Source organism: Stenotrophomonas sp. YJH_SMC_29 (genome assembly GCF_059371235.1).
Genome location: NZ_JCAFUK010000001.1, coordinates 1 through 56,733 on the forward strand (window position 1 = coordinate 1; position 56,733 = coordinate 56,733).

At 65.7% G+C, this 56,733-nt stretch carries 53 protein-coding genes, 1 tRNA gene and 1 pseudogene (1 of these 55 only partly in view); 26 read left to right on the forward strand and 29 right to left on the reverse strand.

All coding sequences use genetic code 11. From position 1 onward, the window contains the following. The 13 genes and pseudogenes from AC5P9I_RS00005 to AC5P9I_RS00065 all read right to left on the reverse strand — a co-directional run. Positions 1-827 (reverse strand): TrbL/VirB6 family protein (locus tag AC5P9I_RS00005; RefSeq protein ID WP_495217333.1); only part of this gene is annotated, 827 nt, incomplete at its 3' end. A gap of 79 nt (positions 828-906) precedes the next feature. Then, a complete protein-coding gene (locus AC5P9I_RS00010) occupies positions 907-1,704 on the reverse strand; it encodes a hypothetical protein (protein WP_019660287.1) in 798 nt (265 codons plus the stop codon). A gap of 59 nt (positions 1,705-1,763) precedes the next feature. Continuing rightward, positions 1,764-4,202, reverse strand: a complete 2,439-nt coding sequence (locus tag AC5P9I_RS00015; protein WP_049471356.1) for a VirB4 family type IV secretion/conjugal transfer ATPase — start codon at positions 4,200-4,202, stop codon at positions 1,764-1,766. An 81-nt stretch (positions 4,203-4,283) separates the two neighbouring features. Beyond that, positions 4,284-4,592, reverse strand: a complete 309-nt coding sequence (locus AC5P9I_RS00020) for a VirB3 family type IV secretion system protein (protein WP_019660289.1) — start codon at positions 4,590-4,592, stop codon at positions 4,284-4,286. After that, a complete protein-coding gene (locus AC5P9I_RS00025) occupies positions 4,585-4,995 on the reverse strand; it encodes a TrbC/VirB2 family protein (RefSeq protein WP_019660290.1) in 411 nt (136 codons plus the stop codon). The genes AC5P9I_RS00020 and AC5P9I_RS00025 overlap by 8 nt, the downstream gene beginning before the upstream one ends. A 579-nt stretch (positions 4,996-5,574) precedes the next feature. Further along, positions 5,575-6,052 (reverse strand): annotated as a pseudogene (locus AC5P9I_RS00030) (lytic transglycosylase domain-containing protein); the annotation flags it as partial. A gap of 3 nt (positions 6,053-6,055) precedes the next feature. After that, on the reverse strand, positions 6,056-7,099 hold the full coding sequence (virB11, locus tag AC5P9I_RS00035; protein ID WP_049471359.1) for a P-type DNA transfer ATPase VirB11: 1,044 nt from the start codon (positions 7,097-7,099) through the stop codon (positions 6,056-6,058). A gap of 14 nt (positions 7,100-7,113) precedes the next feature. After that, a complete protein-coding gene (locus AC5P9I_RS00040) occupies positions 7,114-8,385 on the reverse strand; it encodes a TrbI/VirB10 family protein (RefSeq protein ID WP_019660293.1) in 1,272 nt (423 codons plus the stop codon). Then, positions 8,382-9,161, reverse strand: a complete 780-nt coding sequence (locus tag AC5P9I_RS00045; RefSeq protein ID WP_032954280.1) for a TrbG/VirB9 family P-type conjugative transfer protein — start codon at positions 9,159-9,161, stop codon at positions 8,382-8,384. Before AC5P9I_RS00045 ends, AC5P9I_RS00040 begins: the two co-directional genes overlap by 4 nt. Beyond that, a complete protein-coding gene (locus tag AC5P9I_RS00050; RefSeq protein WP_049471360.1) occupies positions 9,158-10,213 on the reverse strand; it encodes a VirB8 family type IV secretion system protein in 1,056 nt (351 codons plus the stop codon). The genes AC5P9I_RS00045 and AC5P9I_RS00050 overlap by 4 nt, the downstream gene beginning before the upstream one ends. An 89-nt stretch (positions 10,214-10,302) precedes the next feature. Continuing rightward, positions 10,303-10,749 (reverse strand): hypothetical protein, encoded by a 447-nt coding sequence (locus AC5P9I_RS00055; protein ID WP_012480646.1) that lies wholly within the window; start codon positions 10,747-10,749, stop codon positions 10,303-10,305. 424 nt (positions 10,750-11,173) lie between these two features. Further along, positions 11,174-12,853, reverse strand: a complete 1,680-nt coding sequence (locus AC5P9I_RS00060; protein ID WP_049471361.1) for a type IV secretory system conjugative DNA transfer family protein — start codon at positions 12,851-12,853, stop codon at positions 11,174-11,176. A gap of 34 nt (positions 12,854-12,887) precedes the next feature. Next, a complete protein-coding gene (locus tag AC5P9I_RS00065; protein WP_005417248.1) occupies positions 12,888-13,145 on the reverse strand; it encodes a hypothetical protein in 258 nt (85 codons plus the stop codon). A gap of 128 nt (positions 13,146-13,273) precedes the next feature. Between AC5P9I_RS00065 and AC5P9I_RS00070 the strand changes: the two genes are divergently transcribed. Then, positions 13,274-13,693, forward strand: coding sequence for an HD domain-containing protein (locus AC5P9I_RS00070; RefSeq protein ID WP_049471363.1), 420 nt, complete (start codon positions 13,274-13,276; stop codon positions 13,691-13,693). A gap of 126 nt (positions 13,694-13,819) precedes the next feature. Next, a complete protein-coding gene (locus AC5P9I_RS00075; protein WP_049471364.1) occupies positions 13,820-15,031 on the forward strand; it encodes an MFS transporter in 1,212 nt (403 codons plus the stop codon). A gap of 16 nt (positions 15,032-15,047) precedes the next feature. Here the strand turns inward: AC5P9I_RS00075 and AC5P9I_RS00080 are convergent, their stop codons facing one another. After that, on the reverse strand, positions 15,048-15,527 hold the full coding sequence (locus tag AC5P9I_RS00080) for a MerR family transcriptional regulator (RefSeq protein WP_049471366.1): 480 nt from the start codon (positions 15,525-15,527) through the stop codon (positions 15,048-15,050). Positions 15,528-15,616: 89 nt separating this feature from the next. On the opposite strand from AC5P9I_RS00080, the gene AC5P9I_RS00085 reads away from it, so the two are divergent. The 7 genes from AC5P9I_RS00085 to AC5P9I_RS00115 all read left to right on the forward strand — a co-directional run bounded on the left by AC5P9I_RS00085 (position 15,617) and on the right by AC5P9I_RS00115 (position 20,651). Beyond that, the gene (locus tag AC5P9I_RS00085; RefSeq protein ID WP_049471368.1) at positions 15,617-16,855 is read left to right on the forward strand and encodes an NADH:flavin oxidoreductase/NADH oxidase family protein; all 1,239 of its coding nucleotides are present in this window, start codon (positions 15,617-15,619) and stop codon (positions 16,853-16,855) included. Positions 16,856-16,945: 90 nt separating this feature from the next. Next, the gene (locus tag AC5P9I_RS00090; RefSeq protein WP_229766926.1) at positions 16,946-17,419 is read left to right on the forward strand and encodes a hypothetical protein; all 474 of its coding nucleotides are present in this window, start codon (positions 16,946-16,948) and stop codon (positions 17,417-17,419) included. 103 nt (positions 17,420-17,522) lie between these two features. After that, the gene (locus AC5P9I_RS00095; protein WP_049471373.1) at positions 17,523-17,792 is read left to right on the forward strand and encodes a hypothetical protein; all 270 of its coding nucleotides are present in this window, start codon (positions 17,523-17,525) and stop codon (positions 17,790-17,792) included. Between the two features lie 123 nt (positions 17,793-17,915). After that, complete coding sequence (locus AC5P9I_RS00100; RefSeq protein WP_049471374.1) at positions 17,916-18,161, forward strand: hypothetical protein; 246 nt, start codon at positions 17,916-17,918, stop codon at positions 18,159-18,161. A gap of 128 nt (positions 18,162-18,289) precedes the next feature. Beyond that, a complete protein-coding gene (locus AC5P9I_RS00105) occupies positions 18,290-18,538 on the forward strand; it encodes a hypothetical protein (protein WP_049471376.1) in 249 nt (82 codons plus the stop codon). A 10-nt stretch (positions 18,539-18,548) separates the two neighbouring features. Next, positions 18,549-18,731 (forward strand): hypothetical protein, encoded by a 183-nt coding sequence (locus AC5P9I_RS00110; protein ID WP_049471378.1) that lies wholly within the window; start codon positions 18,549-18,551, stop codon positions 18,729-18,731. A 216-nt stretch (positions 18,732-18,947) separates the two neighbouring features. Further along, the gene (locus tag AC5P9I_RS00115; RefSeq protein ID WP_049471415.1) at positions 18,948-20,651 is read left to right on the forward strand and encodes an ATP-binding protein; all 1,704 of its coding nucleotides are present in this window, start codon (positions 18,948-18,950) and stop codon (positions 20,649-20,651) included. 8 nt (positions 20,652-20,659) lie between these two features. On the opposite strand, the gene AC5P9I_RS00120 is transcribed toward AC5P9I_RS00115, so the two are convergent. Continuing rightward, positions 20,660-22,183, reverse strand: coding sequence for an FAD-dependent monooxygenase (locus tag AC5P9I_RS00120; protein WP_088475941.1), 1,524 nt, complete (start codon positions 22,181-22,183; stop codon positions 20,660-20,662). Positions 22,184-22,264: 81 nt separating this feature from the next. Between AC5P9I_RS00120 and AC5P9I_RS00125 the strand changes: the two genes are divergently transcribed. Beyond that, positions 22,265-22,909 carry a TetR/AcrR family transcriptional regulator gene (locus AC5P9I_RS00125; RefSeq protein WP_049471380.1) on the forward strand — a complete coding sequence of 215 codons (645 nt, stop codon included), beginning with the start codon at positions 22,265-22,267 and terminating at the stop codon, positions 22,907-22,909. Between the two features lie 73 nt (positions 22,910-22,982). Further along, on the forward strand, positions 22,983-25,124 hold the full coding sequence (locus AC5P9I_RS00130; protein WP_130767901.1) for a TonB-dependent siderophore receptor: 2,142 nt from the start codon (positions 22,983-22,985) through the stop codon (positions 25,122-25,124). Positions 25,125-25,174: 50 nt separating this feature from the next. Here the strand turns inward: AC5P9I_RS00130 and AC5P9I_RS00135 are convergent, their stop codons facing one another. The 4 genes from AC5P9I_RS00135 to AC5P9I_RS00150 form a co-directional block, all read right to left on the reverse strand. Further along, positions 25,175-26,497, reverse strand: a complete 1,323-nt coding sequence (locus tag AC5P9I_RS00135; RefSeq protein ID WP_088475940.1) for a Smlt3024 family type IV secretion system effector — start codon at positions 26,495-26,497, stop codon at positions 25,175-25,177. A 31-nt stretch (positions 26,498-26,528) separates the two neighbouring features. After that, positions 26,529-27,392, reverse strand: a complete 864-nt coding sequence (locus AC5P9I_RS00140; protein ID WP_049471385.1) for a Smlt3025 familytype IV secretion system inhibitor — start codon at positions 27,390-27,392, stop codon at positions 26,529-26,531. Between the two features lie 76 nt (positions 27,393-27,468). Next, the gene (locus AC5P9I_RS00145; protein ID WP_130767900.1) at positions 27,469-27,876 is read right to left on the reverse strand and encodes a hypothetical protein; all 408 of its coding nucleotides are present in this window, start codon (positions 27,874-27,876) and stop codon (positions 27,469-27,471) included. 488 nt (positions 27,877-28,364) lie between these two features. Continuing rightward, positions 28,365-28,712, reverse strand: coding sequence for a winged helix-turn-helix transcriptional regulator (locus tag AC5P9I_RS00150; protein ID WP_049471387.1), 348 nt, complete (start codon positions 28,710-28,712; stop codon positions 28,365-28,367). Between the two features lie 101 nt (positions 28,713-28,813). On the opposite strand from AC5P9I_RS00150, the gene acuI reads away from it, so the two are divergent. Next, positions 28,814-29,803 carry an acrylyl-CoA reductase (NADPH) gene (gene acuI / locus AC5P9I_RS00155; protein ID WP_049471389.1) on the forward strand — a complete coding sequence of 330 codons (990 nt, stop codon included), beginning with the start codon at positions 28,814-28,816 and terminating at the stop codon, positions 29,801-29,803. Between the two features lie 150 nt (positions 29,804-29,953). After that, positions 29,954-32,707 carry a UvrD-helicase domain-containing protein gene (locus AC5P9I_RS00160; protein WP_049471391.1) on the forward strand — a complete coding sequence of 918 codons (2,754 nt, stop codon included), beginning with the start codon at positions 29,954-29,956 and terminating at the stop codon, positions 32,705-32,707. Positions 32,708-32,857: 150 nt separating this feature from the next. Here the strand turns inward: AC5P9I_RS00160 and AC5P9I_RS00165 are convergent, their stop codons facing one another. Together AC5P9I_RS00165 and AC5P9I_RS00170 are read right to left on the reverse strand one after the other, a co-directional pair. Further along, complete coding sequence (locus AC5P9I_RS00165) at positions 32,858-33,967, reverse strand: hypothetical protein (protein ID WP_231353177.1); 1,110 nt, start codon at positions 33,965-33,967, stop codon at positions 32,858-32,860. Between the two features lie 499 nt (positions 33,968-34,466). Beyond that, positions 34,467-34,556: transfer RNA gene (locus tag AC5P9I_RS00170), tRNA-Ser, on the reverse strand. 124 nt (positions 34,557-34,680) lie between these two features. On the opposite strand from AC5P9I_RS00170, the gene AC5P9I_RS00175 reads away from it, so the two are divergent. After that, positions 34,681-35,754, forward strand: coding sequence for a DUF4241 domain-containing protein (locus tag AC5P9I_RS00175; RefSeq protein WP_049471395.1), 1,074 nt, complete (start codon positions 34,681-34,683; stop codon positions 35,752-35,754). 55 nt (positions 35,755-35,809) lie between these two features. Here AC5P9I_RS00175 and AC5P9I_RS00180 read toward each other — a convergent pair whose 3' ends face one another. Beyond that, positions 35,810-36,802: a LysR family transcriptional regulator gene (locus AC5P9I_RS00180; RefSeq protein ID WP_005410175.1), complete on the reverse strand. Its 993-nt coding sequence runs from the start codon at positions 36,800-36,802 to the stop codon at positions 35,810-35,812. A 127-nt stretch (positions 36,803-36,929) separates the two neighbouring features. On the opposite strand from AC5P9I_RS00180, the gene AC5P9I_RS00185 reads away from it, so the two are divergent. Further along, positions 36,930-37,517, forward strand: a complete 588-nt coding sequence (locus tag AC5P9I_RS00185; RefSeq protein WP_049471397.1) for an FMN-dependent NADH-azoreductase — start codon at positions 36,930-36,932, stop codon at positions 37,515-37,517. A gap of 222 nt (positions 37,518-37,739) precedes the next feature. Then, a complete protein-coding gene (locus tag AC5P9I_RS00190) occupies positions 37,740-38,090 on the forward strand; it encodes an SH3 domain-containing protein (protein WP_049471399.1) in 351 nt (116 codons plus the stop codon). A 141-nt stretch (positions 38,091-38,231) separates the two neighbouring features. Here the strand turns inward: AC5P9I_RS00190 and serS are convergent, their stop codons facing one another. Further along, a complete protein-coding gene (gene serS, locus AC5P9I_RS00195) occupies positions 38,232-39,512 on the reverse strand; it encodes a serine--tRNA ligase (protein ID WP_049471400.1) in 1,281 nt (426 codons plus the stop codon). 113 nt (positions 39,513-39,625) lie between these two features. On the opposite strand from serS, the gene AC5P9I_RS00200 reads away from it, so the two are divergent. Then, on the forward strand, positions 39,626-40,264 hold the full coding sequence (locus tag AC5P9I_RS00200; RefSeq protein ID WP_130767898.1) for an energy transducer TonB: 639 nt from the start codon (positions 39,626-39,628) through the stop codon (positions 40,262-40,264). 119 nt (positions 40,265-40,383) lie between these two features. Next, on the forward strand, positions 40,384-40,956 hold the full coding sequence (locus AC5P9I_RS00205) for an energy transducer TonB (protein WP_088475937.1): 573 nt from the start codon (positions 40,384-40,386) through the stop codon (positions 40,954-40,956). A 136-nt stretch (positions 40,957-41,092) separates the two neighbouring features. On the opposite strand, the gene aroA is transcribed toward AC5P9I_RS00205, so the two are convergent. The 4 genes from aroA to AC5P9I_RS00225 all read right to left on the reverse strand — a co-directional run bounded on the left by aroA (position 41,093) and on the right by AC5P9I_RS00225 (position 45,837). Further along, entirely contained in the window at positions 41,093-42,400 is a 1,308-nt protein-coding gene (gene aroA, locus AC5P9I_RS00210) for a 3-phosphoshikimate 1-carboxyvinyltransferase (protein WP_049471405.1), read from the reverse strand. A gap of 76 nt (positions 42,401-42,476) precedes the next feature. After that, complete coding sequence (gene pheA, locus AC5P9I_RS00215; protein WP_049471406.1) at positions 42,477-43,676, reverse strand: prephenate dehydratase; 1,200 nt, start codon at positions 43,674-43,676, stop codon at positions 42,477-42,479. A gap of 51 nt (positions 43,677-43,727) precedes the next feature. Continuing rightward, the gene (serC, locus tag AC5P9I_RS00220) at positions 43,728-44,813 is read right to left on the reverse strand and encodes a 3-phosphoserine/phosphohydroxythreonine transaminase (RefSeq protein WP_049471408.1); all 1,086 of its coding nucleotides are present in this window, start codon (positions 44,811-44,813) and stop codon (positions 43,728-43,730) included. 217 nt (positions 44,814-45,030) lie between these two features. Beyond that, complete coding sequence (locus AC5P9I_RS00225; protein WP_049471410.1) at positions 45,031-45,837, reverse strand: FHA domain-containing protein; 807 nt, start codon at positions 45,835-45,837, stop codon at positions 45,031-45,033. A 125-nt stretch (positions 45,838-45,962) separates the two neighbouring features. Between AC5P9I_RS00225 and AC5P9I_RS00230 the strand changes: the two genes are divergently transcribed. The 3 genes from AC5P9I_RS00230 (at position 45,963) to AC5P9I_RS00240 (ending at position 48,126) form a co-directional block, all read left to right on the forward strand. Then, positions 45,963-46,238, forward strand: coding sequence for a polyhydroxyalkanoic acid system family protein (locus AC5P9I_RS00230; RefSeq protein WP_005417302.1), 276 nt, complete (start codon positions 45,963-45,965; stop codon positions 46,236-46,238). A gap of 80 nt (positions 46,239-46,318) precedes the next feature. Then, the gene (locus tag AC5P9I_RS00235) at positions 46,319-46,810 is read left to right on the forward strand and encodes a phasin family protein (RefSeq protein ID WP_049471412.1); all 492 of its coding nucleotides are present in this window, start codon (positions 46,319-46,321) and stop codon (positions 46,808-46,810) included. Positions 46,811-47,046: 236 nt separating this feature from the next. Then, on the forward strand, positions 47,047-48,126 hold the full coding sequence (locus AC5P9I_RS00240) for a restriction endonuclease (RefSeq protein WP_130767897.1): 1,080 nt from the start codon (positions 47,047-47,049) through the stop codon (positions 48,124-48,126). Between the two features lie 100 nt (positions 48,127-48,226). Here the strand turns inward: AC5P9I_RS00240 and hutC are convergent, their stop codons facing one another. Together hutC and AC5P9I_RS00250 are read right to left on the reverse strand one after the other, a co-directional pair. After that, positions 48,227-48,955, reverse strand: a complete 729-nt coding sequence (hutC, locus tag AC5P9I_RS00245) for a histidine utilization transcriptional repressor HutC (RefSeq protein WP_049468988.1) — start codon at positions 48,953-48,955, stop codon at positions 48,227-48,229. Between the two features lie 28 nt (positions 48,956-48,983). Then, a complete protein-coding gene (locus AC5P9I_RS00250; RefSeq protein WP_049468991.1) occupies positions 48,984-50,354 on the reverse strand; it encodes a formimidoylglutamate deiminase in 1,371 nt (456 codons plus the stop codon). 67 nt (positions 50,355-50,421) lie between these two features. Between AC5P9I_RS00250 and hutI the strand changes: the two genes are divergently transcribed. The 5 genes from hutI to AC5P9I_RS00275 all read left to right on the forward strand — a co-directional run. Beyond that, the gene (gene hutI / locus AC5P9I_RS00255; protein ID WP_049468993.1) at positions 50,422-51,645 is read left to right on the forward strand and encodes an imidazolonepropionase; all 1,224 of its coding nucleotides are present in this window, start codon (positions 50,422-50,424) and stop codon (positions 51,643-51,645) included. Continuing rightward, positions 51,642-53,183 carry a histidine ammonia-lyase gene (gene hutH, locus AC5P9I_RS00260; protein WP_187758920.1) on the forward strand — a complete coding sequence of 514 codons (1,542 nt, stop codon included), beginning with the start codon at positions 51,642-51,644 and terminating at the stop codon, positions 53,181-53,183. The genes hutI and hutH overlap by 4 nt, the downstream gene beginning before the upstream one ends. After that, the gene (hutG, locus tag AC5P9I_RS00265; RefSeq protein ID WP_064238817.1) at positions 53,180-54,034 is read left to right on the forward strand and encodes an N-formylglutamate deformylase; all 855 of its coding nucleotides are present in this window, start codon (positions 53,180-53,182) and stop codon (positions 54,032-54,034) included. The genes hutH and hutG overlap by 4 nt, the downstream gene beginning before the upstream one ends. Beyond that, a complete protein-coding gene (gene hutU, locus AC5P9I_RS00270) occupies positions 54,031-55,698 on the forward strand; it encodes a urocanate hydratase (protein ID WP_049468999.1) in 1,668 nt (555 codons plus the stop codon). Before hutG ends, hutU begins: the two co-directional genes overlap by 4 nt. Before the next feature lie 163 nt (positions 55,699-55,861). Next, positions 55,862-56,733 carry the 5' portion of a serine hydrolase domain-containing protein gene (locus tag AC5P9I_RS00275; protein ID WP_495217329.1) on the forward strand. 565 nt of this gene lie beyond the right edge of the window, so 872 of the gene's 1,437 nt are visible here — the first part of the coding sequence; the start codon lies at positions 55,862-55,864; its stop codon lies beyond the right edge, outside the window.

The following is a 56,733-nucleotide window of genomic DNA, read 5'->3' on the forward strand; positions in this document are numbered from 1 at the left end:
CCGTCGCTGGAAGCCCCGTCAAGCAGGAACCTGTTCACCAGCGCCGTCGCCCAGAACGAGGAAGACACGCGGATCACCATATCCAATGCAATGGACACCATTGCCGACAGCACCGCCATCGAGAACATGGTCCCGATTCCGTAGAAAAGCCATCGCTGGAACAATTGTTTGGTCTGATCGAACAACAGACAGAGGATGAACAGTGGGCCGAAACCGATGAACAACGCCATCGCGACCTCATAGAGCAACAGCATCGAGCCAGCAGTCACCGCCGGGCCGCCCGTACCCAAGCCGATGAACCACATGGCTCGTGTCTTGTCTTCCTGCAGCCCCGGGTCATTCAGGATCTTGATTCCATCCACGCTGGACAGCGCAACCTGCATCCAGGCCAAGCTCTTGTCGATCTGCTCCTCGGGCTTCTGATCCTTCCCGGTAACGACGTGGGTGATGAGACCCTTCACGTCCTCGGTCAGGAATTCATGAAGATCCCGGCCAAACATGCCCATGCTTGTCGCTACAGCCACGATCAGTGCGGCGCGCGCCATGTTGGTCACCAAGATCATCATCGAATCGCGGCTGCGTCCGGTGACGATACGATAGCCCTGAATGAGGACCCACAAGGTCATGAGGGTCAGCGCCATTCCGCCCACCCACGCCATCATGTTGTCCATGACGTCGAAGCCGAACTTGCCGATTCGCTCCCGCAGATAATCCAGGATCAGCTTGAAGAAAACGAAGTCGCCGACCGACTGGACGCGCGCCACGTGCCCCATCAAATCCTGGAATCCGCCCGAAAAATCAAAGTTGGCAATCGACCTGATCGTCATACCCACATTCCCTTGGTGATACCGCTATCGCTTGAGGCGCCCCGTAGGGACTCGAACCTCAGGTGCTTCATTCCACGCATCAGTCGATGGACAACGCCGTCTTCAGCGCTGCTGTCTTGACCAGGTCACTGATGACGGTCTTGGTTGGATCGCCCTTGAGCGCAGACTGGGCCACGACCTTCTGATTGGCCTCCATCACATCGATGTAGGCGTCGTATGCCTTGATCCGGGCTTCAAAGTTCTTGATCGTTGCGTTCATTTCATTCGCAGTACGCATCGAGTCGTTCGCCACTGCGTTCATGTCACCGAGCCGATTGCTACCAAAACGCAACTGGGCGATGTCATCCATGCTCTTCAGGAACGCAGGCCCGGTCGTCTGCATGAAGTAAACCGCATCGTTGTATTTGCGATTCTGCATCATGCGGATGTTCACGCAGATCTGCGTCTGCTGGCTCTTCCAGTCGCCCTTTGAATTGAAAATGATGTTGGGCAGCATGTCCTTCAAATCTGCGCCGGTGCCACAGGTTTCAGCGACCAGGTACTTGGGCGAAACGGGCGTCAGCTGTGCAGCGGAAGGAAGACCGAAGTTGTTGACGATACCCTGCACCTGAACCAGCATCTCGCCATACTCCTTGATGGTCTGGTTCCAGTCCTGAAGCCACTGTGTATTTTCTCTGACGAACTGGGTCTTCTCCTGCACCTTGGACTGCAGGGTATTGAACTGGTTCCAGATGTGCTGCATCAGCGCTGGACCGGTTTCCTGCACCGGACCAAATGCCCCAGCATTGGTGGCAGACAGCGCCAAGGCAACACCCAGCACTTTGGCCACCGGCTTGAGTACCTTGCGGGCGCTGGCCCGACGCTTGACGATGTTCATGGCAAAACTCCTGTTGTTCAGATTGACATCCACTTGCCTGTCTCCTGCTTGCGCTGCCGTCAGGCAGCGTCGGAACGGGGTTCCTTCCCCGAACCCTTCCGGTTCTTGTAGAAATCTTCCAACCACTGTTCCGGCGTGAGCTCGTCCACGGTGATCCGATTGCGGACTGCAGCGGTCTGCAACACCCGATGCATGATGTCGATGTTGTCGGTCGAGGCCGAGATCACCGACAGGATGTCGTCCATCCCACGCAGGTTGAGCTGGCAGACGCTGGACGCATGGCCCTGCTTGACCAGGAAGCAGCGCGAGCGCTCGTCCAGGGCGGTAACCACCCTGAACTCGGCCTCGGTCAGCTTCAGGCCATCCATGTAGTCGCTCTTGCTGGCATTCGGGTTCGGCAGCAGGATCAGCGTGGCGGTCTGTTCGATCAGCGCGGCGGAGATATCACTCTTCAGCGCGTCCTCCGGGCTCTGCGTTGCGAAGATGCCGAGACCATTCTGCTTACGGATGGTCTTCTGCTTGTTCTTCGCGAATTCCTTCAGGCCACCCTCGCCATCCAGGATCTTCCAGAACTCGTCCATCACGTAGATCAGCGGACGACCATCGATCAACGACTCCAGGCGGTGCAGCAGGTAATTGATGACCGGCACGCGCACTTCGGGATTGTCGATGATGTCGGTGTAGTCGAAGCCGATGATGTTGGCCTTGCTCAGATCAACGGTGTCGACCGGATTGTCGAAGACCCAGCCCAGCGAGTTGCCCGAGGTCCAGCGGCGCATGCGCGCATAGAGCCCATCGTCGCCCATATTGGGCAGGCTCTTCTGGAAGTTGGTCATGCTGCGCAGGTGCATCGGCGTATCGAGCATGCTTTCCACTGCGCGGTAGATGTCCTCTTCTTCGCGCGCACTGTACTCACGCTTGCCGGCCAGTACCTTGATCAGGTCGGCCAGGAACTGCACGTTGGATTCATTGTTCTCGCACTGGAACGGGTTGAACCCGGTCGGCGCGCCGTTCTCCAGGGCCAGATAGTTACCACCGCAGGCGCGGACGAAAATCTCAGCACCACGGTCCTTGTCGAAGAAGAAGATGGTCGGTGACGGCTCGTACTTCTGAACCTGGCTGAGCAGGAAGTTGATCAGCGCGGTCTTACCGGTACCGGACTTACCAATCACCATGGTGTTGGCGATCGCCTTCTCGCCCAGCGAGTTCTCCGACGGATGGGTCGCGTGGAAATTGAAGTAGTACGGCTGGCCGTTGGTGGTCTGCAGCGTGGTGACGCAGTCGCCCCACGGGTTGTTGTGCTGCTTGCCGGTCGCGAAGTTGTGCAGCGGCGACAGGCCCAGGAAGTTCAGCGAGCTGACATTGGCCAGGCGGGTGCGGTAGCGCCAGTTGGCCGGCAGCTGCGAATAGAAGGACGAGGTAACCGCCAGGTCTTCCTTGGTCGACACGAAACCGGCATTGGACAGCTCGGCGCGCGTCGTGGCCACGTTCTGCGACAGCTTGGCCTGGCTGTCGCCGTAGACTGCCATGATGAAGTGGTACTCGCCCAGCACGAAATTACCCGACGACAGCTGATCCATCGCCTGGTCCAGCTCGACGATCTGGCTGACTGCCTTGTCACCGGAGGAGATCATCATGCCCTTGGTGCGGTCGAGCACCTTGAGTGCGTCCTGACGCCCCATCGGGCTGAACGAATGGGTGATGACGTACTCGTAGTCCAGGTACTTCAGGCCGTTGAGGATGCCCGGGTAAGTCCCCTCGGCATACTCCTTGATATTCAGGATGGCGCCGAAGTGGTTGGCACCATTGGGGGTATTGATGACGAAGTCACCGGTCTTGGACGAGAACATGTGCCGGCTGACCGGCAGGTAGTCCTTGATTGGTGCCGACAGCACCGGGACCGGCTCGTCAATGCGATTGATCAGGTAGCCGAACAGCTCCAGCGTTTCAGAGAACACCACGCCGTTCTTTGCCTCGTACATTCCCAGGCGGTACGGCGCATAGTCGCGGATGACGGCCTCGACGTTGCCGGCCAGCTCCATCAACTTTTCTACTGCCTGCTCCTGCTCGGCGCGCAGCTTGTCCACGTTCGCCGACTTCTCGACGAAGCGCTTACCCGCCACCACGGGGCGGTAGATCATGGTCAGATACAGCTCGTTCTGCATGATGCGCTGTGAGGACAACATGCCCATGTACTGATCGGACACATCCTGGTTGAAGCGCTGCTTGTAGTTGCTCTTGCCCTTCAGGGTGCGGCGACGACGGATGTCATGCACCCAGAACGCCACGTTCACGAAATCGGGTGCGCGCAGCGTCTGCAGCAGGCGGTTGAACGTGTTGTGGCGATGCTCCAGCTCCCACTCCTCGCGGCCGACGAACGGCAGCCCTTCCAGATGCCAGGTCAGCAGGTAGTCGCCGCCCGTGGTCTTGACCACGTTCGGGGAGACATGCGACGACAACGGGATGAACTCACTGATGGAGGTGTCAGGGCTGAACATACGACTGCTTCCAAAGAGGTAGTGCCAAGGAGTTACAAAAGACCCGGCGGGCGCGGACGCCCGCCAGGCCGGATCCGGACCTCAATCCATTCGGGCCGGCTTGTCGCGGTAATGGTTGGGGTTGAACACCCACATACCATCGTGTTCCTGCACGTTGCGGACTTTCAGCTTGAACATCAGGCGCAGGCCCAACAGGCGGAAGATCATTTCGTCACGCTTGGCCATCTGTCGCATGATGAAGACCGCCACCGGAATGGTGAGCAGGAACCAGAAGTTCGTGTACATGCTGAGCAGCAGCAACCCGCCTGCCACCATGAAAAATGGCAGATAGGGCACGCCCAGGAACATTGCTGGGCGCGTGCAGCCGCGGAACACGACGTTCTTATGCACTGTAGTACTGGATCGCGTTGTTGATCAGGTAGTAGGTGCTGCTGCCGCCACCGCACTTGCCGTCGCTGCCGTCACCCAGCAGCATGCGCGCGATCTGGCCCGCAGCGCCGATCAGCACGCCGCCGATCAGGATCGGTGCAACGTCGGCGATGCGCTTGTGCGCGAAGGCGATCTGATAACCGGCGAAGATCACCGCGATGGTGACCACGGCGATCGAGGCGATGTTCAGCAGGCCGTTGATGTTATTGAAGAAGCCGCACACCTTCTTGTCGGTGCCGCCGAAGTCGACGGCACCGTTGGCGAAGACCTGCGGGGCGAACATGGCGCCGACGAAGATCGTGGCCATCAGCAGGGTCTTCAGCGTGCGCTGGGCCTGGACGAGGTCGAGATTGGATCGCTTCATGGATTGATTTCCTTGTTGATGGACTAACACAACTGAATCGGCCAGCCGGGGGACTGGCCGCACCACGACTTCGTCAGAACACGAAGGCCGCATCCCCTGCGGGAATCTGCTGCACCGGTGCGGCCTGCACCGGCGCGTTGTACGAATTGTCGGCACCCGCCACAGGCCGGTTGCGCTCGCTCCAGGGCCGCAGCATCACGGGCCCCTCATTGCTGGCACCGGCAGCGCCCGGCAACTGCTGCGGCATGACCATCGCCTGCGCAGCACCCTGCTGAGGCAGCTGCTGCGGCATGCCACCGGCCTGCTGCTGGGGATAGGCGGGCCCTTGGCTGGGCTGCGCCTGGGGCTGCATCATCCTGTCCACTGAACCCAGCACCACCTTGGACAGCGCCTGGTCGGCGAGATTCAGCAGACTGCCCCGCGCCATCGCACCGGTGGACGGGTACACGACATAGGCGCGTGCGGGATCTTCCGACGGCACGTACACCGGGCCATTGGATTGTGCAACGATGCGCGCCTGCGCCGGCGAAGCGAGCTGCGGATGATGCTCGACCTTCACTGCACGGCGCTCACCGCGACTGACCACGTCGATCGGTGCGACACCATTGCTGGCAACCTGCTGGCCGCGGCGGATCGAGTCGTAGATCTTCTGCACGTAGCCGTGACGGAAGCCGGTCTCGAAATTGCCCGAGTAGTAACAGCTGAACGACTTGCCCCAGTCACCACCGGAGCGCTTGTAGCAGTCGGCGAGGATGCGCGAACCGGCCTGCAGGTTCGGGCACTGCTGGAAGGCCTTCTCGTAGGAATCCAGCCCGTATTTGCCCAGGTTGTAGCGATTGACCTGGGCCAGCCCGATCGAGAAGTTGTAGCCCTTCTCTTCCAGCATCCGTACCGTCGCAAGCGCTTCGTCCAGCGCCTTGGGCTGGCGCACCAGTGCACCGCCCACCACACCGATGGCGTAGGGATTGCGCGATGACTCGACGTTGATCACGTGCTGCATCACCTCCATCGATACGGCCATCTCCGGGCACGCCATCATTTCCAGTCCTGGCAGCATCCTTCAGCCCTCCTGCCCCTGGGCACGCCCAGGATTGAAGTCGATGCCGGTGATGTAGCGCGAACCGGCATGCGCCTTGATATGCACGACGATGTCGATGGTCATCATCAACAGCCGCTTGATCACGTTGAACTCCAGGCCCGAACCCTCGGCCGAAGCCTTCACCATCAGTGCCAGCTGGTCCCAGGTCTGTTCCGGACTGCCGGCGTGGCAGCTGGTGATCGACCCTGGGTGGCCGGACGCGCAGTTGCGGATGAAGTAGAACGCCTCGTCACCGCGCAGCTCGGCGAGGATGATGCGTTCGGGCTTCATGCGCAGGCAGGCTTCCATGCAGCTCTTGGCGCTGACATTGCTGGTGCTTTGTCCACCCTTGGAATACAGCAGGTGCACGACATTGGGTTGGGTCAGAAACAGTTCGCGCGCGTCCTCGATCGTGACCAGGCGCTCGTTGTCCGGGATATGATTGACCAACGCTTTCATGAAGGTGGTCTTGCCGCTACCGGTCGCACCGGATACCACGATGTTCTTGCGGTACATCACCGCACGCCGGAAGAACTCGGCGTATTCGCGCGAATGGCGCAGCTCCAGCAGCTCACGATCCTGCTCGCTGATGCTGCCATCGCTTTCCAGGATCTGGTTGAAGAAACCATCTTCGTGATACTGGCTGAGCGACTTGGTGTGCTTGGACGGCAAACGGATGGTGATCGACACCTTCCCCGCGTCACAGGCCGGCGGAATCACGAACTGCGCACGCTGGCCGGTGGGGAACGTGAGCGACACCACCGGATCGGCATCGGTGATGCGCTGGCCGGTGTTGCTCTCGTTCACCACTGCCGTGCAGAACTGCCGGGCCCGCTCGAACGTCAGGCTCGGCACGTCCACCCGCTGCCACCCCGCCCGGGTTTCCAGGTACAGCTCGCCGGGACGGTTGATGCAGATTTCCGTCACTTCCGGAGAAGTCATGTACTCGGCGATGCCCAGCACTTCGTACTGATAGCGCAGGAAATCGCTGGAGACGAGGGCGAGGGGTGACACTTCGGCGTCCATGATCGTTCGTTGGGTTACCGGCGGGGGTTCAGCACGTTGGTGAAGTCAACGTCCTTTGCAACGTAGACGTTCACGATCGTGCCCTGGTTGATGGTGACGGTCGGCGGACGACGCTGGCTCAGCGATTCATTGGCCAAGCGCTCCATGGTGCGTGCGGTGGCGCTCTCATAGGGCGACTGGATGGTCATGCCGTTATTCGCCACGGTAGTGGTTTCCGGACCATGCTCTGCAGCGGCGTACTTGAACGCATCCGCCAGCAGACTGATCATCAGAGCCGAGGCGATACGGCTGCCCCAGTGCGCGCTGTACTGGCCCGGATGCCCGGCGCCGCCCAGCTGATCCACGCCCGGGCTGGACATGGCCACGTCGATACCATTCGGCGTAGTGATGCGATCCCAGATCACTTCCACCCGCTTGCCGGTGGGACCGCCGCCATAGGCGCCATAGATCTTGGAGCCCTTCGGCAGCAGAAGATTGCGGCCGTTGATCGAGTACACCGGTTCGGTCAGCAGGCACGAAGTGTAGCCCGCGATATCGGTGATGATGCGGGTTTCCAGCACGCAACGCAGGTAGGTACCCCGCACCAGCAGCGCATCGGGACTGCGGATGTAGCTGGCATTGGACACGTCATCAACATCGGGGCCGCGACGAACCCGGGCCGGCGCTGCATTCTGCTGTCCACCCATCATCTGGGCCTGGAGGCGAAGGGTACGGGTCAGCTCGTCTTCCTGGCCCCCCTGCCCATCACCGCCCGCGCTGTCGCCAGCACCAACGAAGCCGTTCCCCGACGCTCCCATCCGGCGCTCGGCGAGCGTCGGACCCCGCGGGGCTTCGCGCTCGCTCATGCTGAAGGCCGGTTCTGCGCGAGTAGGCCCGGACGGCGGCGGCGGCAGCATCGGAATCGGGTCAACGGGCTGCATCGCCTGGGACGGAACCGGATCCGTCTGCACAGCGTCCGGCAGCGTCGGCGTGGACACACGCGCGACTTCCGGCACCTTCTGTGCAGCGTCCTTGTCATCCTGGCCCTTGCGGAACAGCAGGAAGCCCATGGCCACCAACAGCAACACGATGCCACCGAGGAACAGCAGCGCCTTCCGGTTCAGCCGCTGCTCTTCGGCCGAGCGCAGCTGCGGCGCGGCCGCGTCCAGATCCGGCGCCGGCTCGGCCTGGGCCGTGCCGAAGTAAGGATTCGACGGCGCGTCCGCGGCACCCTGTGCGCCGTACGGGCTCTGGCTCTCGTCGCGTCCGTTGTTCGGGTCGTTTCCGGGAGTGTTCTGCTGGCTCATTTCTTCACGTTCCTTCGCAGGCCGACGACGAAGTCGCCGTGGCGGATGACCAGGTACGGGTAGGTCCCGTGCACGATCAGCGTATTGCCTTCAACCGTGGTGTTGACCACAAAGTCTTCACCGTATTCCGTTTCGCGACCAAACACGGCCGGGAAGATGCCGGTCTTGTACTCCGGCGAGTTCGGCAGTTTCAGGTAGGTGAAACGGCCATCGTCATAGGCGTTGACCGGGATCAGCCACCCCATCTTCTTCGCCTTGCTGGTCGAATAGGAGTAGTTGAAGTTGTACTGGCGGTCCTTGGCCAGTTCCGAACTCAACAGCGGTTTGGCCTCTTCCTCCACCGCTTCCTGGGCGACACCGAACACGGTGTCGTTGGGATAGACGAAGGCGATCTTGTACTGCACGCCTGCACGACGGGCCTGCTCCAGCTGGCGCCAGTCGGTGGCCACCACCTTCAGTTCGAAGATGTAGGAATGGGTCTCGGTGCGCACCATCATGTTGGTGTCGACGTCGACGTTCTTCGGCTTGAGGTAGAACACGTTCTCGCGACGGGTCAGTTCCCAGCCGCTGCTGAAGCCGGTGCTGTAGTCGAGGATCTTCTCGTTCGGACTCAACTCGATCTGGGTGGTCAGGCCCAGGCCGGTGCGAACCGGGTAGATACGGTCCTTCTCGTACTCGTAGTGGTCAACCGCCTGCGCCATCGCCGCTGCTGAGAACAGCAACGACAACATCGACAGCAGCGCCAGCGCGCTTCCCCTGATATTTCGACTACTCATCGGTTGCTTGCTCCATCAGCAGTTCCGGTGGAATTGTTCTGCGCCGGCCTCATGGCCGGCTGTCCGGGCATGGCCTGCCCCGGCATTGCTTGCCCCTGCACCGGCTGACCCGGCATCGGTTGGCCCGGTACAGGCTGTCCCGGCATTGCCTGGCCCGGTACCTGGCCGTTGGCTGGCACCGCGACCGGCTGGCCGGTGGCCGGGTCGATCATGGTGGCCGCGGCCGGATTGTTGGGATCGTAGACACCCTGTGCCTGCTGAGCAGCCTGTGCGGCCTGCTGCGCCTGCGCCTGCATGGCGCCGTCATCCGGCACCGGCACGCCACGCGAATAGTCGTTGTCGACGCGGTACTCGGTGACCTGGAAGGCCAGCGGATTGAGGATGCGATCCTGTTCGGACAACGCCAGGTTCTGGTTGTACTCGAAGCGCATCGTCACCAGCTGGTTGTCCAGGTAGGTAGAGACGCCGGTGCGCTTGTCCAGCAGGCTGCGCTGGATGCGCACCGAAGCGCCGCGGAAGCTGCCGTTCGGCTCGGCCCCCAGTGGCGTGATGCTGAGGATCTTGACCCGGATGGCGCGCTCGCGACCGTACATCACGAACGGGTTCTGCGGGTTGTTGCCGGCATAGCGGACACGCATGGACTGCGCCACCGGATCGGTGGACATCACGAACACCAGTTCCCAGTCACGCAGGCCCATCACCGCCGAGTCGTACGATTCGCGGGCGAGCACGTACTGGGCGACGTTGCTGCGATTGATCGCTTCGTTGGTGGTGATCGTCTCGCCCTGGAAGGTGCCACTCAACCGCGCGACGGTCGCCGTACCCGTGTAGGCATCGGCCATCACCAGGAACGGCACCTTCTCCTTCAGCGGCAGCATGTAGTAGTAGCCGCCCGCCAGTGCGAGCGACATCAGCAACGAGCCTGTGGCGACCCACCATGCGCGCCGCTCGCTGCGGCGTGCCATGTCGGCCACGGTGATCTCGTAGCTGACCGCCTTGGCGACCGACTGCTCGACCTTGGGACTATTGCCGGGATCCTTCTTGCGGAACATGGATTCTTCCGTACTGCTGAAACATCAATGGGCGTGGCACCCCTCCGACAGGCGCGGGGAGCGGCACGTTCGATGATTTCGAGGTGGACTCAGGTGCCGCTGTTGGAATCAGCGCCCTGTGCCGACGCGGTCGGCGTCGAGCCAGCGCTCTGCACAACGATCTGGTTGCCAACGATGGAGACGGAGATGCCCTGCGCTGCGTAGGCCGCCGTCAGATCGATCACGGCCTGCTGAGCGTTGGTGGTGTCGATGTTGGAGACCGCGCCGTACAGGGTGAAGTCCGAGCTCAGGCGGTAATCCAGCGTGCGTCCGGAATCCTTGGCCCAGCGCTCGAGCATGGCTTTGAGCGTGCCATCCATCGGCGAGGCCTGGTAGACGTAACTGGAGTACAGCGGGATCTCGGTGGTTGCCGCAGCAAAGCGGTTCACCGGCTTCCAGCGGCCTCCGAAATCGGGAGCGGACTTGGTGGCGCAACCGGCCACCATCAACGCCGCCACTGCGGCGATGGACATTTTCGCGATAAACGCCTGATTCATACGGGCTTCACTTTGACGTACGAAAAAGCAGTCCCGAGCATTGGTCCCCTGGTCGTCCGGCGCTGCGTCGCGCACGCCGGAATCGGAGCGACGCACTGACTGGCAGCACACCTGCTCCGGCTCCCCTGCAGCCAACGGCTGCCAACCAAGTCGCGGGGCCGCCAGACACTGCCGACGACACACCCGCATACCTCACCAACGTCGAAACCATCCTTGTTTCATGGCACAAACTCCTGGCCACCCTGCTCTACAACATCTGCCATCCATCACACATTTCTGAACGACATGCACAGGGTCGCACAACCACGCGTCAATTCCATGTCAGACAAGTCTGAAAATCCATGAACAAATGCCAAATTCTTGACCGAAATCACGAATTCACCTTCATAACTGCGAATCAAGTTCACAAATTAAGCGTCGTGAATTAGACGTTCAGCATCGGAATATCCACCTTTGGTAGCAACCGGGCGGTGAAGTAGCGATCCTTGTAGTAGCGAATCTTGTCGCATTTCACCGGATGCGGAATGCCTTCGTACAGGAACACTTCCATGTCCGGCCCCATCGCCTTCAGCTCCTGCGGCAGCATCAGCGCGCGCCGCTCCTCGGTGAAGTTGTGGGTCTTCTCGCGGGCATGGGTAACGTTCTTCTTGCGCACCGTGGTGTAGCCCAGCATGTCCGAGTAGTCGTTGGCATCCTGCTGTTCACGCGGCGCGTACAGGATCTGCAGGGCGTGGTTGGTGATGATCGTGCGCGAGACCTCCCGGCCATAGGTGGCATCGAGCTGGGACATGCTCTGGATGATCGGCAGCAGGCGGATGTTGTAGCCGGCCATGTAGGACACCGCCGAGGCGATGATCTCGACCTTGCCGATCGAGGTGAACTCGTCCATCAACAGCAGGCACTGGTACTTCAGGTCCGGGTTGGACTTGGGCAGCTCCTTGGTGTTGAGGTTGATCAGCTGGCTGAAGAACAGGTTGATGATCAGCCGGCTCTCGGCCAGCTTGTTCGGCTGGATGCCGATGTAGATGGTCATCTTCTTCTTGCGGACGTCGGTCAGCAGGAAGTCATTGCTGCTGGTGGCCTTGTCCAGCACCGGGTTGATCCAGGGATTGAGCGGCTCCTTGAAGGTGCCCAGGATCGAGGCGAAGGTCTCATCGGCCTGCGACAGCATGTTGGCGAACGCCGACCGTGCGTTGGCACTGAGGAACGGCCGCTCCGACAGGGTCTTGAGGTACTTCTTCAGGTCGGTGCCATCACCCGAGGACAACCGGTACACCGCGCCGAGCGTGGGCGTGCCGGCGCCGCCCGGGAAACCGCTGCTGCGTTCGTCGTCCCAGTTCTCGAACAGGTACAGGGTAAAGGCCATGAACGCGTTGCGTGCCTGGCTGACCCAGAACTTCTGGTCCTCGGCCCCGTCCGGATACAGCATCGCGGCGATGCTCATCAGGTCCGACACCCGGAAGGCCGGATCGTCGGAGACGTAGCTGAGCGGGTTCCAGCGGTGCGTGCGCCGGTCCTCGGCAAAGGGATTGAACAGGTAGACCTCCTGGCCCTGGCTGGCACGCCAGCCGCTGGTCAGGTCGAAGTTCTCCTGCTTGATGTCCAGCACCACCAGCGATTCGCCGTACTCCAGCAGGTTCGGGATGACCACGCCTACGCCCTTGCCCGAGCGGGTCGGCGCGGCCAGGATCACGAACTGCTGGCCGTCGAGGCGCACCAGCTTGCCGCCATGGCTGCCGACCACGATGCTCTGCCCGGTCTTCTTGAACATGCCGTGCTTGGCCAGGTCGGCGCCGGTGGCGAAGCGCGCGTCGCCGTGCAGCGAGCGCTTGTCCTTCTTCAGCAGCAGCACCAGGCCGGCCACCAGCAGCACCAGCAGCGGCAGGCCGAAGCCCACGTAGCCGGCCCATTTGATCTTGCCCACGAAAGGCGCGACCTGCGGTTGGCCGATGGCGTGGACGTACTGGTAGTAGGTGTTCCAGGTGAACAGCTGGGTGTCCAGCCCGAGGAACAGCAAGGTCAAGTAGCCGGAAAACACGAAACCAAGCAGCAGGGTCGCCAGCGTGATGATGGCGATGAGCAGATACTTCTTACTGGGCAACACCCGAATCCTCCATGATGCGCACGCGGCGCGACGGCTAGCGGTGGCGCCAGCGCGACGCCTTCTTCCGCAGGTGGTTCTCGTTTTCCAGCCCGGGCTCCTCCCCCTCTTCACGCACCAGTTGCAGCAAGCGTTGGCGCGCTTCGGCCAGTGATATCAGGTCGGTCAGACGATCCCCATCGTCGGCGACGACCGCATGGCCGACCACATCGCCCGGAGCGTACACCGGCTCGTAGGACACCGCTACCAGCTGATAGCGGCCACGGGTTTCCAGCACATGCCTGAATTCCTGCATCGCATTCCTCCTTGTCGGGGCAGCACTGTCCCCCTGCCCCGCCATCATGCCCGTCGCAGTGTCATCGGCGTATGCACAAGCGCTGCGGTTTTGCGCGAAACTGTCCGCGGATATCCAAGGAGACTGCAATGGACTGGGTAGCACTTGCACGCACGCTGGCCACCGAGGCCCACGCGGACCAGGTGGACAAAGCCGGCCAGCCTTACATCGGCCACGTGGCGCGGGTGGCAGCTGCGGTGCGCGGCGACGATGACGCCGAAGTGGTGGCCTGGCTGCATGACGTGGCCGAAGACTGCCCGGCGTTTGCCGCGCGGATCGAGGTCTTTCCCGCCCCGCTGCGGGAGGCGGTGCACCTGCTCACCCGCGACGCGGCTCCCGACGCGGACAGCTACTACGCGCGCATTGCCGCCCACCCGCTGGCACTGAAGGTGAAGCAGGCCGATCTGGAGGACAACGCCGATCCGCAGCGGCTGGCGATGCTCGACGCGGCGACGGCCGCGCGCCTGCACGGAAAGTACGCGCACGCCCGGGCAGCGCTGGGCATCTGAGCGGGCCGGGCGGCGGCGCGGTGGGCCGGCGTGTCACCGATCAAACGCTGATTTACCCTGAGTGTGGCTGCCCTTGCTGCGGTGCAGCAGTACAATGGAGGGCTCCCCGCCCCATCGCGCCCCCGCATGAGCCCCACCTCTTCCCTGGCTGCGCGGCTGACGCCCCGTCAGCGCACTCTGATCATCCTCGCCCTTTCACTGGGCGGCTTCGCCATCGGCACCAGCGAGTTCGCCAGCATGGGCCTGATGCTGGAGATCAGCCGCGGCCTGTCGATCTCCGAGACCCAGGTCGGCCACCTGATCAGCGCCTATGCCATCGGCGTGGTGGTCGGCGCGCCGATCCTCGCCTTCGTCGGTGCCAGTTTCCCGCGCCGCAAGCTGCTGCTGGCGTTGATGGGGTTCTACGCAGTGGGCAACCTCGCCAGCGCGCTGGCACCGAACTACGGCACCATGCTGGCGGCACGCTTCGTTGCCGGCCTGCCGCACGGTGCGTATTTCGGCGTGGCGATGCTGGTGGCCGCCGCGATCAGCCCCGCTGGCCAGCGGGGCCAAGCCATGTCCCGGGTTCTGCTGGGCCTGTCGATCGCGATCCTGGTCGGCAACCCGCTGACCACCTGGCTGGGCCAGCAGCTGAGCTGGCGCACCGCCTTTGCCCTGGTCAGCGTGCTGGCCATCGCCACCGTGGCGATGATCGCCCGCTTCCTGCTGCCGGATCCGGACGAAGTGCGCACCTCGCCGATGCGCGAGCTGCGCGCCTTCAACACGTCCCAGGTGTGGCTGGCGCTGGCGATCGGCGCGGTCGGCTTTGCCGGCATGTTCTGCGTGTTCACCTACCTGGCCCCCACCCTGGTGCAGGTCACCGGTGTGGCCGAATCGTGGATGCCGCTGGCGGTGGGCGTGTTCGGCATCGGCGCGATCATCGGCAACATCGCCGGTGGCTGGCTGGTGGACAGGTTCCACTTCAAGGCCGCCGCCGTGGTGCTGGTGTGGTCGATCGTGATGCTGCTGCTGTATCCGCTGGCCGCACAGTCGGTGTGGACCATCGGCCCGATGATCGTCACCGTCGGCACCATGGGCGCGCTGGCGGCGGTACTGCAGACCCGCCTGATGGACGTGGCCGGTGAAGCGCAGACGCTGGCGGCGGCCTCCAACCATGCTGCGTTCAATACTGCCAATGCGCTTGGCCCGTGGCTGGGCGGCATGGCGATCAGCGCCGGCTTCAGCCCGGCCAGCACCGGCTATGTGGGCGCGGCCACCGCCATCGGCGGCCTGCTGCTGTGGTGCGTGGCGGTGATGCTGGACAAGAAGCGCAGGACCGCCGTCGCCGGCAGCCACTGAACATTGCGCCGGATCGTCAGTCGCTGCCTCTGCGGTGACGGCGATCCGGTCGCAGCAACGCCGTATCGCCGGCCGCCAAGGTCGGCCTCGCCAGTTCCCCACGCTTTACGCGCTCGAGCACCCGCCGCGAATTGGCCGCGCAGTCAATGCCGTCCGGCCGCGCCTGGATGTCCTGGATCAGCGCCAGCAGGTGCGCCCGGCTGTGCGCCAACCGTACCTGCAGCGCCTCGATATCGGCCACCTTCTGCTGCAGACTCGAGATCAGCGCATCGTGCTGCCACTGGCCCAGGTGCGGCGGCAGCAGGGCACGGATCTCTTCCAGGCTGAAGCCGGCGCGCTGCGCGCCGGTGATCAGCTCCAGCAGCAGCACCGCCTGCTCCGGGTAGTCGCGGTAGCCGTTGGACTGTCGCGGCACCACCAGCAGCCCAGCTTCTTCATAGAAGCGGATGCGCGAGGCCACCAGACCCGTGCGGCGGGCCAGCTCACCAATCTTCATCTGTATGAATCCTCGGCACCCAGGCCTGTTGACCTTCAATCAAGCTTGAAGGTTAGCGTAGCGTCATTCCCCTGTCCTGGAGCTGTCCGATGTCGCTGTTCTCCCCACTGGTGTTGCCCTCCGGTGCCGTCGTCCGCAACCGCATCGCCAAGGCGGCGATGGAGGAAAACATGGCCGACGCCGATCACGCGCCCTCTGCGGCGCTGTTGCAGCTCTACCAGCGCTGGGCCGATGGCGGCGCCGGACTGATCATCACCGGCAACGTGATGGTCGACGGCCGCGCCATGACCGGCCCCGGCGGCGTGGTGCTGCAAGATGATCGCCATCTTGATCGCTTCATCGCCTGGGCGGACACGGCGCGCTCGCGCGGCGCGCAGATGTGGATGCAGATCAATCATCCCGGGCGGCAGATGCCGGCTGCACTCGGCCAACCCGCACTCGCCCCGTCCGCCGTCCCATTGCAGATGGGTGCGCTGTCCAAGCAGTTCGCCCCGCCCAAGGCGATGACCGAGGACGACATCGCGTCGGTGATCGCACGCTTCATCCGCAGTGCCGAGCTGGCCGAGCGCGCGGGATTCACTGGCGTGCAGATCCATGCCGCGCATGGCTACCTGCTCAGCCAGTTCCTGTCGCCACTGTCCAACCGCCGCGACGACCGCTGGGGCGGCAGCCTGCACAATCGTGCGCGGCTGCTGCTGGAGATCGTGCAGGGCGTGCGCGCTGCCGTGTCACCCGCCTTCGCCGTGGCGGTGAAGCTCAACTCCGCCGATTTCCAGCGCGGCGGCTTCTCTCCCGATGATGCGCGCGCCGTGGTGGAAATGCTGGCGCCGCTCGGCGTAGACCTGGTCGAACTATCCGGCGGCAGCTACGAAGCACCCGCCATGACCGGCGCTGCGCGCGACCAGCGCAGCCTGGCCCGCGAAGCCTACTTCCTCGAATTCGCGCGCGAGATCGCCACGGTGGCGACCCTGCCGCTGATGGTCACCGGCGGCATCCGCCGATACTCCGTGGCCGAACAGGTGCTGGGCAGTGGCGTGGCCATGGTCGGCATCGCCACTGCACTGGCGATCGAGCCGGATCTGCCGCAGCACTGGCAGCAGGGCCGCGATCCGGCGCCAACACTGCGCACCATCGACTGGCGCAGCAAGCCGTTGGCCGCCAGCGCACACATGGCTGCGGTGAAGTACCAGCTGGGGCGGCTGAGCAAGCGTCGGCCCACCGCACCCGGCGTCTCGCCCGTCTGGGCGCTGCTGCTGGCACAAGCGGCCGCCAAATGCCGGACCCGCCGCTACCGTCGCTGGGTCGCTGACCGGGCCGGCGCCTGTTGAGTCGTGCAGGCTTCTCATCGCTGCAGTGATGCGCCACCATCCATGGATGGGCTGCGCCGCAGCCCATCGACGGACGCACAAGGACTGGATGTGGCTGGCCCGACCAGGAACCGTGAAAAACTGCTTGACGACCTGCTCTCGCTGGGCCGCAACTGGGCGCTGGCGATCGCCATCGCCGGTGCGGGTGCCGCCGTCCACTACAGTGAATCCGTGTACGAGGCCGGCCTCTGGCGCGGCCTGCTGCCCACGCTTTGCTTCCTGGTCGCGGTCATCTGGATCGTGCTCAGCATCATCCGTTTCGACCTGACCCTCCAGCAGCACGTCGAGCGCCGGCGGTCGCGCTGGCTCAGCCGCCTGCTGTACGTGGTGCTGCTCGGTACCGGCATCACTGCCGTGTTCTTCGTGACCGAGCTGGCCGCCAGCAACCACATCGCGCGGATGTGCGACTCGGTGGCCAGCGAACCGGCCAGCCGCATCCACAGGTCCGCCGAATGCCAGCGCCTGTACCAGCACCGCGCGGCGTACCGGCAGCGCCTGGAATCAGCCGGGGCTGAGTTCGACTGAACGCGCTCCACCGCGCTGTCGGCGCGCAATGAACACATTTTGTGGATGTGCATTTGGGCACAGTGCAGCCGACGCCGCGTTCCCGGCCTGCAACGGACCCGCAATGCACCACGCCCGCGCACCTGCCCGCCATGATGCCATCGCCCTGCAGGCCGGCATGCTGGGCAGCGTACTGGGCGTGGCGCTGTTCAAGGCCATCGCGCTGTCTGCATTGGCGACCGGCTCGATGATGGGCATCGGACTCTGGGTGGTGGCCTGCGCGCTGCTGGCAGCGTGGGCGCTGGCGGCTTATCTGGCCTGCCTGGCGCTGAGCCGGCGGGTGTTCGTGCTGATGCTGGTGCTGTGCACGGTACTGATGATCTGCATTGCCTGACCCAGCAGGGGCCGGACTATCACGCACCTGTTACGAAATAACAAGTGTGATCGGTCCGATTGTGCGTGCCGGGTGTCACGGATTTGAATCCCATGGCCAGCCCGGCATCAACCGAGACCCCCCATGAGCCCGCACCCCGTCCTTTACGCTTCCGTCATTGCCGCCGCTCTGGCAACGCTCAGCGCCTGTGCCACCTATGACGACAGCGCCATGCATCCGGCCTGCCAGGACTCGCCCCTGCTGAAGGACCTGCCCCGCGAGGTCGCCGCCCGCGAGAGCCGTTGCAACAAGGGCATGGAGGTGTGGTCGAGCGAGCGCAAGGGCAGCGACAGGCCGCTGGACCTGAGCGGAAAGAAAAAGGAACCCTGAAGAAGAGGCACTGCCGGTTGCCGCGCCTGCGTTGTCGCGCCGTTCTTGATCAGGCCGATGCATCCGGCTGACTGCTCCATCACGGCAGACGCGCGAGGATCGGGCTTCCCCACCCTGTCGAGATTCAGATGCCGGACACCGCCCACCCTGTCATTCGCGCGTTCGAGGCCGTGTTCGATCTGTCAGGCGGCGTGCAGCGCATCACCGCGCTCACCGTCACCTGCCGGCACTGCTCGTCGACCAGTTCGGCCAACGAAGACAATCTGGTGCACCTGCCCGGTGGGGCACTGTTCCGTTGCGACGGGTGCGGCTGCCACCAACCGGTCAGCCACGCCCGGCTGTCGGATTGGCAACCGGCATCGTTGCTGGGCATCTGAGGGCCAGTGCATGGACATGACGGCGCAACAGCGGGAAATCCTTGAAGCAATCGCCGCCGCGCAGCCGGTGCGCGGCGATGCGGCGACTTGGGCGGTCAACGCGGGATTGGCGGTACAGGCGGAAGATGGAGATATCGATCTCACCGACGCCGGCCGCGACGCCCTGGCCGCGCGGGCCGGACGCAAGGACTAGACGCGCCGATCAGGCCGCCTTCGCGCCCTCCGCGCGGCGCAGTCCGCGGGCATAGTGAGCAGCGCGCGGCGCCGCGATAGCGGCAACCTGCTGGACAGAGGCGCAACGCTGCACACCATCGACTCGAAGTGGCGATGCCCTTCATGCCGGCGGTGTGCAGGGCGCCATGACACGCGCTCGGCTATGCTGCGCCACCTTCCTGCGCCATCGGCGGCCATGCATCCTTTTCCCCTGCCTGTCTCTGCACCCGATCAGCTCGCCTACCGACTGCTGCAGGACAGCGACTGGGCCCGCTCGGCCATTGCTGCCAGCGCCCCCGCCGAGCTTCGCACGTTGCTGGCGATGATCCTGGATTCGCCCGAACCCCTGTGGCTCGCCTGGGGCAAGGAAGACAAGGCCTTCTTCTTCAATGATGCCTACCTGCCGATGCTGGGGGAAAAGCTGCACGGCGCGATGGGCAATCGCCTGGAGGATGTCTGGGCCGACGTATGGCCGGACGTGGTGCAGGCGGTCAACGATGCCTTTGCCGGCACCAGCCGCAGCTTCAAGAACCTGCCCCTGATGATGGACCGCGACGGCACGCTGCGCGAAACGTTCTGGACGTTCTCCTATTCGCCGCTGCGCGTCGGCTGCGGCAGTGTGGCGGGCATCCTGTGCGTGGTCAGCGAGCAGACCGAACGGGTGATCGAGCGCGACCTGCACAGCCGCCAGGTCGCGGCGATCACCGAGCAGGCGCGGGAGGCCCACCTGGAACTGGTCCGCGCCCGCGAGCAGCTGCGGCAATCGCAGAAGCTGGAAGCGATCGGCCAGCTCACCGGCGGGGTGGCCCACGACTTCAACAACCTGCTGCAGGTCATCACCGGTTCGGTGGACATGCTCCTGCATACGTGGCCGGCAGACGACTCCCGGCGCCGGTACATCCAGGCCATTGCAACAGCGTCGGACCGCGCCACCAAGCTGACCGCGCAGCTGCTGGCCTTCTCGCGTCGCCAGAGCCTGTCGCCGGAGGTCTTCGATCTCTGCGAGAGCGTGCACGCGCTCTCGGACATCATCACCACGGTTCTGGGCGCGCGCATCCAGGTGTCGTTGACGTTGCCCGGTACGCCGCTGCCGGTGCTGCTGGACCGCACCCAGCTGGACACCGCATTGATCAACATCGCGGTCAATGCCCGCGATGCGATCGAGGGACACGGCCGGGTGACCATCGAAGTGGAACAGGTCACCGCGGTGCCCTCGGTGCGCTTCGCCGCGCCGATGAAGGGTGACTTTGCTGCGATCAGCGTGACCGATACCGGAACGGGCATCGACCCTGACGTGGTCGACCGTATTTTCGAGCCCTTCTTCACCACCAAGAGCGTCGGCGCCGGGACCGGGCTGGGGCTCAGCCAGGTGTTCGGCTTCGTCAAGCAGTCAGAAGGCGAAGTGGACGTGCAGAGCCAGGCCGGCGCCGGGACCCGCTTCACGCTGTACCTGCCGTTGGCGCAGGCACGAAAAACGACGGAACGGCCGGCAGCGCAACCGGGCCTGCAGCATGGTCATGGCGTCTGCGTGCTGGTGGTGGAAGACAACGTCGACGTGGCCGAATTTGCGGTCGGCGCCCTGCGCGAGCTCGAGTACAGCGTGGTCCTTGCGCGCAATGCGGACGAGGCCCTGGCCGAGCTGGAACGGGATGCCTCGCGCTTCCATGTGGTGTTCAGCGACGTCGTGATGCCGGGCATGAACGGCCTGGATCTGGCCCGTACCATCCGCGACCGCCTGCCAGAGCTCCCAGTGATCCTCACCAGCGGCTACAGCGAGTTGCTGGCGCGGGATCCTGGCCATGGCTTCACCCTGCTACGCAAGCCTTACTCATTGAAGCAGCTGGCCTCGGTGATGACCGAGGCCGCGCGCCGCGCGCCGGCTGTGGTGGCCTCGCCCTAGCCGCTCGCTCACCGCGGCGGACCGAACCAGCGTTCCAGCGAGGACGCCAGCCCCGACGCATCGCCGCCGGCATCGCAGGCCCAGGCGACGACACCGTCGGGGCGGACCAGCACGGCGCCCAGTCCCAGCGTGTTGCGCGCCGTGGACATCACGCAGGTGACCGACCGCTGCCAGCGCTCACTGATCGGGCCGAGCCAATCGCCGGTATCGAGCCCCAGCAGCACGCCCTGCCCCGCACGCAGCAGCTCTCCCATGCGGCGGCCATCGGCCAGATGGAGGTCAGGCACGCTTCGGCCAGCCTGCGGGTGGCCGCCGTCGAACACCGGTGGCTGCGCCACGCCCCACAACCGCTCGGCGAGATAGGTGGCACCGTCGCCGGTCGCGGCCAGGTCGGCGATGACCGCCGCCAGCGCGCGCGACCCGGGGCCTGGCCGCATCAACGCCACCTGCGCACGCGACCAGTCGAGCACCCGGGCGCCGATCGGATGGCGCTCAGCCTGATAGCTGTCCAACAGCCCCTCCGCCACGTCGCCTCGCAGCACGGCCGCCAGCTTCCACCCCAGGTTCATCGCATCGCCGATGCCGAGGTTCAGCCCCTGCCCGCCCAACGGCGAATGCATGTGCGCCGCATCACCGGCCAACAGCACGCGGCCGCTGCGATAGGCCGTGGCCTGGCGCGCGGCATCGGTCCATGTGGTGGCCAGATGCACCGCGGTGATCGTTGCCTGGCGACCGGACACCCGCCGCACCAGCGCCTGGGCGGCGTGCAGGTCCAATGGCAGGCGGTGGCCTGCGCCACCGTCGAAATCGGCCAGCGCCAGCATGCCCGGCGGGTTGAAATTGCACATGCCATGTTCGGTGAACTGACGCCCCGGGACGAGCACCGACGGGTCCGCCAGTTCGACCTGCAGCGTGTGCCCGGTGAACTCCGGCGCCGTCCCTGCGAACTCGAAGCCGCAGTGCTTGCGTACCGTGCTGCGCGCGCCATCGCAACCAACCAGCCATCGCCCCCGCATCAGCCCGCGACCGGTCTGCACCTCCATCTGTGATTCGCGTGCGTGCACTGCCTGCACCGTACAGCCACGTTCGATCTGCACACCCAGTGACACTGCGCGCTCGGCCAGCACCGCCTCCAGCGACTGCAGCTCCACCGCCATCTGCGTGGGTACCGGAGTCGGCAGGCGATCACGCCAGCGCCCGCTGTCCACGTCATCCAGGGCGAAAGGAATGCCGGCGAAGTGGCCTCCCAGCGGCCGCGGTTGCGCCAGCCAATGGGCGGTGCCGGGCGGCGGTACGCCCTTGTCCGGCTTCAGCACCTGGCGGGCCGCGACCGCGTCCAGCAGGCCGCGCCGATCCAGCGCTTCCAGCGTGGGCGCGTTCAAGCCGCGCAGGCCAAAGGGCAGGCGCTTCAGGGCTGAATCGGGCGACTCGGCCTGCTCCAGCAGCAGGACCGAACAGCCGGCCTGGGCCAGCTCGCAGGACAGGAACAAGCCGACCGGGCCGGCCCCGGCAATGACAACGTCGTACAGCATCAGGATCCCCGGTCTGCGCCGGCCCGGCGCTCTGGTGCGCACAATGTTACACTCGGTGTACGTTTACACAAGCCAACCGCCATGACCCCGCCCCAAGGCCGTCGCGAGCAACGCAAGGCACAGACCCGACAGGCAATTTCCGATGTCGCCACCGCGCTGATCATCCGGCGTGGCTTCGAGGCGGTGTCGATGTCCGAGATCGCCGAGGCCGCCGGAGTCTCGCGCAAGACGGTCTTCAACTATTTCGCCAGCAAGGAGGACCTGGTATTCGACCGCGACGAGGAGGCGCGCGCGTTGCTGCGCGAGGGCATGACGGCGCGCCGCGGCATGGCCCCGCTGGCCGCCTTCCAGGCGCTGGTGCGGGAGCTGCTCGACAGCGGCCATCCCCTGTTGCGGATCAATGCCGGTGCAGCGACCTTCTGGGCCACGGTGGCCGGCAGCCCGGCCTTGGTGGCACACGCACGACGGCTGCAGGCACAGCTGGCCGACGACCTCGCGCAGTTGATGGCCAGCGCCGTCGGGCGGCCGGCGGATGACGCCGAGGCGCGGTTGGGCGCAGCCATGCTGCTGGCGTCGATGGTGGCCGCCTATCAGATTGGACTGGCCAGCCAGCAGAGGGGCGAGGATCCGCGCCAAGCGATGCTGCAGCTGATCGTGCGCGGTGGCACCGGCGTGCTGGTGGCCTTGGCCGGCACCCCCTATACCGACCCGGGCCTGCGTCCATAGCGCATTCGGGGGATAGGCCCCGAAGCGTTGCAAATGCTAATCTTTCTCATTTGCAGCCCGCCCCGACCCCCTCATGCCGCTTCCAACCCCGCTCAAGCACGCCCTCTGCCTGGCGCTGCCCCTTTCCCTGGCTACACCTGCACTGGCCTCCGAGGCCTCCGCTGATGCACCGAAGGATCTGGACAAAGTGGAAGTTCGCGGCCGCGCACAGACCCTGTACCGCGCCGACGATGCCGCTGTCGGCACCCGCACCGATACTCCGCTGGAGCAGGTACCGCAGTCGATCCAGGTCGTGCCGCGTGAGCTGATCGACGACCAGGCTGCGCGCCAGGTCACCGACCTCTACCGCAGCTTCAGCGGGATCAGCTTCTTCAGCTATGCCGGCGTCACCCTGCGCGGGTTCCGCCAGGAAAACGTGCTCTACGACAGCCTGCGCGGTGATCCCTATGCAGGCTTCTCGGTGCCGCAACTGTTCAACATCGAACGCGTGGAAGTGCTGAAGGGCCCGGCCGGTGCGCTGTACGGCGGTGGTGATGCGGGCGGTGTCATCAACTACGTGACGCGCAAGCCCAGGGCCACCGCCGAACGCCGCATCGAACTGCAGGCAGGCGACAAGGACTTCCGCGCAGGATCGATAGAAGGCACCGGCCCGCTGAATGCCAGCGGCAGCATCCGCTATCGCGCCGGCCTGTATGCCGACACCGAGCAGGGCGTGCGCTGGAATGCCGACAGCGAAAGCGTGATCGGCGATGCATCACTGGCCTTCGACGTTGGCCAGACCGGCGAGCTGGTGCTGCAGTTCACCGACATCACCCAGAACCTGGGCGGCAACCGGCTGCGCGGTGTGCCGGTGAACGATGCCGGCACCTTCCTGACCGACCGGCGATGGAACCACAACGAGGCCAGTGATTTCCTCGACATGCGCGCCAGGGTCGCACTGGCGCAGTATCGCTTCGCACCGCTCGATACGCTGGACGTGGACATTGCTGCGCGCTGGTTCAGCAACAACGAGCACCAGATGTACCACGAACCGATGGGCCTGATCGATCGTGACCGCGACGGCGTAGCCGAATGGATGACGCGCCAGCTGCGCAACCAGATTCGCGACAACGAGGTCTTCGCCGCCAGCGGCAATGCCGTATGGCGGATCAACACCGGCCGTATCGAACACAAGGTGCTGTTCGGCGCCGACGTGTACCAGCTTGACGCCGACTTCACCGCGCAGACCGCCAACAGTGCCGACCTGGCACGCGGTGCCGGCCCCGTGCGCGGCATCGATCTGTTCAACCCGGTCTATGGCGCGAGCACCTGGCACGACTACAACCTGGCCGCCCTGCCATGGCGCAGCACCGCCACCCGCAGCAAGCGCTACGGCGGCTACCTGCAGGATGAGCTGGCCCTGGGCACGCGCTGGCACGTGCTGGCCGGACTGCGCTGGGATGGTTTCAAGGATGAAGACCGCATGGGTGGCAGCAGCGTGGATGGCAACGCGCTCAGCTGGCGCCTGGGCAGCACCTTTACCGCCCGGGACGGCGTGAACCTGTACGCCAACGTCGCCAGCGGCTTCGTGCCGCAGAGTGCCGCCAACCAGAACCCAGCGGCCGGCGGACCGTTCGACGCCGAGCGCAGCAGGCAGTGGGAAGTCGGCATGAAATCGCTGCTGGCCGAACGTGTGACCCTGAACATGGCGGCCTACCGCATCGACCGCAGCAACATCGTGCAGGCCACCGGTGAAGTACGGGACGGCGTGAACCAGCTGGCCGCGCTGGGCCTGGTACGCAGCACGGGCATGGAACTGGACCTGCTGGCCGACGTGACCGAGCGCTGGGTGGTGAATCTGACCTACGCCTACAACGACGCACGGGTGAAGGATGCCGGACCGAACGGCATCACCAATGCCTCCGGCGACCGCTTCGCGAATGCGCCACGCAACAAGCTCGGCCTGTGGACACGCTACGACCTGCCTTCGATCAACTCGGCCATCGGATTCGGCGCCGACCATGTGGGCGAGCGTGTCAGCCTGGATGGGCAGACGGTGAAGGCATACACGGTGTTCGACATCAGCTGGAAGACCACGTGGAAGCAGTGGCAGTTCCAGGCCAACGTCAAGAACCTGTTCGACAAGGTGTACGCAGCCAGTGGCTTCATCGAACGCAACGGGCATTTCCCGGGCGAGCCGCGGCGGGTGTACGTGCAGGCGGCCTACCGCTTCTGAGAAGGCCTTCCAGCAGAGCCGGCGCGCCCGCTCGGCTCTGCTGCGTAACCTCAGCCCATCCGCATCGCAGGGTTGTCACGCGCGTGGACGTCGTTGTCCTGCTGGCGCTGCATGGCCGCCTGCTGTCGCTCCAGGCTGGCGGCCTCGATCTGCTGAAGCGAGTGTTCGACCGGCGTCTGCACTGCCGTGTCCGTAGGCATGACCGCTCGCAGATGCGCGGGATCGCTCATCTCGCCCTGCACCACGAACACGTTGCGGCCGGCCGGATGCTCGGCGGTCTGCGTGCTCAGCAGCACATGGTCGGCACGTTCAAGCTGGTTGCGACGGGCCAATGCCATCACGCTCGCCACCAAGCGCTCGCTGTTCTCATCGTGGGTACGCCCGGCGCGGGCATCGATCGCGGCCACGCCTTCGCGCACCTGCTGCATCAGTGCGTAGTCGCGGTGGCCCGGACCAATGTCGGCCAGGCGGGTCGGTGCCTGCGAGGGATCCGGCACGTCGTCCACGGCTGCGGTCAGCGGGCTGCGGGTGATGGTCCGGTACGGGTCGTCCGGGTGGAACTGGGTGCGTTTTTCCTGGCGCTCCAGACGAACCTCGCGCGCGTCGTTGAGCTCGGCGATGCGGGCCGGATCGGTGATCTCACGCATCGACATGTGGCCACCACCCGCGCTGACACTGGCCCACTTCCTGTCCGCTTCGAAGTACATCGCGTAGTAGCTGCTGCCACCAATGACGTTCGGATCGACTGCTGAGCGGCCCTCCAGGGCCTGGGTGGCTTCCAGCACGCTCAACCGGGTCAGGTACTGGCCGCCCTTCGCCCATCCCATCTGGCTGATGGCATCGACGCTGGTGTTGCCTACGCGCGGGCCTCCGGCATAGTCGTTGTTGAGCATGTTGGTCCAGATCTGTTCCAGCTTCTCGGGGCCGCTCTTCTGCTCAGCTGCCTGCAGCAACACGCGCGGCGTCCAGCAGTTGGGATCGAGTTCATGCCGTTCAAATGCACGGTCGTGAGCCAGCATCACGTCCTTGCCGGGGAGATTCAGTGCCAGGTCTGGACGGCGCTCGTTCATCCACTGCTGCCGCAACTCAAGATCTCTTTCGAGCAGGGTCTGCCCAAAGGACTCCCATCGCCGCTCCGTCAACTGTGCATTTGAAAACCGGGATCCCTCGTCCTGCTGGGTCTTTGCGTAGCTTTGTGCATACGCGTTCGCGACGCGTCCCGGCAGGCTGTCATTGCGTACAACACCCAGTGCCAGTGTCCCGTATCCATCGGCTCCCGGCAGTTGCGACAGGTAGTTCCAGTAAAGCTCGCGGTTGCCGTCTCTGGCATAGCTGCCAAGGACGCTCAGATCGCGTTCGGTCAATCCACTCATACCCTGCCCCTCTTCTTCCTTGAATCACCGATCACTTGGACCGGGTGCGCGCGATGACGTCCCTGACGGCCTCTTCCATGCGCTTCCAGTCCTTCAGAAACGCTCTCTTGTAGTCCAGGCTGACGGATAGCTTGTTGTCGATGTCCACGAAGTAATGAACGCAGCCCGCGGCCACTTCCCCTGGCTCACTGATCACCTCGCGCCCCTCCAGCCGCACGCCGTCGCGTCGGAATTCCTCGCCGTCACATTTGATGAATGAGCTGATCCGGCCGTCGCCCTGCCGTGCGATGTACCAGTCTCTTTCGTAGGCGGGATTGCGCACAGGCGGCTTTCCGTAACGCGCCTCATACTTCTTCGCGTACACCACCATCTTCGCTTCATCGATTGCATAGGGCGTCAGGCCCAAGGTCTCCGGCTGTGCAACGCGTTGATCGAGACGGTCCCTGGGATCCTCCCTTTCCACAGAGCCCTCCTCCGTGATGGCTTCATTTGACGACAGCCTTGAAAGCAGTGTTTCAACGGGAACGCGATCAACGTAGTTGATCCGGATGGGAATCTCCTTCCGGAAATCATTCGTACGCGGATTGGCCCGGGCACCCGGTGCCGTCGGCGTCATGTCCGGCCACTCGATGACCAGCGTCACGCCCTCGCCCGGCCACGGTGCGATCTGGCTGTCCAGGTAGTTGGCCGGAATGCGGAAAGTGTTCGGCCCGAGCTTCACGTCCACGGGCGCATCGGTATAGGTGTGGCCGTTGATCGTGCGGCCGGTCTGTGGGGCGCCGGACATGGCGGGATTCCTTTCGTGTTCGGTGGACGGCGGCCGCGCACACGCGCCGGCACTCACCGCGACGGCAAGTGCAAGCGTCAGGCAACGGCCGGGGGACATCACGTGCATGGGCATTCCATTGCAGGGTTCCAGCGCCACTATAGGGAACCGGGCGTCAACGGAACAGGAACCGCATCGCAGCCCTTCATGGAACCAGGCAGCGCTCCACCTGCAGTGACAGCACCTGGCAGGCGTTGAACAGGCCCTCGACCACGGCTGCGGAGGGACAGCAGGCGGGATCGTCGCTCTCCCGCGCCATATGCGCAGCGTGCAGCACCGCAGTCAACGCCGTGATGCCCGAAATGCTGCGGGTCGCCAGGGCCATGTCGAAGGCGCGGCCAGGGCTCAAGTGCATTTCACTCCAGGCCTCGCCATCAGCGCGCAGGTTCCTGCCGTGGCCTGCCAGGTGTGCAAAGAATGCCGATGGCGTGACGAACTCGGCGGATTCGCGGAGCGCGTCCTCCAGCGTTTCGGCCAACGCAGCGGGAAGATCGCGCACGGCGGCGCCCAGCAGCGCATGCAGGCGGGGATGGTCGGGAAGACGTTCGGGCATGACGGCAACCTCACGATGTGGCCACCTGCAGATGCAAGGTGGCGGACGGTGCGGGTTGGCGTGCCGGAGACATGATGCAAGAAGCCGGCGGATCGAGAGATCCCCACGCACCGTCCGCCATGAACTGGCAGGCGATGCATTGTCACGGTTGCAACTCTGGCTGCAACCGTGACGCCGCGCATCATGTACGTTCAGGACGCCAATCCCGGCCACGGCGAGTGCCTTGGCGCGGCCATGGTTACCGCCCTGAACCGACGGTGGAAAGCAGGAAAATCCTGATCGATCACGTTGCTACGTTGGTTGCGTCAGTGGATGTCGAGTTGTCCATTGACTGGCGTTCTTCGCCAACCGATGACTCCGGTCGACGCGCACTTTCCGGATACCCTGTCCAGCCGTAAGCGACACGCGCGCTCCCGGTGCCAAAGACCTGCCGGCGGCTGTGAGCATTCGCGAAACCCACATGCGGCAAGCGCAACGCCGCGCAGCCTTCAGCTATCGCCTTGGGTGCTCTGATAGCCGCGGTAGGTCTCGCCCCACTCGCGCATCGCCAGCAGCACCGGCGCCAGCGTGCGGCCGAACTCGGACAGCTCGTATTCCACTTTCGGCGGCACTTCCGGGTACACGTGGCGGATCACCACGCCATCGGCTTCCAGTTCACGCAGCTGGCTGGTGAGCATGGACTGGGTGGCATTGGGCACCCGCCGCGTCAGTTCCATGAAACGCCGCTTGCCGGTCATCAGGTGAAAAAGAATGATCGGCTTCCACACGCCGCCGATCACCGACAGCGTGACTTCCACCGCGCAACCGCTCTTGCCGTCCCATCGTTTGCTACGCATGCATACTCCGGAAAACCATAGTACCTACGGAAAATCGTCGTTCTTGTTGCGATAGAGGCGCGAGCCTAGCATGGCCCCATCCCATGAATGTGAGGCCATCCATGACGTTCAAAGCACTGCTGACCCGCAAGACGAACAACCAGCTCTCGACCGATCTGGTCGATTTCGACGAGGCCGACCTGATGGACGGCGACGTCCTGGTACAGGTCGAGTACTCCACGCTCAACTACAAGGATGCGCTTGCCCTCACCGGCAAGAGTCCGGTCATCCGGACGTTCCCGCTCATTCCCGGCATCGATCTGGCAGGCGTGGTGCTGGAATCCAGCAGGGCCGACTTCAAGCCAGGCGACCGCGTCGTGCTCAATGGCTGGGACCTGAGCATGGGCCACCACGGCGGCCTGGCCCAGCGCGCCCGGGTGCGAGGCGAATGGCTCAACCGGATTCCCGACAACCTGAGCACCCGCGATGCAATGGCCATCGGCACCGCTGGCTACACCGCGATGCTGTGCGTGCTGGCCCTGGAACATGCCGGGGTGACGCCCGAACAGGGCGATGTGCTGGTCACCGGTGCCAACGGTGGCGTCGGCTCGATCGCGGTGGCGATCCTCTCGAAGCTGGGTTACCGCGTGGTGGCCGCCACCGGGCGACCGGAGCACGCCGAGTATCTGCACAACCTGGGTGCGGCCGAGATCATCGATCGTGCGCAGCTTTCGGAGCCGCGCGAGCGGCCGGTGAGTGCCGAGCGATGGGCCGGCGTGGTGGATGTGGCCGGCGGCCCAACGCTGGTCAATGCCATCGCCGAAACGAAGTACCGCGGTGCCGTGGCCGCCTGTGGCCTGGCCCAGAGCGATGCACTGCACGGCTCGGTGCTGCCCTTCATCCTGCGCAATGTGACCCTCGCGGGCGTGGATTCGGTGAATGCCCCACAAGAGGTTCGCCAGCGCGCCTGGGATCGGCTCGCGACCGACCTGGACCCGCAGAAGCTGGAAAGCACCGTGCAGCAGATCGGCCTCGCCGAGGTGCTGGATGTCTATGAGCAGATCATCCCCGGCAAGGTGCGCGGCCGCGTTGTCGTGGATGTGAACGCCTGACGCCTGCCGCGCCGGCGAGGGTGCAACGCCTTCGCTGGCGCGCGTGCGCGAGTGACCGGAGACCCAGCGCGCCATGCCAAGCCGCCTTATCATGGGGCGGCAAGGGCACTTTACGCCCGGTGACGTACGCAAGGCAGTATCTGGATGTCTATGGAATGGCGCCCCTCGGGCTGGGGCCAGCGTGTGACCCGCTCGCCGGACTGGCAGTTGCGGCTGGATGGCGAACAGCTCGCGCTTTTGATCGACGGCAGGCAATACCGCCTGCATGTGGCGAACGAACACAGCGTGCGGGTCGTTCGCGGCGTGCTCTGGTCCCGGGTCGAACTGACGACCGAGCGCGGTGAAGCACTGTCCGTGGATGGGCTGCCCAACAGCCAGGGCTCCCGGCTTGCGGCTGCCGTGCAGCATGTGCTTTTCGCGCGCTCCAGGCGGGGGCGCAAGGCACTGTTTGAGCGCGTTCTGGCGCAGATCCAGGGGTGGCTGGCCGAGGCAGACGCGCTTACCGACCGAGGCACCACCGGACGCCGCTGGATCACCCACGAACAGCAGCAGGCGTTGCTGGCCGACCGCCCCGCCCTGCCCCTGCCGCCCGCCGAGCTGGAGCAGCTGTTCCTCGACGAGGAGGTGCATGACGACCTGCACGCGCCCGGCCACCGCATGGCGCTGGACGCGCTGCACGACTGGCAGCTGGATTGGCCCGCCCTGTGGGCGGACGCCAATGAGGCAATGGCGACCCGCGAACTGGGGCTGGCCAAGCCCTTCCTGGACCGGGTCGAGAGCAGGCCACTGACCGAGGAACAGGCCCGCGCCGTCATCTGCTTCGACAACCGGGTGCAGGTCGTGGCCGCAGCCGGCTCTGGCAAGACCTCTACGATGGTCGCCAAGGCTGCCTATGCCATCGATCGCGGCTTCGTGGAGCCCGGACGGATCGTGATGCTCGCTTTCAACAAGGACGCCGCGAACGAACTGGAGGAGCGCGCGCGACGATGCTTCGATCGGCTCGGCATGGATGACATCGTGGTCGAGGCGCGGACCTTCCACGCCCTCGGCCTGGCCATCATCGCCAAAGCCACGGGACGCAAGCCTGATATCCCGGAATGGGCGATCGACGCGACGCTGGGCTTCAACAAGCTGGCCGAACTGGTGGACGACCTGAAGGACCGCTCGACCCACTTCCGCACCCAGTGGGACATGTTCCGCCTGGTGTTCGGACGCGATCTGCCGCCCTTGGGTGCCGACATGATGGCCGATGGCTACGACCGCGATGGTGCGCCCTACATGCGTACCCTGCAGGGCGAGCGGGTGAAGAGCCTGGAAGAGTGCGTCATCGCCGACTGGCTGTTCTACAACGGCGTGGCGTATGACTACGAGCGGCGCTACGAGTTCGATACCGCGACAGACACCCACCGCCAGTATCGTCCTGACTTCTACTACCCGGACGCCCGGCTGTATCACGAGCACTTCGCGCTGGATGCCCATGGCCAGCCGCCGCCGCACTTTGCCGATTACAGCGAAGGGACGCACTGGAAGCGCCAGCAGCATATGACGCGCGGCACTGCCCTCGTCGAGACGACCTCGTTTGGCCTGCGCAGTGGACATGCGCTGCAGCATCTTGCCGAGCGGCTGGGTGCGTCTGGTGTCGAACTCGACCCGAACCCGGACCGCGAGCTGCCTGACCAGGGCACCAAGCCGATGCCGGATGCAGACCTGATTGGCCTGATGCGCACCTTCATTGCGCATGCCAAGAGCAACCGCCTGACGCTGGATGACATGGCCGCACGCCTGCGGCAGATGCCTGAGGATCAGTTCAAGGAACGCTACCGGCGTTTCCTGGAGATCGCCGGTCCGGTTTTCCAGGCTTGGGACGATGCACTGGCTGACGAGCGCAGCATCGATTTCGAAGACATGCTCAACATGGCCGCCGGGCTGCTGGAACAGGGCCACTATGAATCACCCTACGATCTGGTGATGGCCGACGAATTCCAGGATGCCTCGCGCGCCCGTGCGCGCCTCTGCCGTGCGCTGGTCAGCCAACCGGGCCGCCATCTGTTTGCGGTGGGCGATGACTGGCAGTCGATCAATCGCTTCGCTGGTGCCGACGTTTCGGTGATGACCGGATTCCGCGAATGGATGGGGCATGGCCAGGTGCTGAAACTCGAGCAGACGTTCCGCTGCCCGCAGGCACTGTGTGATGTTTCCAGCCGTTTCATCAGCCGCAACCCCGCGCAGATCGGCAAGAAGGTCCGTTCTGCTGCGCCGGCAATGGGTCCGGTGCTGCAGGCGTTCCAGATGAACCGGCGTGAGGAGGTGCAGGATGGTGTTCGCCAATACCTTGCGACGCTGCACCAGCAACTGCTGTCAGGTGCAGTGCCGCAGGGCCGCAACGGGCGCGTGACTGTATTCGTTCTGGGGCGGTATCGCGCGGACCGCAGCGCGATGCCTTTGGATTGGAAGACCGCCTTCGGCAGCACGATGGACGTCGAGTTCCTGACTGTCCATCGATCGAAGGGGCGCGAGGCGGACTACGTGATCCTGCCGGGCATGATCAACCGCAGCTTCCCGAGCCTGCGCGCGGATGACCCGGTGCTTTCGCTGGCGATGCCGGACGGGGATACCTATCCGCTGAGCGAAGAACGACGCCTGTTCTATGTCGCGCTGACGCGGGCGCGACGGTCGGTCGCGATGTTCACCCTGCAGGGCAGGCACTCGCCGTTCCTGGATGAGCTGGTGAAGGACGGGGCAGTGGAAGTGACCGCGATCTCAGGCGCGGCCATCCACGAAGAGCGCTGCCCGGTGTGCAAGGTGGGCGTGTTCGTGGACCGCAATGGGCCGCACGGGGCCTTCCGGTCGTGCTCGAGTTACCCGTTGTGCCACAACAAGCCGAAGGGTGGGCGGCGTGGGTGAGGCCGCGGGTTTCCTCGCCGCCCAGTAATTCACGCCCTGAGTGGATCGGGGCGTTGGTCAGCATACGGAGACCGCGATGCGTTCAGTCGTTCTGGCAGTTGTGGTGTCTTGGAAGACGCCTCCAGCTGTCGTCCTCGAGCATCCGCGCTTCTAGCGTCCAGATCTGATGTAACGCTCAAAGTACGCTTGGAATTGGCGCGACTTAGCTGGGTCAAGCTCGTTGGCAATCGTGCCAGCGATCGCCTCGGCCTCAACCATGCGCGTGCTACCGCCAAGCTCTCGAGCAGCTTCAAGAAGTGCTCTTTGCCTCACACTCAGATTACCGAAGGGGTCGAAATAGGAATCGACACGCTGGTTGTCACTCACGCCTGTCCAGCTGAAACGCGCATCTCCAGCAGCCGTTGCGATCGTTCTGTATCGCTCGACGGCTTGCTCTGAGGTTATGCGTTTACGGAGCAGATCCAACCTGGTGCGATACAGATCAACCTCGGCGCTTGGCGTGCTCTGCGCCAGCGCTGCTACCGCTTCATCAACAAACGCGTAGTTGATATTCCCGGTGCCGGCCTGAACGCCCAGTAGATTGAAGCTGGCGATTGCATACAGGTACGCATCGCGATTCGCCGCAGCCCGTTGGGCATCGCTCGGTCTACCGATGGCAGTGGGCTGTACCAGAAGAATGCTGTCGTCATCAGAAAGAACGGCTTCCATATCACGCTTGTGGAACTCGCCGACAACTACAACGATGGTGCCACCAGGCCGCGCCTTCGCAGCTGCGGCCACTCTCTTCGCCTGCAAGTAGGTTCGATAGAGGTATAAGCGACGTGGCAGGTCATCTTTTGCTCGCTTTGAGGGGGTCACAGCCCACTGGGTAACCTTGGCAAGGTTCACCTCGGTATCCGCGTGGAAAATATCTCTGTTCAGCTGTGCCGGGCGTGGGAATGACAGGAAGCCCTGAAAACCCTGATCAGGGCGCACCTGCGGAATTGCTTCCAGATCGGTGCCAAAGCCAAGCTTGGCGTCTTCTGACGGAGGCGCCCAGTCTATTGGGCACAGATCCACGCCCCTGGCGCGGGCGAAGGGCACGATCACATCCTGAACTTCATAGGTGAATTCGTAGTAGTCGTTCCGAGCAAAGGCCTCCGGAGACCGCTCGATACAGATCGCGTCGGGTTGCGCACGATCCAAGAAGGCCGCCAGCATTGCCGGACTGTCATTGGATGAAACCAATTGAGCTGCATGGTCGACGCCCAATATTATCACTCGTGACGGATCGGGCTTTTCAGTACCACTGCCAGCAATGGCTTGCAGTGGAAAAACAAAGAAGAACAGTGCGCAGCACCCATGCATTCATTCATTAGATCCAATGGCGAAAGCGCTTTCACGCTACGAAACGCCAACAGGCAGTGCCCGTGCCATTGGTTGTAGTCAGTCGGATCGCCCAGCTCGAACCACCGCATGCAGACCCAAGCGTCGCAAGCGCGGCCGACATTCCGGGAGACAGCCGGCAGCCCTCGTTCTTCGGCCAGGCGAACGGGTCATTCGAACGCGCCAGCCAGAGAAATTTCTTCGATCTACGAGCGATTGAAACGCGCGGCGCCCGCTTGTGCACCCAACACGGCAAGATCAGGGCCAGCCGCTTTCCACGCTCCATTTGCATCGGTCGCGGGCACTGTGAATGCAATCCGAGCTGCAAGGCTGGGTTCGGCAGCAGATTGCGCAGAAACGAAAAAAGCTCCTATCCCCAGGAGCTTTTTGAAATTGGCGGAGAGAGTGGGATTCGAACCCACGGAAGGTTTAACCCTTCGCCGGTTTTCAAGACCGGTGCCTTAAACCGCTCGGCCATCTCTCCAATCGGGTCCCGGTCGCCCGGGCAGCGGCGTATTCTCGCACGTGAAGGGCGTTTGCCCAAGACCACCTTGCCCCTGCCCTTCGCATCCGGCACGGTGGGGGCCTTCACCGCACCCGGAGCCGCCATGGCCCATCTCGATCTGGCCAACCTGCGCACCTGCCTGCTGGACGATACCCAGCTGGCCGCTTTGGCCCTGCACCGCACCTTCGCCGGGCACCTGCCGGTCAGCAGCGGGCAGCTGGTGGTCTGCGATCCGCTGGTCCAGGCCGAGGCGCCTGCGCTGGCCGACTACACCGCCCCGCTGGGCCGGCACCCGGTCGAAATCATCGTGCACAGCGGCCGCCCGGCGTTGGCCGTGGTCTGGTTCACGCCCCGCGAAGCCCTCACTGCGTCTGCCCTGCACTGGCAGATGGCGCGCTGGACCACGCAGGACCTGACCGGCCTGGATGAGGACAGCTTCATCGGCTACCCGGTCGACGCCGGCATCGGTTGTTTCATGGATACCGACACCCAGCAGGCGCTGCTGGCCCTGATCGAACAGGCCGATGGCGACGAAGAGAGTGAATGGTCGGATGCACTGATCGACCACGATGGCCTGGACGAAGGCGCCGAGTACCGCCCCTGGGGGGAGGACTCGCCGCACGGCCTGGTGGTCTTCACCAGCGGCTGGGGCGACGGCGTCTATCCCAGCTACTGGGCGCTGGATACGTCCGGCATTCCGGTCGCCCTGGTCACCGATTTCCTGTGCATCGAGGGTGGCGATGGGCGCGACGAGCGCGAGATTGCCGACCAGGCCTATCGCGACAACCTGCCCGCTGCAGAAGCCGAGGCGCTGGCACGACTGGTGGCCGCCGTCGAACGAGACGACACGGAGGCATTGCAGGACCTGCTGAAGGATGCGCCGCAGCGCGCCAACCAGATCGAACCGGGCTGCGGCGGCACCGCCCTGTACGAGGCGATCCGCCTGGACCGCCCGCAGGCATTGCGGGTGCTGCTACAGGGCGGCGCATTGCCGGCGATGCCCGAGCGCCTGCACATGAGCAAGGTGACCAGCTATCTGGACTATGCGCGATTCCTGAAGAAGCCACGCAGCGCGGAGCTGATGGCCGTGCTGGAAGCGCCCGTCGTTGCGGCCGAACCGCCACCGGCCGCAGCGCAACGCCGCAGCTTCTGGGACCGGCTGTTCGGCCGGAACTGATCGGCGCCGGAATACAGCAACGCCGGGCATGGCCCGGCGCTACCTTCCTGCTTTCTCAGCCGGCATCCACCGCCAGCGCACCCAGTGCACTGGCCTTGATCCGCTCCTTGGCCTTTTCACAGGCGCCACCGCAATCCAGGCGCGAGGCCTCCAGCTGCGGCGGCAGATGCTCGGCCAGGAAGTCGATGAACACGCGCACCGCCGGCAGCAGGCCGCGGCGCGAGGCGAACACGGCGTGGCACACGCCCTGCGGCAGCGACCAGTCCGGCAGCACCACTTCCAGTTCGCCGTTGCGCACGGCGTCGGCGCACACGGTTTCCGGCAGCATGGTGATGCCGAAACCGTCCTTCACCATGCTCTGCAGCAGCGGGAAGTCGAAGCCGGCCACGCGCGGCTGCAGGTCGACCCGGCGCACTTCGCCTTCCGGGCCATGCAGCTCCCAGCGCTGGCGGGCTTCGTCTTCGCTGATACTGAGGGTGACGTGTTGGGTCAGCTCTTCCGGGTCCTTGGGGCGACCGGCGCGGTCCAGGTACTTCGGGCTGGCCACCAGCAATTCCTGCACCTGGCCGAAGCTGCGCATCACCAGGCTACCGTCATCGTCCAGGCGCGAACGCACGCGCAGGGCCACGTCGTAGCCTTCATTGATGATGTCCACGCGGCGGTTGCTGATGTTCAGCTGCAGCCGCACCTTCGGGTACTGCTCCAGGAACTTGGGCAGCAGCTTGGGCAGCTGCATCTGCGCCAGTGACACCGGCACGCTGGCGCGCACCACGCCGCGCGGTTCCGCACTGAGGCGGTCCACCACTTCGCGGGCGGCCTGGGCCTCGGCCAGCATCGTCTGCGCATGCCGGTGCACGCTGGTGCCGACGTCGGTGACCGCGAAACGGCGCGTGGAGCGCTGCAGCAGGCGCACGCCCAGGTCGGTTTCCAGCTGGCTGATGCGGCGGCTCAGTCGCGACTTGGGAATACCCAGCGCGCGCTCGGCAGCGGCGAATCCGCCGTGGTCGACCACCATCGCGAAGTAGTACAGATCATTCAGGTCATGCATGCCCGAGTTCCATATCTAGAACAATACGTGGCATTCAACCACCTTTATTCCGCCTTTGCAACAACCTATCGTTCTCTCCGTCGGCGGGGCACCCCCGCCCCTTCCTCCCAGAACATAGGTGACTGCCATGAAGCTTCTGCATCTCGACGCCAGCGTGCTTGGCGACAACTCCGTCTCGCGCCAGCTGTCGGCCGCCGTGGTCGCCCGTTTCACCGGCCAGATCGATGGCCTGCAGGTCGATTATCGCGATCTTGACGCCAATCCGGTACCGCACCTGCGCAGCAGCTCGCTGGCCAAGACCGACGCCGCTGAAGCGACCGATGCTGAACAGGTGATGCAGCAGTTCTTGGAGGCCGACATCGTGGTGATCGGCGCGCCGATGTACAACTTCAGCATCCCGTCCACGCTGAAGGCCTGGATCGACCGCGTGGCCGTGGCCGGCCGTACCTTCAAGTACACCGAGAACGGCCCGGTGGGCCTGGCCGGTGGCAAGCGGGTGATCATCGCCAGCAGCCGCGGCGGCATCTACACCGACTCGCCGGCCGACTTCCAGGAGCCGTTCCTGCGCCAGGTGTTCGCCTTCATGGGCATCAACGAGGTCGAGTTCGTGCGCGCCGAGGGCATCGCCTACTCGCCGCAGCACCGTGAGGACGCCATCGCCGGTGCGCTGGCAGCACTGCCGTCGCACGAAGCGGCCGAAGCCGTCGCTGCGTAACGCGTTCCAACGTACGGCGCCCCTCTCTCCTCGTCTGGGCGCTGAACGCGGGCCGGGATCCCCTCCCCCTCCCGGCCCACCCTGGCGGCCCCGCTCTGCGGGGCCGTTTTTTTGTGGCGTCCGGCCTGGGGTCTGCGCCATCCACGCATGGCGTGGATCTGCTGCACGCGTGCGTGGAATCCGTGCCATGCGCGGCGCTCACCAGAACGGTAGGCTGGGGCGATGGATTACATCGTGACGGCTGCGCACCGCAGCGAATTTCCGCACCCGATCACCCTTCGCCGCGGCCAGGCACTGGTAGTGGGCGAACGCTATGAAGGCCCGGAGGGCTGGGACGACTGGTTCCTGTGCGAGGCCGAGGGGCAGCAGCCCGGATTCGTGCCGGCGCCGGTGATCGGCCGCGATGCGCAGGGTGGCGCGTTTGCCACGCAGGATTACTGCGCGCGCGAACTGGATGTGGACCCCGGGCAGACGCTGCGCGGGATGCGCACGCTCAATGGCTGGGCATGGTGCGTGCCGGAGACCGGCGAACCGGGATGGGTGCCGCTGGAGAAGCTGCGCGCTGTGGAGTGATCACGGTGGTTCATCCACGCATGGCGTGGATCTACTGTGGCATCGGCGAATTCATGCCGGGCGCGTGCAACATCCTCCAGTAGATACACGCCATGCGTGGATGCGGTGCCATGCAAGCATGGCACCTACCCGGTCAGGGAATCAGGCGATGGTTTCCAGGCCGCCCATGTACGGGCGCAGGGCCTCCGGCACGGTGATGCTGCCGTCGGCGTTCTGGTAGTTCTCCATCACTGCGATCATCGCGCGGCCAACGGCCACGCCCGAGCCGTTCAGCGTGTGCACCAGCTCCGGCTTGCCGGTGGCCGGGTTGCGCCAGCGCGCCTGCATGCGGCGGGCCTGGAAATCGCCACAGTTCGAGCACGAGGAAATCTCGCGGTAGGTTTCCTGCGACGGCAGCCAGACTTCCAGGTCGTAGGTCTTCACTGCCGAGAAGCCCATGTCACCGGTGCACAGCAGCACCTTGCGGTACGGCAGGCCCAGCTTTTCCAGCACCACCTCGGCGCAGCGGGTCATGCGCTGGTGTTCGGCGTCGCTGTCTTCCGGGCGGCTGATCGAGACCAGCTCGACCTTCTCGAACTGGTGCTGGCGGATCATGCCGCGCACGTCGCGGCCACCGCTGCCGGCCTCGGCACGGAAGCACATCGAGTGCGCGGTCATGCGCAGCGGCAGGCGCTCGGCGTCCACGATCTCGTCGCGCACGATGTTGGTCAGCGGCACTTCCGAGGTCGGGATCAGGTACCGCGTGGAGTCACCCACGGCGGTCTTGAACAGGTCGTCCTCGAATTTCGGCAGCTGGCTGGTGCCGCGCAGCGAATCGGCGTTGACCAGCAGCGGCACGTTGGTTTCCTCGTAGCCGTGCTCGCCGGTGTGCAGGTCGACCATGAACTGGGCCAGGGCGCGGTGCAGGCGCGCGATCGGGCCGCGCAGGACGGTGAAGCGCGAACCGGACAGCTTGGCCGCGGTCTCGCCGTCCAGCCAGCCGTTGCGGGCGCCCAGTTCGACGTGGTCGAGCACCTTGAAATCGAACTGGCGCGGGGTACCCCAGCGCGCCTGCTCGACGTTGTCGTTCTCGTCGGCACCGGCCGGCACGTCATCGGCCGGCAGGTTCGGAATACCCATCGAGATCGCTTCGATCTTCTCGCGCAGTTCGTCCAGCGCCACTTCCGAGGCCTTCAACTCGTCGGCGAAGGCAGCGACCTCGGCCATGATCGCCGAGACGTCCTCGCCCTTGGCCTTGGCCTGGCCGATGGCCTTGGAGCGGCTGTTGCGCAGGCTCTGCAGTTCCTGGGTCCGCACCTGGATGCGCTTGCGATCCGCCTCCAAGGCCTCCAGGGCAGACACGTCGAGCTCGAAGCCGCGGCTGGTGCGCAGGCGTTCAGCGAGGTCGGCGGGCTGGTGGCGGAGCAGGGCTGGATCAAGCATGGCAGGTGTCGTGGTGGGTGTCAGGAACGGGATTATCGCCTGTTATACGGATTTCTGCCGCCCGGTTCATTCCCGCCGTGGCAGAATCGAGCCATTCCGTACTGGTCCGGTCCATGTCTGCACCCCGCTCGTCGTCCTCCAAGTCGTTCACTGTGCATATCCCGCGCAACGCCCTGAAGATCGCCGGCATCGCCTTCGGCGTGGGCGTGCTGCTGTTCGTACTGGTGTGGTTGACCGGTCGCGACAAGGAGTTCTTCCGCGCCGACCCGGCCACGCAGACCCCGCAGGAGACCGCGCAGGTCGAGCCGCTGCCCGAACCGCTGGCGGCGGCTGCCGGTTCCAGCGACATGCCTGATGCCAAGCCGGCCCCGGTGGAGGAAGACGCCCCGAAGCTGGTCGAAACCGCCCCGCCGCCGCCGGCGCCCATCGCTGAACCGGCCCCGGCCGCGCCGACCCCTGCGCCAGCCACCACCGGCAACAGCCAGCCGATGCCGATTGCCGGCCAGTCGCCGCCGCCGACCTACCCGGCAGCCGCCCTGCGCGCGGGCGAGACGGGCAGCGTGGTGGTACGCGTGGACGTGGATGCCACCGGCTATCCGAACAATGCCACCGTGATCCAGCGCAGCGGCTCACGCGAGCTCGACCGCGCCGCGACCGATGCCGTGCGGCGCTGGCGCTTCACCCCGGCGCAGAGCAACGGCCAGCCCGTACCGGGCAGCATTGAAGTGCCGTTCGACTTCAAGACCCAGTAACTGAACGTTTCCCGGCAGGCAAACTGAACCCTGCCAGTGACGTTGACGCAACGCTGACACTTGTCGCCGCCGCCCCGCGCAACACTCTGTCCGTCGTCCATTGACGGAAGGAGTTTGCGATGACCGCCACCACCCACGAAGACCTTCACTCGCCGCAGCTGCAGCAGGAATCCGGCCCGCAGCAGAGGACCACGTCGCCCTGGATGTGGATCGCGCTGATCGTGGCGATGTTTGCCGCCGCCCTGCTCTGGCTGCGTCACGCGAACCCGGAAGACGTAGCACCTGCACCGGTCGGCGAGCGCATGCTGCCCGCGCCCGAACAGGCGCCGGTGGCCGACACGCAGGTGCCCGCCGCCCGCCAGGCCGCGCCGGCCAGCGACCCGCGCCAGCCCGCTCCTGCCGTGCGCAATCGCGAGGCACGTCCGCTGGCGGGCAACATCAAGCCGACCTACCCCGCCGCCGCACTGCGCAATGGCGTCCAGGGCAGCGTGATCGCCAGCCTGAATGTCGATACCCGCGGCCAGGTCACCCGTGCAGCGATCGTTTCGCGCACCGGCGAGCGCAGCCGTGACCTGGATCGCGCGGTGTTGAGCGCCGTGCAGAACTGGAAGTTCCAGCCGGCGATGCATGAGGGCCGTGCAGTGGCCAGTGTGGTGCGGGTCCCGGTGGATTTCCGTACCGAGCAGCGTTGATCGCGGACGAGGGGTTCGTGATGTTTAGACGGAGGCTTCGGCCTCCGTCCTTTTATCTGGAGAGGCGTGCCAACCCAGGTTGGCACCTACCGGGCAATGCGATCCGCCGGGCATGGCCCGGCGGCCGCGATGCCGCTCAGGCCAGGTTGAACCCGGCGCTGCGGGCCAGGCCGTCGAAGTCCGGGAAGGAGGTGGCGACGTTGGCGATGTCGTTGATGCGCACTTCGCCCTCACTGATCTGTCCAGCAATGGCAAACGCCATGGCGATGCGATGATCACCGTGGCTTTCAATGGTGCCGCTGCCCAGGCGCACGCCGCCGTGCAGGGTGGCGCCGTCTTCGGTCTCGTCCACCTGCATGCCCAGCGCGCGCAGGCCAGTGGCCATCGCGGCAAGACGATCGGATTCCTTCACCCGCAGTTCGGCCGCGCCGCTGACCACGGTCTGGCCCTCGGCAGCGGCGGCGGCCACGAACAACGCCGGGAACTCGTCGATCATGTCCGGCACCAGTGCTTCGGGAATACGCGCGCCCTTCAGGGGGGCGTAGCGCACCACCAGATCGGCCACCGGCTCACCGCCCTGCTCGGCCGGATTCTCTTCGGTGATGTCCGCCCCCATCAGGCGCAGCGCGTGCAGCAGGCCGGTGCGGCGCGGGTTCAGGCCGACCTGCTTCAGGCGCAGCTCGGAACCGGGAATGATGCTGGCGGCGACCAGGTAGAACGCGGCCGAGGAAAAATCGGCCGGCACCACGATGTCGGTGGCGCGCAGGCGCTGGCCGCCCCGCAGGCGGGCCTTGCCCGGCGAGAACTCGATGTCCACGCCGAACGCGGACAGCATGCGCTCGGTGTAGTCGCGGGTCGGGTGTGGTTCCACCACGCGGGTTTCGCCCTGCGCGTACAGGCCGGCCAGCAGCACGGCCGACTTGATCTGTGCGCTGGCCACCGGCGAGGCGAAGTCGATGCCGTGCAGCGTCTGGCCACCATGCACGTGCAGCGGCGGTGTGCCGTCGTCCTGGGTATCGATCCTTGCGCCCATCTGCGACAGCGGGCCAGTGACGCGACGCATCGGGCGGCCGGACAGCGACTCGTCGCCGATCAGCGTGCAGTCGAACGCCTGCCCGGCCAGCAGGCCAGCCAGCAGCCGCATGCCGGTGCCGGCATTGCCGCAATCCAGCGGTGCATCCGGCGCCTTCAGGCCGTCGATGCCGACGCCATGCACGATGCGCTGCGACGGGCTGGGGGTTTCGATGCGCACCCCCAGCTGGCTGAAGATGCGCGCCGTCGCGCGGGTGTCCTCGCCTTCCAGGAAGCCCTCGATATGCGAAGTGCCATCGGCCAGTGCGGCGAACATCACCGAGCGGTGCGAGACCGACTTGTCGCCGGGAATGGTCAGGCTGCCCTGCAGCGGCTGGCCCTTGCGGGCGATCCAGTGTTGCGCGTTGCTCATCGTTCGATCATTCCGTAAACGCCGGCAACGCCGGCGATGCATCAGGGAGCGGCGGCCAGGACCACCGCAGCAGCACTCAGGGCACGGCCACCGGATAGGAGCCCAGCACCTTGATCTGTGCCGAGTGCGCTTCCAGTTCGGCCAGTGCCGCCTGCATCGGCGCGTCATCGATATGGCCGGCCAGGTCGATGAAGAAGCCGTACTCCCACTTGCCGTGGTGCGACGGCCGCGACTCGATGCGGTTCATGCTGATGCCATGGCGGGCGAACGGGCTGAGCACGTCGAACAGCGCACCGGGCTTGTCATGGATGAACACCAGCACGGACGTACGGTCGTGGCCGGAGGTCGGGAAGATGTTGCGGCCCACCACCAGGAAGCGGGTGGTGTTGTCGGCATCGTTCTGGATCGGCTTGGTGACCACCTTCTTCAGGCCATACACGTGGCCGGCGCTCTCGCCGCCGATGGCAGCCGCGTCGTCGGCGTTGCGCGCGCGACGCGCACCCTCGGCGTTGCTCGACACCGGGATCTTTTCGGCCTTCGGCAGGTTGGCGCGCAGCCAGGCCGAGGTTTGCATGAACGACTGCGGATGCGCGTAGATGCGCTCGATGTCCTCGATGCGGCCGCTGCGCGACATCAGGAACTGCTGCACGCGCAGTTCCACTTCGCCACAGATCTTCAGGTTGGAGGTCAGGAACATGTCCAGGGTGATCTGGATGGTGCCCTGCCCGGAATTTTCCACCGGCACCACGCCGAAATCGGCGTTGCCCGCTTCCACTTCCTGGAACACCTCTTCGATGCTGGCCATCGGCAGGCCCAGCGCCGAGCGGCCGAAGTGCTTGAGCACGGCCTGCTGGCTGAAGGTGCCTTCCGGGCCGAGGTAGCCGATCTTCAGCGGCTCCTGCTGGGCCAGGCAGGCCGACATGATCTCGCGATAGACATGCACCAGCAGCTCGTCGCTGAGCGGGCCTTCATTGCGGTCCACCACCATGCGCAGCACCTGCGCTTCGCGCTCGGGGCGGTAGTAGTCGACAGCGGCGGCGAGCTTGCCCTTGGCCTTGCCGACCTGGTGGGCGAAGCGCGCGCGCTCGGCGATCAGGCTCTGGATGTCACGGTCGATCTGGTCGATCTTCGAGCGCACATCGGCCAGCGCCAGCGGCGCCAGGGTCGGCGCCGGGTTCGAGGCGGCCTTGGCCTTGCCCTTCGCCTTGGTGGGCGCGCTGTCCTTGGCCGGTTCGGCCTTCTTCGGCGCCTTCTTGCTCGATTTGCTGCTTGCCATCGGAATTCCTTGTTGCGGGGCACGCACCCGACGGTGCGCGCCGTTCATTGCTCAACCGTGACGCTGCTGGAAATCGGCCATGAAGGCGACCAGCGCCTCGGCCCCGGCCAGCGGCATGGCGTTGTACAGCGAGGCACGGATGCCCCCGACCACCTTGTGCCCCTTCAGCGCCAGCAGGCCGGCGGCCTTGGCTTCGGCGACGAAACGGGCATCCAGTTCGGCATCGGGCAGGAAGAACGGGATGTTCATCCGCGAGCGTGCCGCATGCGCGACCTCGTTGCGGTAGAAGCCGCCGGAGCCATCGATGGCGCCGTACACCAGTGCCGCCTTGGCGGCATTGCGCCTGGCGAATTCGGCCACGCCGCCTTCGGCCAGCATCCACTTGAACACCAGGCCGGCCAGGTACCAGTTCCAGGTCGGCGGGGTGTTGAGCATCGAATCGCGGGCGACGTGCGAGCGGTAATCGAAGATGTCCGCGCGCGGCTGGCCAGTGCGCTCGAGCAGATCGCGGCGGACGATCATCACTGCGATGCCGACCGGACCCAGGTTCTTCTGCGCGCCGGCATAGATCACACCGTAGCGGCGTACATCCAGCGGCTCGCTGGCGATGGACGAGCTGAAGTCCGCCACCAGCGGCACATCGCCGGTATCCGGCACATCACGGAACTCGACGCCGTGGATGGTCTCGTTGGCGGTGATGTGTACATAGGCGGCGTCGGGCGAGAGCTGCCAGTCGGCGCGGGGCGGCAGCGTGCGGTAGCCGTCGGGCTCGCTGCTGGCGGCAATGTTGACGTCGACATAGACGCCGGCCTGCTTGACCGCAGTCTTTCCCCAATGGCCACTGACCACGTAGTCGGCGCGCTGGCCGGGGCGGGCGAAGTTGAGCGGGATCAGCGCCTGCTGGGTGGTGGCACCACCGGACAGGAACAGCACCGCGTAGTCGTCGGGGATATCGAGCAGGCGGCGCAGGTCGGCCTCGGCCTCGGCGGCCACGGACATGAATTCCGCGCCGCGATGGCTCATTTCCACGATCGAGGCACCACTACCGTGCCAGTCCAGCATTTCCGCCTGCGCCTGGCGCAGGACCGATTCCGGCAAGGTTGCAGGGCCGGCACTGAAGTTGAACGCGCGCGTCATGTCACACCTGTGGGGCAAGACCCCTAGTATGCCGCAGTGCACCAGCCTTGCGGCCTTGTGTGGCAAGGGAAATTTGGTTTCATTGGAATCCATCGGCCGCCAGCATGGCGCCGGTAGGCGCCGACCCTGGTCGGCGTACGCCGTCAGGCGTCATGGCCTCCTGGAGAGCGTGCCGACCAAGGTCGGCACCCACCAGAGCTGACCCTCCGGGTTCAGATCAGCGCGCGCCGAACCAGAGCAGCAGGCTGAGCAGTGCGGCCAGCAGCAGTGCACTGACCAGCAGCCACGGCCAGCGCCGGACCTTGCGAGGCGCAGCCGGCATCACTGGCGCCTGCTCGGCCTCGTGGCTGGCGTCGTCCTCGACCGGCTGCGACCGCCGGCGCGGGTCGTGCGGCACTTCCAGCACGAAACGGTGCTGGCCATCGAATACCACCTGGTCGCCGGCCTGCAGCCAGCAATGGCGCACGGCCACGCCATTGACGCGGGTGCCGTCGGCACTGCCGAGGTCGCGCAGCAGTACGCGCTCGCCGTGCACTTCCACCCGCGCATGCTGTTCGGCGAAAGCCGGATCGTCGATGGCGATGTCGGCGTCGTTGCCGCGGCCGATCAGGCGGGCCCGCGACAGGGTGAAACTGCGGCCATGGTGGAGTCCACCGACGCCGCGCAGCAGCCGCTGCTGCTCGTCGCTGCCGTCATCGTTGTTCGGCGTAGGCGCCTGCAGCAGGCTCTCGACCTCGCCCTGCAGGACCATCTCCACACCATCCACGTATACCGCATCGCCTGCACGCAACAGCGCCATCCGGCGCACCGGCCGACCGTTCACGTGGATGCCGCGGATACCGTTGCCGACCTGCAGCCAGAGGCCGCGATCGTCCATGCAGAACTGCGCCAGCAACAGCGCGCCGTGACCGGCATCGCCCAGCCGCACGCTGCCGTTGGCCTGGCGCACGATGCGCTGCACCCCGGGCCGCAGCGGCTGGTCGGGCTGTTGTTGTTGACTGAAGTGAACAAGCAGGTTCTGCACGCGGCGCAGCCTAGCAGGTTGGCCGCCAACGAAGAAGAACCTGCGATGAGTGCTTGGCGCGGGCGCCCCCGATGCGCACAATGCTCGCCCTCTCTGATCATCCCCGCCCAGCGCCAGGAGCCTGCATGTCCACCATCGATGTCCGCCACGCCCACGCCCTGCCCGACGCACAGGCGCGCGCCGCGATCGAACAGGTCGCCGCCAAGCTGTCCGAGCGCTTCGGCCTGAAGTCGTCCTGGACCGCCGATGTGCTGAACTTCTCCGGCAGCGGCGTGGACGGCGCGATCGAACTGCAGCCGGGCGCTGTGCGCGTGACCGCCAAGCTGGGCTTCCTGCTGTCGGCAATGAAGGGCATGGTCGAAGGCGAGATCCAGCGCGTGCTGAAGGAAAAGCTGGGCTGAATCCTGGCGGCGGCCATCACGGCCGTGCAACGCCACCGCGCGCTACTCTCGGGGAAGGCCCAACTCCCACGGGAAGTGTGATGAACCACTACGAGAACGACGACCGCCGCAACGACGACGCCTCTTTCGGTGACCAGGCCGAGCGCTTCTCGCGCAAGCTCAGCGACTCGGCGCAGCAGGTCTGGCTGGCCGGGCTGGGCGCCCTCGGCCGCGCCCAGGCCGAAGGCAGCCGCTTCTTTGATGGCCTGGTGAAGGAAGGCGAAGCCTGGGAAGCCCGCCGCCGTGAACGCAGCAGCGAACAGGGCCCTGGCTGGCGCGACAACGTGGAATCGTCCCTGGATGAAGCCCGCGAGAAGGCCTCGGGCACCTGGAACAAGGTCGAGAAGGCCTTCGATGACCAGGTGCAGGGCGTGCTCAAGCGGCTGCATGTGCCCACGGCCGACGAAGTCACCGCGCTGGAAGCCCGCATCGATGCCCTGCACGCGCGCCTGGCCAGGCTGGAAAACCGGGCAGCGTCGGGTACCGACGCCCCTGCACCGGGCAGCCATCAGTCGCCGGACAGCATTCCCTGAGCGCAATTGTTGCAATGCAATAAATTTTGATTGACAATCGCGAGCAACCCGCCAATCGCTTCGGCTGCCGTTTGTTCCCTCCCCTCACGGCTTCAGGATTGGCGGGTTTTTCGTGCCCGCCGTATACCGTTCTGCGTGCTCCATCACGCTTCCTGTCAGGAACATCCTGACCCAGCCGGGCACTGCGGCCTTTACACTGTCGTTCTCCGCTTTCGCCCCTTCCGCCCTACTCCTGCATGCTCCCCTGGATCCTGGCCCTGTTGTCGGCCCTGCTTACCTGTTCCCTGGCCGTGGTCTATCTGTGGTGGATCAAGCGGCGGCAGAAGGAGATGCAACTTGGCCTGCAGGCCCTGGCGGGGATGCACTGGCGCGAATTTTCGGTGCTCGTCAAGCGCATGCTGCGCGAGCAGCGTGGCCTGCGCGAGCTGGTCGATCCGGCCGAAGATGCCCGCGAGCCGAGCAGCGACTTCCTGCTCAGCGACGGTCCCAACCAGTGGCTGGTGTCATGCAAGCACGGCTTGGCCTACCGTATCGGCACTGCCGCAGTGAACGAACTGGGGGCGGCCGCGCGCCTGGCCGGTGCGAAAGGTGGCGTACTGCTCACGGAAGGCCGGATCGAGCGCGATGGCCGGGCAGCTGCCGAGAAGCAGGCGGTCGAGGTACTGGACGGCCCGCGCCTGTGGCCGCTGCTGCAGCCCTACCTGCCGGGTGACATTGAAATGCGTGTGCGCGCCACTGCCCGGCATGAAGCCCTGCGCCGCATCGCCATCGCCGGCCTGGGATCAATCACGCTGGGGCTGCTGGTCGGCCTGGGCCTGCAGGGCCTGCACGTGGACGACGCCGCACCCACTGACGACACATCGGTAGTGCCAGCGCCAGTGCCAACGCCGGCCCCTGCTCCGGCTGCTACCGCTGCACCTGCACCTGCACCTGCACCTGCACCTGCACCTGCACCTGCACCTGCACCTGCCCCCGGAGCATCCCCAAGCACGCCCGCCACCGCGACCTCGTCGCCGCAGGGTGTGGCCGCGCCGGCGGTCGACCCACGCAGCAATCCCAACCCGGATGCGGCCACCCTGGATCGCTACCAGGCCGATCTGGCCCGTGCGCTGGCTGGCAAGCCCGGCATCGCCAGCGGCGTCTGGCTGACCCGGCAGACGCTGGCGATCAACCGCACCGGCGAACTTGACGCCGTATGGCCGCTGGTCTGCGAGGAAGTGCTGCACTACCCCGCCCTGCGCAACGTGCGCATCCAGCTCAATGCCCGCCCCGGTGTGGACGAGCCGGTGCGCTGGCGGCAGTGCGCTACGTATTGATGGGGCAGCATCCACGCATGGCGTGGATCGACCGAAGGTTCTCACCCATCACGTAATCCCAACCGGGATTCAGTCGTTGCATGCCATGCGTGGATACGCCCTACCGAGCCCCCGGCGCGAAGCGCGCGACCAGGTCCCAGGCGTCGCCGAGGAACATCTGGCGCACGCGGGTGATCGGCTGTTCGCCACGCCAGGTCAGGCGTTCGATCACCAGGCAGGCGGTACCGGGCTTCACGTCCAGCAGCCTGGCGGTAGCAGTGTCCGCACCCCAGGCGCTGATGCGGTGCTGGGCGCGGGTCCACGATACGTTCTGCAGCAGCCAGCTGCCCGGCGCTGTGGTAGTGAAATCGACCTCCAGCACCTCGGGCACCCCCACCGGGCTGATCAGCCGATGCTCCAGCGCCAGCGGGCGGCCGTCGGCCAGATGCAGGCAGCGCATCGCCAGCAGTTTCTCGCGGCCCGCCAGCTCTACCTCGCCGGCATTGCCGGGATCAGCCAAGCGCAGTTCCCGTTGCAGCAGGCGATAGGCGTACTGATGGCCGCGCGAACCGACCTCCATCGCAATGTCGGGAATCTCCAGCGCCACCTGTTCCAGGTGCGGGGGCTGACGCGCCACGAAGGAACCCGCACGACGGCGGCGCTCGATCATGCCGCTCTCGGCCAGTGCGGTCAGCACCTTGTTCACCGTCATCCGCGAGCAACCGTACTGCTCCATCAGCTCGTGCTCGTACGGTATGCGGAAGCCCGGCGCCCACTCTCCGCTGAGGATGCGGCTTTCCAGATCGCTGCGGATGCGCTGGTTGAGCGTGGCGGACTTGCTGGCCTTCACGTGATGGGGTCTCGGTGTCGGGAGGCGATCAGGCCAGCACGCCACGCAGGGCGGCGGCGAAGGCGCTGGTGATCGCCTCGCGCTGCAGGTGGCGGCCTTCGGCCACGCATTGACGGCCATGGCGCCAGACCGATCGCAGCGCGCCATTACGTGCGGCGAACACCCAGCTGTCAAGCCATGCGTCATCCTGTCGCGCCTGCAGCGCCGGGTGCGCGGCATCCAGTTCGACCAGATCGGCACTGGCGCCGACCTGCAGGCCAGCGGCCACGCCCAGCGCCTGTGCGCCACCGTGCAATGCACCTTCGAACAGGAAGCGGCCGCTGCTGCGGGTGGCATCCGGCGCCAGCACGTTGCGCCCGCGCAGGGCCAGGCGCTGGCCGTACTCGAGCAGGCGCAGTTCTTCAGCTGCATCGATCAGCACATTGGAATCGGAACCGACGCCGAAGCGCCCGCCCTCGCGCGCGAACGCCTGCATCGGGAACAGGCCGTCACCCAGGTTGGCTTCGGTGATCGGGCACAGCCCGGCCACGGCCTGGCTGGCCACGATGGCCGCGCGCTCGTCATCGGTGATGTGGGTGGCATGCACCAGGCACCACCGTGCATCGACCGGCGCATGGTCGTACAGCCACTGCACCGGGCGCTGGCCGCTCCAGGCCAGGCAGGCCTCGACTTCGCGCAGCTGCTCGGCGATATGGATGTGCACCGGGCCGTCAGCCAGCGGCAGCAGCGCGCACAGTTCCTCGCCGGTGACCGCGCGCAGGCTGTGCGGTGCGATGCCAAGCACCGCGTCGGGAAGCACGGCCAATGCCGGCTTTGCGGCGTCCAGCAGTTGTGCGAAGCCCTCCACGTCGTGGATCAGGCGACGCTGTGCGGGATTCGGTGCCGCGCCGCCGAAATCGGCATGCGCGTAGAACACCGGCAACAGGGTCAGGCCGATGCCGGTCTGCTCGGCTGCCGCCGCGATCCGTGCGCTCATTTCGGCGCGGTTGGCATAGGCGTGGCCCTCGGCATCGTGGTGCAGGTAATGGAATTCGCCGACGCGGGTGAAGCCACTTTCCAGCATTTCCATATAGGCCTGGGCGGCGATGGCCTGCACCGCGTCCGGGCGCAGATGGGCGAGGAAGCGGTACATCAGCTCGCGCCAGCTCCAGAAGCTGTCACCGTCACCGCCGCCGATCTCGGTCAGGCCGGCCATGCCACGCTGAAACGCGTGGCTGTGCAGGTTGGGCAGGCCCGGCACCAGGATGCCGACCTGGGTGTCGCCGTGCTGGGCGCCGTGCCCCGCGCTGATCGCCGCGATGCGGCCATCCTGCACCTGCAGGCGGACATCACGGGCCCAGCCGTCGGCCAGCAGGGCGTGGGCGGCATGGAAGCAGTGCGGGGAACGCGAATCGGACATGGCTGGACAACCCGAAATGGACGCCTATATTGTATAGACATATAAGCACAGCCGCGTTGTGGATGCCATGCACGTCGATACCCTCTGGTCCAACGTCCACCTGATCACCCTCGAGGGTGAAGGGCTGGGTGTCATCCGCGATGGCGTGCTCGCCTGCGCCGACGGCCGCATCGTCCACGTCGGCCCGGCAGGTAGCGGTGGCCATCTGCAACCGACCACCCGCATCGACGGCGAAGGCCGCTGGATCTCGCCGGGCCTGATCGACTGCCACACCCACCTGGTCTACGCCGGCAACCGCGCCAACGAATTCGAGCAGCGCCTGCAGGGCGTCAGCTATGCCGAGATCGCCCGTGCCGGCGGCGGCATCGTCTCCACCGTGCGCGCCACCCGCGCTGCCACCCCGGAACAGCTGGCCGCCGAAAGCCGGCCGCGCCTGCTGGCGATGCGCGCCGAAGGCGTGACCACGATCGAAATCAAGTCCGGCTACGGCCTCACCCTGCCCGACGAGCGCAAGCAGCTGCAGGTGGCGCGTGCGCTGGGCGAGGAATGCCGGGTCAACGTGGTGACCACCTTCCTCGGCGCACACGCGGTTCCGCCAGGCCGCGAAGCGCAGGAATACACCGACGAGGTCTGCAACGTGATGATCCCGGCCATCGCCGCCGAAGGCCTGGCCGAAGCGGTGGACGTGTTCTGCGAGAACATCGCCTTCTCGCCGGCGCAGGCGCGGCAGGTCTTCGAAGCAGCGCGCGCCAACGGGCTGGCGGTGAAGATCCACGCCGAGCAGCTGAGCAACCAGCACGGCGCCGAACTGGCGGCCAGCGTCGGCGCACTGTCGGCCGACCATATCGAACATCTGGACGATGCCGGCATCGCCGCGATGGCCGCCGCCGGCACTGTCGCCGTGCTGCTGCCCGGTGCCTTCTATTTCACCCGCGATACCACCTTGCCGCCGATCGCCGCGCTGCGTGCGGCCGGCGTGCCGCTGGCGCTGGCCACGGACAGCAACCCGGGCACCTCGCCGCTGACCAGCCCGCTGCTGGCGATGAACATGGGCGCCACCCTGTTCCGCCTGACCGTGGATGAGTGCATTGCCGGCTTCACCCGTGAAGCGGCGCGCGCACTGGGCCATGGCGAGCGCATCGGCCGCCTGGCCGTGGGCCTGGACTGCGACCTGGCGATCTGGGACATCGACGCGCCCGCCGACCTGGTCTATCGCATTGGATTCAACCCGCTGCACGCGCGCGTGGTGCGCGGGCAGCCCGACCTGCCTGCCTCCTGGAGCAACACATGAGCAACACCCTGGTTCTTCGCCCCGGCCATGTCACGCTTGCCCAGTGGCGGCAGGTCTATCGCGGTGCGCCGCTCGCGCTCGACCCGGCCGCGCTGCCGGTGGTGCGCGCCAGTGCTGCGACGGTCGCCGCCATCGTCGCCAAGGGCGCGCCGGTGTATGGCATCAACACCGGCTTCGGCAAGCTGGCCAGCGTGCGCATCGAGCGCGAGGACCTGGCTACCCTGCAGCGGAACATCGTGCTCTCGCATGCCGCCGGCGTGGGCGAGCCGATGCCGGCCAGCGTGGTGCGCCTGATGATGGCGCTGAAGCTGGTCAGCCTGGCGCAGGGTGCGTCGGGCATCCGCGAGGAAACGCTGCTGCTGCTGGAAGCGATGCTGGTCAAGGGCGTGCTGCCGGTGGTACCCGCGCAGGGCTCGGTGGGTGCCTCGGGCGACCTGGCGCCGCTCTCGCACCTGGCCAGCGTGATGCTGGGCGTAGGCGAAGCCTTCATCGGTGACGAGCGCGTGCCGGCGGTCGATGCGCTGGCACGTGCCGGCCTGCAGCCGATCGAACTGGGCGCGAAGGAAGGCCTGGCGCTGCTCAACGGCACCCAGTTCTCCACCGCGTATGCGTTGGCCGGCCTGTTCGAGATCGAGACCGTGTTCCAGGCCGCGCTGATCACCGGTGCGCTGTCGGTGGAAGCAGCCAAGGGCTCCGACACGCCGTTCGACCCCCGCATCCACGCCATCCGCGGCCAGCGCGGGCAGATCGCTACCGCCGCGACGCTGCGCGCGCTGATGCAGGGCTCGGAGATCCGCGAATCGCACCGCGACAACGATGTGCGCGTGCAGGACCCGTACTGCCTGCGCTGCCAGCCGCAGGTGATGGGCGCGGCGCTGGACATCCTGCGCCAGGCCGCGACCACGCTGGAAATCGAAGCCAACGGCGTCTCCGACAATCCGCTGGTGTTCACCGATACCGGTGAAGCGCTGTCCGGCGGCAACTTCCATGCCGAGCCGGTGGCCTTCGCGGCCGACATGCTGGCGATGGCGGTGTGCGAGATCGGTTCGATCAGCGAGCGCCGCCTGGCGATGCTGGTCGACCCGGCGCTGTCCGGCCTGCCGGCGTTCCTGACCCCGCGCCCGGGACTGAATTCCGGCTTCATGATTCCGCAGGTGACTGCCGCAGCGCTGGTCTCGGAAAACAAGCAGCGGGCCTACCCGGCCAGCGTTGATTCGATCCCGACATCGGCCAACCAGGAAGACCACGTCTCGATGGCCGCGCACGGTGCACGCCGCCTGATGCAGATGGCCGAGAACGCCGCCAACGTGATCGGCATCGAGCTGCTGGCCGCCGCACAGGGCTGCGACTTCCACGACCCGCTGCGCTCCAGTGCCGCGCTGGAAGCCGTGCGCGCCACCCTGCGTGCACAGGTGCCGACGCTGGAGGAAGACCGCTACTTCCATCCCGACATGGTGACCGCTACGAACCTGGTGCGCAGTGGCGCACTGGCGCAGGGCCTGGCCGAGCTCCTGCCGACCGTGGAACCGCAGGCATGAACGCCCATCCCGACTGGCTGACGGTGCACGAGGGCGATGCGCCGTTGATCGTCAGCTTCCCGCATACCGGCAGCGAGCTGCCGCACGACCTGATCGGCGACTACCACTCGCCGTGGCTGGCGCGCCGCGACGCCGACTGGTGGGTGCATGAGCTGTACGACTTCGTGCGTGGCATGGGCGCGACCACGGTGCGCTCGGCGATCTCGCGTTCGGTGATCGACCTCAACCGCGATCCCAGCGGCGTGTCGCTGTATCCGGGCCAGAACACCACCGGCCTGTGCCCGCTGACCACCTTCGACAACCAGCCGCTGTACCACGCCGGGCGCGAGCCGGACGAGGCCGAAATCGCGCGCCGCCGCGACACGTATTTCCTGCCCTACCACGACGCCCTGGCTGCGCAGATCGCGCGCCTGCGTGCGCGCCACGGCACCGTGGTGGTGTACGACGCGCATTCGATCCGCTCGCACATCCCGCACCTGTTCGACGGTGAGCTGCCGCAGTTCAACCTGGGCACCGCCGGCCCCTCGGGTGCGCCGGACACGTCCTGCGACAACACCTTGAGCGACGTGGTGGAGAACCTGCTGAAAATCAGCGGCATGAGCCAGGTGCGCAACGGCCGCTTCAAGGGCGGCTGGATCACCCGCCACTACAGCAACATCGCCGGCGGCGTGCACAGCCTGCAGATGGAGCTGGCCTGCCGTGGCTACATGCACGAACCGCTGCCGGACCAGGTGGATGAACACAGCTGGCCCACCCCGCTCGACCCCGACCACGCCGCACCGCTGCGCCACACCCTGGCGCAGGTGCTCAACGCCTGCCTTGAATTCGCTACGAACCGGAGCGCCGCATGACCCGCAACGACCCGTCCCGCACCATTGCCGCGCCGACCGGCACCACGCTCAACGCCAAAAGCTGGCTGACCGAGGCACCGCTGCGCATGCTGATGAACAACCTGCACCCGGACGTGGCCGAGCGCCCGCAGGAGCTGGTGGTGTACGGCGGTATCGGGCGTGCCGCGCGCGACTGGGAGAGCTTCGATGCCATCGTCGAAACGCTCAAGCGCCTGGACGACGACCAGACCCTGCTGGTGCAGTCCGGCAAGCCGGTGGGCGTGTTCCGCACCCACGCCGATGCACCGCGCGTGCTGATCGCCAATTCCAACCTGGTGCCGCGCTGGGCCAACTGGGACCACTTCAACGAACTGGATAAGAAGGGCCTGGCCATGTACGGCCAGATGACCGCCGGCAGCTGGATCTACATCGGCGCGCAGGGCATCGTGCAGGGCACCTACGAGACCTTCGTGGAAATGGGGCGCCAGCACTTCGGTGGCGACCTGACCGGCAAGTGGCTGTTCACTGGCGGCCTCGGCGGCATGGGTGGCGCACAGCCGCTGGCCGCGGTGATGGCCGGCGCCTCCTGCCTGGCCGTCGAGTGCCGCAAGAGCAGCATCGACATGCGCCTGCGCACCGGTTACCTGGACACCTGGACCGACAATCTGGACGAAGCGCTGCGCCTGATCGACGAGTCGTGCAAGGCCGGCACGCCGAAATCGGTGGGCCTGCTCGGCAACGTCGCCGATGTGTTGGCTGAGTTGCTGGCGCGCGGCATCAAGCCGGACCTGCTGACCGACCAGACCTCCGCGCACGACCCGGTGAACGGCTACCTGCCGCAGGGCTGGACGGTCGAACAGTGGGATGAGAAGCGTGTCTCTGCACCGAAGGAAGTGGAAAAGGCGGCGCGTGCGTCGATGGCCAACCACATCCGCGCCATGCTCGGCTTCCACGCGCTCGGCGTGCCGACCGTGGACTACGGCAACAACCTGCGGCAGATGGCGCTGGAGGAAGGCGTGGCCAATGCCTTCGACTTCCCCGGTTTCGTGCCGGCCTATATCCGCCCGTTGTTCTGCCGCGGCATCGGCCCGTTCCGCTGGGCTGCGCTGAGCGGCGACCCGGAAGACATCGCCAAGACCGATGCCAAAGTGAAGGAACTGATTCCGGACAACCCGCACCTGCACCGCTGGCTGGACATGGCGGCCGAGAAGATCAAGTTCCAGGGCCTGCCGGCGCGCATCTGCTGGGTCGGCCTGGGTGACCGACACCGCCTGGGCCTGGCCTTCAACGAGATGGTGGCCAACGGCGAACTGAAGGCGCCGGTGGTGATCGGCCGTGACCACCTGGACAGCGGCAGTGTGGCGTCGCCGAACCGCGAAACCGAAGCGATGGCCGATGGTTCCGATGCGGTGTCCGACTGGCCGCTGCTGAACGCCCTGCTCAACACCGCCAGCGGCGCGACCTGGGTGTCGCTGCACCATGGCGGTGGCGTGGGCATGGGCTTCTCGCAGCACGCCGGCATGGTGATCGTCTGCGACGGCACCGAGGCGGCGGCCAAGCGCATTGGCCGCGTGCTGTGGAACGACCCGGCCACCGGCGTGATGCGCCATGCCGATGCTGGCTATGAAATCGCGATCAACTGCGCGAAGGAAAAGGGACTGGATCTGCCCGGAATCCTCGGCTGATCTCAGGGCGGCTGGCACTACCGGGAACGTGTGGTAGTGCCGGCCGCTGGCCGGCACCGCACGCTGCGTTGCCCGTGCAGCCGAGCATGGGCGCGACTGCAGATGCTTGACCCAGCCTCCGCCGCTGACCAACATGCGCCATCACCGCTGATGGATCGCCGCGATGTACCGCACCTTTGTTGCTGCATTGCTCTGCGCCCTCTTCGTCGTTCCGATCGCTTCGGCGCGTGGCCTCACCCCCGACCTCTCCACTCAGCTCGACGCCCAGCTGCAGGCCAACCGCGAACGCTACGGCATCGCCGGCCAGGCGGTACTGGTCGCACACGACGGCCAGGTGCTGTACCAGGGCGCCAGCGGTGAACGTGATCCCGCCACCCATGCGCCCGCCACCGTCGATTCCATCTTCGCCGCGCAGTCGATGGCCAAGCTGCTGACCAGCACGCTGGTGATGCAATTGGTCGATCAGGGCAAGCTGGATCTGGATGCACCCGCCAGCCGCTATGTTCCGGACCTGCCAACCGCATGGCAGGCGATCCGCGTACGCGACTTTCTCAACCACAGCTCCGGAATCGCCGAGTACTACGACCGCGTGGACAACCGCTGGGTCAGCAAGGGCTATGCCGGAGTAGCCCCCGATCTTGCCGCTGCGTTGAAGGTAGCCGCCGCGGCACCGATGCAGTTCGCCACCGGCAGCCGCGTGCAGTACACCCAGGCCAACTACCTGGTGCTGACCGCCTTGCTTGAAGCGCATTACCGCAGGCCCTACCCGGCCATCGCACGCGAACGCATCCTGCAGCCGTTGAAGATGGCCAGCACCTCGTGGGGTGTCGCGAGCGTGCCAGCCCAGCGCGCGGCCGTGCCGTACATCGGCAAGGATGGCCAGCTCCAACCGGCCAACGAAGACCCGTGGCCGGACTACGGCTGGGGCCATGCCGATCTGCAGACCAGCGTGGGCGACATGAACCGTTTCCTGCAGGCGCTGGCGACCGGCAGGCTGCTGCGCACGGCGACCCTGGAAAAACTCTGGCAGCCGCA

Bases quoted from the DNA above. Each gene is read 5' to 3' on its own strand.
- AC5P9I_RS00050 (WP_049471360.1), bottom strand. From the start codon at position 10,213: ATGTTCCGCAAGAAGGATCCCGGCAATAGTCCCAAGGTCGAGCAGTCG.
- hutU (WP_049468999.1), top strand. From the start codon at position 54,031: ATGACCCGCAACGACCCGTCCCGCACCATTGCCGCGCCGACCGGCACC.
- AC5P9I_RS00065 (WP_005417248.1), bottom strand. From the start codon at position 13,145: ATGCAGGAATTCAGGCATGTGCTGGAAACCCGTGGCCGCTATCAGCTG.
- AC5P9I_RS00235 (WP_049471412.1), top strand. From the start codon at position 46,319: ATGAACCACTACGAGAACGACGACCGCCGCAACGACGACGCCTCTTTC.
- AC5P9I_RS00120 (WP_088475941.1), bottom strand. From the start codon at position 22,183: ATGCTGTACGACGTTGTCATTGCCGGGGCCGGCCCGGTCGGCTTGTTC.
- AC5P9I_RS00115 (WP_049471415.1), top strand. From the start codon at position 18,948: ATGCATCCTTTTCCCCTGCCTGTCTCTGCACCCGATCAGCTCGCCTAC.
- AC5P9I_RS00100 (WP_049471374.1), top strand. From the start codon at position 17,916: ATGAGCCCGCACCCCGTCCTTTACGCTTCCGTCATTGCCGCCGCTCTG.
- hutI (WP_049468993.1), top strand. From the start codon at position 50,422: ATGCACGTCGATACCCTCTGGTCCAACGTCCACCTGATCACCCTCGAG.
- AC5P9I_RS00250 (WP_049468991.1), bottom strand. From the start codon at position 50,354: ATGTCCGATTCGCGTTCCCCGCACTGCTTCCATGCCGCCCACGCCCTG.
- AC5P9I_RS00160 (WP_049471391.1), top strand. From the start codon at position 29,954: ATGGAATGGCGCCCCTCGGGCTGGGGCCAGCGTGTGACCCGCTCGCCG.
- AC5P9I_RS00230 (WP_005417302.1), top strand. From the start codon at position 45,963: ATGTCCACCATCGATGTCCGCCACGCCCACGCCCTGCCCGACGCACAG.
- AC5P9I_RS00070 (WP_049471363.1), top strand. From the start codon at position 13,274: ATGGACTGGGTAGCACTTGCACGCACGCTGGCCACCGAGGCCCACGCG.
- AC5P9I_RS00095 (WP_049471373.1), top strand. From the start codon at position 17,523: ATGCACCACGCCCGCGCACCTGCCCGCCATGATGCCATCGCCCTGCAG.
- AC5P9I_RS00145 (WP_130767900.1), bottom strand. From the start codon at position 27,876: ATGCCCGAACGTCTTCCCGACCATCCCCGCCTGCATGCGCTGCTGGGC.
- AC5P9I_RS00015 (WP_049471356.1), bottom strand. From the start codon at position 4,202: ATGTTCAGCCCTGACACCTCCATCAGTGAGTTCATCCCGTTGTCGTCG.
- serC (WP_049471408.1), bottom strand. From the start codon at position 44,813: ATGACGCGCGCGTTCAACTTCAGTGCCGGCCCTGCAACCTTGCCGGAA.
- AC5P9I_RS00045 (WP_032954280.1), bottom strand. From the start codon at position 9,161: ATGAGTAGTCGAAATATCAGGGGAAGCGCGCTGGCGCTGCTGTCGATG.
- AC5P9I_RS00080 (WP_049471366.1), bottom strand. From the start codon at position 15,527: ATGAAGATTGGTGAGCTGGCCCGCCGCACGGGTCTGGTGGCCTCGCGC.
- AC5P9I_RS00025 (WP_019660290.1), bottom strand. From the start codon at position 4,995: ATGAAGCGATCCAATCTCGACCTCGTCCAGGCCCAGCGCACGCTGAAG.
- AC5P9I_RS00180 (WP_005410175.1), bottom strand. From the start codon at position 36,802: ATGCATGACCTGAATGATCTGTACTACTTCGCGATGGTGGTCGACCAC.
- AC5P9I_RS00135 (WP_088475940.1), bottom strand. From the start codon at position 26,497: ATGAGTGGATTGACCGAACGCGATCTGAGCGTCCTTGGCAGCTATGCC.
- hutH (WP_187758920.1), top strand. From the start codon at position 51,642: ATGAGCAACACCCTGGTTCTTCGCCCCGGCCATGTCACGCTTGCCCAG.
- AC5P9I_RS00175 (WP_049471395.1), top strand. From the start codon at position 34,681: ATGGCCCATCTCGATCTGGCCAACCTGCGCACCTGCCTGCTGGACGAT.
- acuI (WP_049471389.1), top strand. From the start codon at position 28,814: ATGACGTTCAAAGCACTGCTGACCCGCAAGACGAACAACCAGCTCTCG.
- AC5P9I_RS00205 (WP_088475937.1), top strand. From the start codon at position 40,384: ATGACCGCCACCACCCACGAAGACCTTCACTCGCCGCAGCTGCAGCAG.
- AC5P9I_RS00185 (WP_049471397.1), top strand. From the start codon at position 36,930: ATGAAGCTTCTGCATCTCGACGCCAGCGTGCTTGGCGACAACTCCGTC.
- AC5P9I_RS00150 (WP_049471387.1), bottom strand. From the start codon at position 28,712: ATGCGTAGCAAACGATGGGACGGCAAGAGCGGTTGCGCGGTGGAAGTC.
- AC5P9I_RS00110 (WP_049471378.1), top strand. From the start codon at position 18,549: ATGGACATGACGGCGCAACAGCGGGAAATCCTTGAAGCAATCGCCGCC.
- serS (WP_049471400.1), bottom strand. From the start codon at position 39,512: ATGCTTGATCCAGCCCTGCTCCGCCACCAGCCCGCCGACCTCGCTGAA.
- AC5P9I_RS00190 (WP_049471399.1), top strand. From the start codon at position 37,740: ATGGATTACATCGTGACGGCTGCGCACCGCAGCGAATTTCCGCACCCG.
- hutG (WP_064238817.1), top strand. From the start codon at position 53,180: ATGAACGCCCATCCCGACTGGCTGACGGTGCACGAGGGCGATGCGCCG.
- AC5P9I_RS00105 (WP_049471376.1), top strand. From the start codon at position 18,290: ATGCCGGACACCGCCCACCCTGTCATTCGCGCGTTCGAGGCCGTGTTC.
- AC5P9I_RS00010 (WP_019660287.1), bottom strand. From the start codon at position 1,704: ATGAACATCGTCAAGCGTCGGGCCAGCGCCCGCAAGGTACTCAAGCCG.
- AC5P9I_RS00130 (WP_130767901.1), top strand. From the start codon at position 22,983: ATGCCGCTTCCAACCCCGCTCAAGCACGCCCTCTGCCTGGCGCTGCCC.
- virB11 (WP_049471359.1), bottom strand. From the start codon at position 7,099: ATGGACGCCGAAGTGTCACCCCTCGCCCTCGTCTCCAGCGATTTCCTG.
- AC5P9I_RS00140 (WP_049471385.1), bottom strand. From the start codon at position 27,392: ATGCACGTGATGTCCCCCGGCCGTTGCCTGACGCTTGCACTTGCCGTC.
- AC5P9I_RS00040 (WP_019660293.1), bottom strand. From the start codon at position 8,385: ATGAGCCAGCAGAACACTCCCGGAAACGACCCGAACAACGGACGCGAC.
- AC5P9I_RS00200 (WP_130767898.1), top strand. From the start codon at position 39,626: ATGTCTGCACCCCGCTCGTCGTCCTCCAAGTCGTTCACTGTGCATATC.
- AC5P9I_RS00125 (WP_049471380.1), top strand. From the start codon at position 22,265: ATGACCCCGCCCCAAGGCCGTCGCGAGCAACGCAAGGCACAGACCCGA.
- AC5P9I_RS00240 (WP_130767897.1), top strand. From the start codon at position 47,047: ATGCTCCCCTGGATCCTGGCCCTGTTGTCGGCCCTGCTTACCTGTTCC.
- AC5P9I_RS00055 (WP_012480646.1), bottom strand. From the start codon at position 10,749: ATGAATCAGGCGTTTATCGCGAAAATGTCCATCGCCGCAGTGGCGGCG.
- AC5P9I_RS00085 (WP_049471368.1), top strand. From the start codon at position 15,617: ATGTCGCTGTTCTCCCCACTGGTGTTGCCCTCCGGTGCCGTCGTCCGC.
- pheA (WP_049471406.1), bottom strand. From the start codon at position 43,676: ATGGCAAGCAGCAAATCGAGCAAGAAGGCGCCGAAGAAGGCCGAACCG.
- aroA (WP_049471405.1), bottom strand. From the start codon at position 42,400: ATGAGCAACGCGCAACACTGGATCGCCCGCAAGGGCCAGCCGCTGCAG.
- AC5P9I_RS00075 (WP_049471364.1), top strand. From the start codon at position 13,820: ATGAGCCCCACCTCTTCCCTGGCTGCGCGGCTGACGCCCCGTCAGCGC.